General features: G+C 65.4%; 58 protein-coding genes, 1 tRNA gene, 1 other RNA gene and 2 pseudogenes (1 of these 62 only partly in view). 25 read left to right on the top strand and 37 right to left on the bottom strand.

What is annotated here, in order from left to right:
• The first annotated feature begins 266 nt into the window (after nt 1-266).
• The gene (locus ACVMB1_RS31305) at nt 267-1766 is read left to right on the top strand and encodes a phosphomannomutase/phosphoglucomutase (RefSeq protein ID WP_076834911.1); all 1500 of its coding nucleotides are present in this window, start codon (nt 267-269) and stop codon (nt 1764-1766) included.
• A 120-nt stretch (nt 1767-1886) separates the two neighbouring features.
• Here the strand turns inward: ACVMB1_RS31305 and ACVMB1_RS31300 are convergent, their stop codons facing one another.
• The 6 genes from ACVMB1_RS31300 to ACVMB1_RS31275 all read right to left on the bottom strand — a co-directional run bounded on the left by ACVMB1_RS31300 (nt 1887) and on the right by ACVMB1_RS31275 (nt 6786).
• A complete protein-coding gene (locus ACVMB1_RS31300) occupies nt 1887-3353 on the bottom strand; it encodes a methyl-accepting chemotaxis protein (RefSeq protein ID WP_076834912.1) in 1467 nt (488 codons plus the stop codon).
• Nucleotides 3334-3642 (bottom strand): hypothetical protein, encoded by a 309-nt coding sequence (locus tag ACVMB1_RS31295; RefSeq protein ID WP_456849655.1) that lies wholly within the window; start codon nt 3640-3642, stop codon nt 3334-3336. Before ACVMB1_RS31295 ends, ACVMB1_RS31300 begins: the two co-directional genes overlap by 20 nt.
• Before the next feature lie 163 nt (nt 3643-3805).
• The gene (locus tag ACVMB1_RS31290) at nt 3806-4306 is read right to left on the bottom strand and encodes an Lrp/AsnC family transcriptional regulator (protein WP_016848075.1); all 501 of its coding nucleotides are present in this window, start codon (nt 4304-4306) and stop codon (nt 3806-3808) included.
• A 76-nt stretch (nt 4307-4382) separates the two neighbouring features.
• Entirely contained in the window at nt 4383-5330 is a 948-nt protein-coding gene (locus ACVMB1_RS31285) for a sugar kinase (RefSeq protein ID WP_057018982.1), read from the bottom strand.
• A gap of 78 nt (nt 5331-5408) precedes the next feature.
• Nucleotides 5409-6359, bottom strand: a complete 951-nt coding sequence (nudC, locus tag ACVMB1_RS31280; protein ID WP_076834914.1) for an NAD(+) diphosphatase — start codon at nt 6357-6359, stop codon at nt 5409-5411.
• Nucleotides 6360-6366: 7 nt separating this feature from the next.
• A complete protein-coding gene (locus ACVMB1_RS31275; RefSeq protein WP_028344138.1) occupies nt 6367-6786 on the bottom strand; it encodes an HIT domain-containing protein in 420 nt (139 codons plus the stop codon).
• Between the two features lie 111 nt (nt 6787-6897).
• Between ACVMB1_RS31275 and ffs the strand changes: the two genes are divergently transcribed.
• The 5 genes from ffs to ACVMB1_RS31250 all read left to right on the top strand — a co-directional run bounded on the left by ffs (nt 6898) and on the right by ACVMB1_RS31250 (nt 10501).
• An RNA gene (ffs, locus tag ACVMB1_RS31270) (signal recognition particle sRNA small type) lies at nt 6898-6994 on the top strand.
• Nucleotides 6995-7106: 112 nt separating this feature from the next.
• The gene (locus tag ACVMB1_RS31265; RefSeq protein ID WP_076834915.1) at nt 7107-8960 is read left to right on the top strand and encodes a DNA polymerase III subunit gamma/tau; all 1854 of its coding nucleotides are present in this window, start codon (nt 7107-7109) and stop codon (nt 8958-8960) included.
• A 23-nt stretch (nt 8961-8983) separates the two neighbouring features.
• Entirely contained in the window at nt 8984-9304 is a 321-nt protein-coding gene (locus tag ACVMB1_RS31260; RefSeq protein ID WP_028335943.1) for a YbaB/EbfC family nucleoid-associated protein, read from the top strand.
• Nucleotides 9305-9910 carry a recombination mediator RecR gene (recR, locus tag ACVMB1_RS31255; RefSeq protein WP_028335942.1) on the top strand — a complete coding sequence of 202 codons (606 nt, stop codon included), beginning with the start codon at nt 9305-9307 and terminating at the stop codon, nt 9908-9910. It abuts the gene before it with no gap.
• A 147-nt stretch (nt 9911-10057) separates the two neighbouring features.
• The gene (locus tag ACVMB1_RS31250; RefSeq protein WP_371852196.1) at nt 10058-10501 is read left to right on the top strand and encodes a hypothetical protein; all 444 of its coding nucleotides are present in this window, start codon (nt 10058-10060) and stop codon (nt 10499-10501) included.
• 299 nt (nt 10502-10800) lie between these two features.
• Here the strand turns inward: ACVMB1_RS31250 and ACVMB1_RS31245 are convergent, their stop codons facing one another.
• Nucleotides 10801-12171 (bottom strand): AmpG family muropeptide MFS transporter, encoded by a 1371-nt coding sequence (locus tag ACVMB1_RS31245; RefSeq protein ID WP_076834916.1) that lies wholly within the window; start codon nt 12169-12171, stop codon nt 10801-10803.
• A gap of 187 nt (nt 12172-12358) precedes the next feature.
• Entirely contained in the window at nt 12359-13576 is a 1218-nt protein-coding gene (locus ACVMB1_RS31240) for a DNA recombination protein RmuC (RefSeq protein ID WP_076834917.1), read from the bottom strand.
• A gap of 170 nt (nt 13577-13746) precedes the next feature.
• Between ACVMB1_RS31240 and def the strand changes: the two genes are divergently transcribed.
• The 3 genes from def to truA all read left to right on the top strand — a co-directional run bounded on the left by def (nt 13747) and on the right by truA (nt 16097).
• The gene (gene def / locus ACVMB1_RS31235) at nt 13747-14274 is read left to right on the top strand and encodes a peptide deformylase (RefSeq protein ID WP_038385628.1); all 528 of its coding nucleotides are present in this window, start codon (nt 13747-13749) and stop codon (nt 14272-14274) included.
• A 150-nt stretch (nt 14275-14424) separates the two neighbouring features.
• Nucleotides 14425-15360: a methionyl-tRNA formyltransferase gene (gene fmt, locus ACVMB1_RS31230; RefSeq protein WP_076834918.1), complete on the top strand. Its 936-nt coding sequence runs from the start codon at nt 14425-14427 to the stop codon at nt 15358-15360.
• Nucleotides 15360-16097 carry a tRNA pseudouridine(38-40) synthase TruA gene (truA, locus tag ACVMB1_RS31225; protein ID WP_076834919.1) on the top strand — a complete coding sequence of 246 codons (738 nt, stop codon included), beginning with the start codon at nt 15360-15362 and terminating at the stop codon, nt 16095-16097. Before fmt ends, truA begins: the two co-directional genes overlap by 1 nt.
• A 249-nt stretch (nt 16098-16346) precedes the next feature.
• On the opposite strand, the gene dapE is transcribed toward truA, so the two are convergent.
• From dapE to rpmH, 11 genes are all read right to left on the bottom strand, one after another.
• A complete protein-coding gene (gene dapE / locus ACVMB1_RS31220; RefSeq protein WP_076834920.1) occupies nt 16347-17513 on the bottom strand; it encodes a succinyl-diaminopimelate desuccinylase in 1167 nt (388 codons plus the stop codon).
• A 17-nt stretch (nt 17514-17530) separates the two neighbouring features.
• The gene (locus ACVMB1_RS31215; protein WP_076834921.1) at nt 17531-18142 is read right to left on the bottom strand and encodes a DUF805 domain-containing protein; all 612 of its coding nucleotides are present in this window, start codon (nt 18140-18142) and stop codon (nt 17531-17533) included.
• A 241-nt stretch (nt 18143-18383) separates the two neighbouring features.
• Nucleotides 18384-19229, bottom strand: a complete 846-nt coding sequence (dapD, locus tag ACVMB1_RS31210; protein ID WP_076834922.1) for a 2,3,4,5-tetrahydropyridine-2,6-dicarboxylate N-succinyltransferase — start codon at nt 19227-19229, stop codon at nt 18384-18386.
• Between the two features lie 255 nt (nt 19230-19484).
• The gene (locus tag ACVMB1_RS31205) at nt 19485-20174 is read right to left on the bottom strand and encodes a pyrimidine 5'-nucleotidase (RefSeq protein WP_076834923.1); all 690 of its coding nucleotides are present in this window, start codon (nt 20172-20174) and stop codon (nt 19485-19487) included.
• A 190-nt stretch (nt 20175-20364) separates the two neighbouring features.
• Nucleotides 20365-21351: a DUF1036 domain-containing protein gene (locus ACVMB1_RS31200; protein WP_076834924.1), complete on the bottom strand. Its 987-nt coding sequence runs from the start codon at nt 21349-21351 to the stop codon at nt 20365-20367.
• A 59-nt stretch (nt 21352-21410) separates the two neighbouring features.
• Entirely contained in the window at nt 21411-22304 is an 894-nt protein-coding gene (gene argB / locus ACVMB1_RS31195; RefSeq protein ID WP_016848093.1) for an acetylglutamate kinase, read from the bottom strand.
• Between the two features lie 224 nt (nt 22305-22528).
• Nucleotides 22529-22897 (bottom strand): DUF423 domain-containing protein, encoded by a 369-nt coding sequence (locus ACVMB1_RS31190; RefSeq protein WP_141340928.1) that lies wholly within the window; start codon nt 22895-22897, stop codon nt 22529-22531.
• Nucleotides 22894-23547 (bottom strand): ribosome biogenesis GTP-binding protein YihA/YsxC, encoded by a 654-nt coding sequence (gene yihA / locus ACVMB1_RS31185; protein ID WP_028335928.1) that lies wholly within the window; start codon nt 23545-23547, stop codon nt 22894-22896. The genes ACVMB1_RS31190 and yihA overlap by 4 nt, the downstream gene beginning before the upstream one ends.
• Before the next feature lie 173 nt (nt 23548-23720).
• On the bottom strand, nt 23721-25616 hold the full coding sequence (yidC, locus tag ACVMB1_RS31180) for a membrane protein insertase YidC (protein WP_076834926.1): 1896 nt from the start codon (nt 25614-25616) through the stop codon (nt 23721-23723).
• A 3-nt stretch (nt 25617-25619) separates the two neighbouring features.
• Nucleotides 25620-26030 (bottom strand): ribonuclease P protein component, encoded by a 411-nt coding sequence (rnpA, locus tag ACVMB1_RS31175; RefSeq protein WP_057018968.1) that lies wholly within the window; start codon nt 26028-26030, stop codon nt 25620-25622.
• 32 nt (nt 26031-26062) lie between these two features.
• A complete protein-coding gene (rpmH, locus tag ACVMB1_RS31170) occupies nt 26063-26197 on the bottom strand; it encodes a 50S ribosomal protein L34 (protein WP_008542748.1) in 135 nt (44 codons plus the stop codon).
• A gap of 365 nt (nt 26198-26562) precedes the next feature.
• On the opposite strand from rpmH, the gene ACVMB1_RS31165 reads away from it, so the two are divergent.
• Both ACVMB1_RS31165 and ACVMB1_RS31160 read left to right on the top strand, forming a co-directional pair.
• Nucleotides 26563-28041, top strand: coding sequence for a sensor histidine kinase (locus ACVMB1_RS31165; protein WP_076834927.1), 1479 nt, complete (start codon nt 26563-26565; stop codon nt 28039-28041).
• A 152-nt stretch (nt 28042-28193) separates the two neighbouring features.
• Nucleotides 28194-28270 (top strand) — tRNA-Arg (locus ACVMB1_RS31160).
• A gap of 48 nt (nt 28271-28318) precedes the next feature.
• Here the strand turns inward: ACVMB1_RS31160 and ACVMB1_RS31155 are convergent.
• Nucleotides 28319-28840 carry a methyltransferase family protein gene (locus tag ACVMB1_RS31155; RefSeq protein WP_076834958.1) on the bottom strand — a complete coding sequence of 174 codons (522 nt, stop codon included), beginning with the start codon at nt 28838-28840 and terminating at the stop codon, nt 28319-28321.
• 259 nt (nt 28841-29099) lie between these two features.
• Nucleotides 29100-29420, bottom strand: a pseudogene (locus tag ACVMB1_RS31150) (recombinase family protein); the annotation flags it as partial.
• A gap of 230 nt (nt 29421-29650) precedes the next feature.
• Here ACVMB1_RS31150 and ACVMB1_RS31145 point away from each other — a divergent pair.
• From ACVMB1_RS31145 to ACVMB1_RS31135, 3 genes are read left to right on the top strand one after another with little or no spacing between them, the layout of a single operon-like run.
• The gene (locus tag ACVMB1_RS31145; protein ID WP_057018950.1) at nt 29651-30460 is read left to right on the top strand and encodes a sterol desaturase family protein; all 810 of its coding nucleotides are present in this window, start codon (nt 29651-29653) and stop codon (nt 30458-30460) included.
• Entirely contained in the window at nt 30447-30734 is a 288-nt protein-coding gene (locus ACVMB1_RS31140) for a DUF5658 family protein (protein WP_225161514.1), read from the top strand. The genes ACVMB1_RS31145 and ACVMB1_RS31140 overlap by 14 nt, the downstream gene beginning before the upstream one ends.
• Nucleotides 30735-30784: 50 nt before the next feature.
• A complete protein-coding gene (locus ACVMB1_RS31135; RefSeq protein ID WP_057018949.1) occupies nt 30785-31159 on the top strand; it encodes a hypothetical protein in 375 nt (124 codons plus the stop codon).
• 116 nt (nt 31160-31275) lie between these two features.
• On the opposite strand, the gene ACVMB1_RS31130 is transcribed toward ACVMB1_RS31135, so the two are convergent.
• From ACVMB1_RS31130 to ACVMB1_RS31105, 6 genes and pseudogenes are all read right to left on the bottom strand, one after another.
• Nucleotides 31276-32772 (bottom strand): sugar ABC transporter ATP-binding protein, encoded by a 1497-nt coding sequence (locus ACVMB1_RS31130; RefSeq protein ID WP_076834928.1) that lies wholly within the window; start codon nt 32770-32772, stop codon nt 31276-31278.
• Nucleotides 32769-33866, bottom strand: coding sequence for an SMP-30/gluconolactonase/LRE family protein (locus tag ACVMB1_RS31125; protein WP_076834929.1), 1098 nt, complete (start codon nt 33864-33866; stop codon nt 32769-32771). Before ACVMB1_RS31125 ends, ACVMB1_RS31130 begins: the two co-directional genes overlap by 4 nt.
• Nucleotides 33863-35986, bottom strand: a complete 2124-nt coding sequence (locus ACVMB1_RS31120; protein ID WP_076834930.1) for an ABC transporter permease — start codon at nt 35984-35986, stop codon at nt 33863-33865. The genes ACVMB1_RS31125 and ACVMB1_RS31120 overlap by 4 nt, the downstream gene beginning before the upstream one ends.
• Nucleotides 35987-36062: 76 nt before the next feature.
• On the bottom strand, nt 36063-37079 hold the full coding sequence (locus ACVMB1_RS31115; protein WP_028340412.1) for a sugar ABC transporter substrate-binding protein: 1017 nt from the start codon (nt 37077-37079) through the stop codon (nt 36063-36065).
• A gap of 42 nt (nt 37080-37121) precedes the next feature.
• Nucleotides 37122-38093 (bottom strand): ABC transporter permease, encoded by a 972-nt coding sequence (locus tag ACVMB1_RS31110; protein ID WP_076834931.1) that lies wholly within the window; start codon nt 38091-38093, stop codon nt 37122-37124.
• 210 nt (nt 38094-38303) lie between these two features.
• A pseudogene (locus ACVMB1_RS31105) lies at nt 38304-38822 on the bottom strand (TetR/AcrR family transcriptional regulator); the annotation flags it as partial.
• A 391-nt stretch (nt 38823-39213) separates the two neighbouring features.
• Here ACVMB1_RS31105 and ACVMB1_RS31100 point away from each other — a divergent pair.
• A complete protein-coding gene (locus tag ACVMB1_RS31100; protein WP_307720421.1) occupies nt 39214-39390 on the top strand; it encodes an MJ0042-type zinc finger domain-containing protein in 177 nt (58 codons plus the stop codon).
• A gap of 68 nt (nt 39391-39458) precedes the next feature.
• Here ACVMB1_RS31100 and ACVMB1_RS31095 read toward each other — a convergent pair whose 3' ends face one another.
• From ACVMB1_RS31095 to ACVMB1_RS31075, 5 genes are all read right to left on the bottom strand, one after another.
• Entirely contained in the window at nt 39459-40721 is a 1263-nt protein-coding gene (locus ACVMB1_RS31095) for an MFS transporter (RefSeq protein WP_076834933.1), read from the bottom strand.
• Nucleotides 40718-41047, bottom strand: coding sequence for a hypothetical protein (locus tag ACVMB1_RS31090; RefSeq protein ID WP_016848133.1), 330 nt, complete (start codon nt 41045-41047; stop codon nt 40718-40720). The genes ACVMB1_RS31095 and ACVMB1_RS31090 overlap by 4 nt, the downstream gene beginning before the upstream one ends.
• Complete coding sequence (locus tag ACVMB1_RS31085; RefSeq protein WP_076834934.1) at nt 41034-41648, bottom strand: isochorismatase family protein; 615 nt, start codon at nt 41646-41648, stop codon at nt 41034-41036. Before ACVMB1_RS31085 ends, ACVMB1_RS31090 begins: the two co-directional genes overlap by 14 nt.
• Before the next feature lie 41 nt (nt 41649-41689).
• Entirely contained in the window at nt 41690-42142 is a 453-nt protein-coding gene (locus ACVMB1_RS31080; protein WP_076834935.1) for a MarR family winged helix-turn-helix transcriptional regulator, read from the bottom strand.
• Nucleotides 42143-42362: 220 nt separating this feature from the next.
• Complete coding sequence (locus ACVMB1_RS31075) at nt 42363-42677, bottom strand: hypothetical protein (RefSeq protein ID WP_244559031.1); 315 nt, start codon at nt 42675-42677, stop codon at nt 42363-42365.
• Nucleotides 42678-42925: 248 nt separating this feature from the next.
• Between ACVMB1_RS31075 and ACVMB1_RS31070 the strand changes: the two genes are divergently transcribed.
• The 9 genes from ACVMB1_RS31070 (at nt 42926) to ACVMB1_RS31030 (ending at nt 49243) form a co-directional block, all read left to right on the top strand.
• Nucleotides 42926-43996 (top strand): histidine kinase, encoded by a 1071-nt coding sequence (locus tag ACVMB1_RS31070; protein WP_076834937.1) that lies wholly within the window; start codon nt 42926-42928, stop codon nt 43994-43996.
• Nucleotides 43997-44045: 49 nt separating this feature from the next.
• Complete coding sequence (locus ACVMB1_RS31065; protein WP_028335911.1) at nt 44046-44702, top strand: response regulator transcription factor; 657 nt, start codon at nt 44046-44048, stop codon at nt 44700-44702.
• A 139-nt stretch (nt 44703-44841) separates the two neighbouring features.
• Entirely contained in the window at nt 44842-45228 is a 387-nt protein-coding gene (locus tag ACVMB1_RS31060; protein WP_229161741.1) for a hypothetical protein, read from the top strand.
• Between the two features lies 1 nt (nt 45229).
• Complete coding sequence (locus tag ACVMB1_RS31055) at nt 45230-46981, top strand: OmpA family protein (RefSeq protein ID WP_057018934.1); 1752 nt, start codon at nt 45230-45232, stop codon at nt 46979-46981.
• Complete coding sequence (locus ACVMB1_RS31050) at nt 46981-47481, top strand: GTP-binding protein (RefSeq protein ID WP_076834938.1); 501 nt, start codon at nt 46981-46983, stop codon at nt 47479-47481. Before ACVMB1_RS31055 ends, ACVMB1_RS31050 begins: the two co-directional genes overlap by 1 nt.
• Before the next feature lie 281 nt (nt 47482-47762).
• The gene (locus ACVMB1_RS31045) at nt 47763-48167 is read left to right on the top strand and encodes a DUF3597 domain-containing protein (RefSeq protein WP_076834939.1); all 405 of its coding nucleotides are present in this window, start codon (nt 47763-47765) and stop codon (nt 48165-48167) included.
• 77 nt (nt 48168-48244) lie between these two features.
• Entirely contained in the window at nt 48245-48529 is a 285-nt protein-coding gene (locus tag ACVMB1_RS31040) for a hypothetical protein (RefSeq protein WP_141340903.1), read from the top strand.
• A 78-nt stretch (nt 48530-48607) separates the two neighbouring features.
• Nucleotides 48608-49027, top strand: coding sequence for a large conductance mechanosensitive channel protein MscL (gene mscL / locus ACVMB1_RS31035; RefSeq protein WP_076834941.1), 420 nt, complete (start codon nt 48608-48610; stop codon nt 49025-49027).
• A gap of 48 nt (nt 49028-49075) precedes the next feature.
• Complete coding sequence (locus ACVMB1_RS31030) at nt 49076-49243, top strand: hypothetical protein (RefSeq protein WP_168857300.1); 168 nt, start codon at nt 49076-49078, stop codon at nt 49241-49243.
• 40 nt (nt 49244-49283) lie between these two features.
• Here ACVMB1_RS31030 and ACVMB1_RS31025 read toward each other — a convergent pair whose 3' ends face one another.
• Nucleotides 49284-50102: a class I SAM-dependent methyltransferase gene (locus ACVMB1_RS31025; RefSeq protein ID WP_057018929.1), complete on the bottom strand. Its 819-nt coding sequence runs from the start codon at nt 50100-50102 to the stop codon at nt 49284-49286.
• On the bottom strand, nt 50089-50553 hold the full coding sequence (locus ACVMB1_RS31020; protein ID WP_076834942.1) for an Rrf2 family transcriptional regulator: 465 nt from the start codon (nt 50551-50553) through the stop codon (nt 50089-50091). The genes ACVMB1_RS31025 and ACVMB1_RS31020 overlap by 14 nt, the downstream gene beginning before the upstream one ends.
• Nucleotides 50554-50877: 324 nt before the next feature.
• Here ACVMB1_RS31020 and ACVMB1_RS31015 point away from each other — a divergent pair, with 324 nt between their 5' ends.
• The gene (locus ACVMB1_RS31015; RefSeq protein ID WP_076834960.1) at nt 50878-52968 is read left to right on the top strand and encodes a tetratricopeptide repeat protein; all 2091 of its coding nucleotides are present in this window, start codon (nt 50878-50880) and stop codon (nt 52966-52968) included.
• Between the two features lie 7 nt (nt 52969-52975).
• On the opposite strand, the gene ACVMB1_RS31010 is transcribed toward ACVMB1_RS31015, so the two are convergent.
• The 3 genes in view from ACVMB1_RS31010 to ACVMB1_RS31000 are tightly spaced (each overlapping or abutting the next) and all read right to left on the bottom strand, a layout consistent with a single transcriptional unit that may run on beyond the window.
• On the bottom strand, nt 52976-53128 hold the full coding sequence (locus ACVMB1_RS31010; protein ID WP_456849653.1) for a hypothetical protein: 153 nt from the start codon (nt 53126-53128) through the stop codon (nt 52976-52978).
• Nucleotides 53128-53949, bottom strand: a complete 822-nt coding sequence (locus tag ACVMB1_RS31005) for an AAA family ATPase (protein ID WP_456849651.1) — start codon at nt 53947-53949, stop codon at nt 53128-53130. Before ACVMB1_RS31005 ends, ACVMB1_RS31010 begins: the two co-directional genes overlap by 1 nt.
• A protein-coding gene (locus ACVMB1_RS31000; RefSeq protein ID WP_244559033.1) for an ATP-dependent Clp protease adaptor ClpS crosses the window boundary here: on the bottom strand, nt 53946-54181 show its end. Its footprint extends 445 nt past the window's final position; the window shows 236 of its 681 coding nt (coding positions 446-681); its start codon lies beyond the right edge, outside the window; its stop codon occupies nt 53946-53948. The genes ACVMB1_RS31005 and ACVMB1_RS31000 overlap by 4 nt, the downstream gene beginning before the upstream one ends.

Below are 54181 nucleotides of genomic sequence, written 5' to 3'. Positions count from 1 at the left end.
GCCTGTCGGCGGGGGCGGCCTTGGCCGTCAGCCAGTTCGGCTCGCTGCGGTGGCCGATTTCGGCGCGCTGCTGGGTCGGAGCGATTAGCGGTCAAGCAGCGCGTAGGGCGCAACAGCGCGGCGTATTGCGCCGGCGTGCAAGTATTGGCCGACGCCAAATCTGGCGCAATTATTAGCCACCAGCCCCAGTCTCTGCTTTCGCCCGGCCCGCGCATTCGCTAAAGGCTGCGACGATGTTTTTCTGCATACGACCATAAGGCCGAACCATGTTTCCCAAGCCGAAATCCGCGCTGGTTCCGAACACCTATGCCTTCGAATCCGAGCCGATGGTGAAGCCGACCGGGTTTCGCGAGTACGATGCGCGCTGGCTGTTCAACAAGGAAATCAACCTGATGGGCGTGCAGGCGCTGGGCATGGGGCTCGGCGCGCTGATCGCGGAGCTCGGCGTCCGCCAGGAGATCGTCACCGGTCACGATTTCCGCGGCTATTCCGCCTCGATCAAATACGCGCTGATCTCGGGGCTGATGGCGGCGGGCTGCAAGGTGCATGACATCGGGCTCGCGGTGACGCCGATGGCCTATTTCGCGCAGTTCGATCTCGACGTGCCCTGCGTCGCCATGGTCACCGCCTCGCACAACGACAATGGCTGGACCGGCGTCAAGATGGGCGCCAACCGTCCGCTCACCTTCGGTCCTGACGAGATGTCGCGGCTGAAGGCAATCGTGCTCAACGCCGAATTCAACAACACGGCTGGCGGCTCCTATCAATTCCACGAGAATTATCCGGCGCGCTACATCGCCGACCTCACCAGCCGGCCGAAGCTGAAGCGCAGGCTGAAGGTCGTCGCGGCCTGCGGCAACGGCACCGCGGGCGCGTTCGCGCCGCAGGTGCTGGAGGCGATCGGTTGCGATGTGATCCCGCTCGACACCGAGCTCGATCACACCTTCCCGAAATACAATCCGAACCCCGAAGACATGGAGATGCTGCACGCGATCCGCGATGCGGTGCTGGCGCACAAGGCCGATGTCGGCCTCGGCTTCGACGGCGACGGTGACCGCTGCGGCGTGGTCGACAACACCGGCGAGGAGATCTTCGCCGACAAGGTCGGCGTCATGCTGGCGCGCGACATGTCGGCGATCAACGCCAACGCGCAGTTCGTCGTCGACGTGAAGTCGACCGGGCTGTTCGTGACCGATCCCGTCTTGCAGAAGCAGGGCGCGAAGACGGTCTACTGGAAGACCGGCCATTCCTACATGAAGCGGCGCACCAATGAGCTGGGCGCGCTCGCCGGCTTCGAGAAGTCGGGCCACTTCTTCTTCAACAAGCCGTTCGGCCGCGGTTATGACGACGGCCTGGTGTCGGCGATCGCGATCTGCGAAATGCTCGACCGCGCCCCCGGCAAGTCGATGGCCGACCTGAAGAACGCGCTGCCGAAGACCTGGTCGTCGCCGACCATGTCGCCGCATTGCGCCGACGAGGCGAAGTACGGCGTCGTCGACGCTGTCGTGAAGCACTTCGAGGCGTTGCAGCAGCACGGCGGGAAGGTCGCGGGCCAGAACATCCGCGACCTCGTCACCGTCAATGGCGTGCGCGTCACGGTCGAGGACGGCAGTTGGGGCCTGGTGCGCGCGTCCTCGAACAAGCCGGAGCTCGTGGTCGTGGTGGAAAGCCCGGTCAGCGAGCGGCGCATGCACGACATGTTCGAGGCGATGGATGCCGTGCTGCGCACGCATCCCGAGGTCGGCGAGTATAATCAGAAGATTTGAGCTGGGTGCTCCTGGGTCGTCATTGCCGGGCTTGACCCGGCAATCCATCTCGGAAAAGCTTTCTTGAAAATCGATGGGCACGCGGGTCAAGCCAGCGTGCGACGGTCGGTGTCCGCAGCTTCACGCCGCCCGCAGCGAGGCCAGGAAGCGGTCCAGCTCGGTCTTCAGCCACTCCGATTGCGACGACAGGCCGTTGGCCGCATCGAGCAGTTGTGCGGTCGCGCTGCCGGCCTGTTCGGAGGCGCGGTTGACGTTGAGGATGCCCTTGTTGACGTCCCGCGTGCGATCGGCGGCCTGCTGCAAATTGCTGGAAATCTCACGGGTCGCCGCGCCCTGCTGATCGACGGCGGCCGCGATCTCGCCGGAGACCTGGTCGATCTCCGCGATCGTGGACCCGATGGTCCCGATCGCGCTGACGGCCGCGCCGGTCGCGCTCTGGATATCCTGGATCTGGGCCGAAATCTCCTCGGTCGCCTTGGCGGTCTGGTTGGCCAGTGCCTTGACCTCGCTTGCGACCACGGCGAAACCGCGGCCATGCTCGCCGGCGCGCGCCGCTTCGATGGTGGCGTTCAGGGCGAGCAGATTGGTCTGGCTGGCGATGCTCTGGATCAACGTCACCACCTCGCCGATCTTCTGCGTGCCGGCGGCAAGGCCTTCGACGACGCTGTTGGTGCGGCGTGCCTCGTCGGCGGCCTTGGCGGCGATCCGCGCCGAGCGCGTCACCTGCTCGGCGATGTTGTTGATCGAGGCCGTCAGCTCTTCGGTCGCGGACGCGACGGTTTCCACATTGCTCGAGGCCAGCGTCGATGCGGAGGCGGCGGCGGTGGCCTGGCGGATGGTTTCCGCGTTGCTGCCGTTCATCGTTGCCGACAGGTCCTGCATCGCGCCGGCCGCCACCGCGACGGCCTCGACGACCTCGCCGATCTTGCGCTCGAAGCCGGCGGCGAGCTCGCGCCGCGCGGCATCGCGATCCTGCTTGGCGCGTTCGGCCTCGATGCGCTCGGCGTTGGCGCGCGCCTCGGCGGCACCGGCGGCCTCGGCCTCCGCCGCCTTCAGCGCCGACGTCCTGAACAGTTCGGCAAGCGTGTGCGCGAGCCAGATCAGCACGCCGGCCTCGATCAGCAGGATCACGGCGTGGAGAACGACGCGACCGAAATCGGCGCCGCCGGGATAGATCGCAGCCGGCAGGATGAAATTCAGCGTCAGGTGGTGCAGGGCAACCGCCAAAGTGCCGGCGACGATCGGCCGATAGTCGCAATAGGCGACGAGGCACGCCAGCGCGGCGAAGAAATACATGTGCATGTCGACCTGCCAGCGGTGGCCGGCAAACTGGTAGACCAGTATCGACACGCCGGCCATCAGGGCCACGGCAACGATCAGGCGGGTTGAAACGCCGTTCCCCGAGACGCGCCACGACAACGTCGCGGCCAGCGCCATCGCGACCGTGAAGCCGGCCGGCATCAGCCAGTCGGTGTGCAGTGTGATGCCGACGATGATCGCGATCGGAACGTGCAGCCACAGCACCACGAGCAGGATCTTGCTCGCCGTCTCGCGCAGCGCGGCCATTTCATCGCCTTCGAAGGTCATCCCCAACCCCCAGATCGTCATCCGCCGTGAAGCAGCCGGCGATCGCCTGCGGATCCATGGTCAGCAAGGCGCCGGCCTCGTACAGCCGGCCCAGCCCGCCATTGCGGTCAGGCCGCACCACCAGCAGGGCCGGGATCGCGGTCATCCGAACGATCGACGCATCGGCGGATGCGGCGGCCAGCAGCGCGCGCTCGGCGCGCCACCATGGCGGAAAGGCCACGGCCACCACATCGCTGCCCGCACGCACCTTTAGCGACAGCGTTGCGACCGCGATCCAGCTCGCGATCAACAATGCGGCCGCGCCCAGCCAGGCAGGCCGTCGTCTCGCTGGGATGATCTCCCCCGGCTCCATCGCAGCATGATACCGCTGCCGGCGCTAACTTCAGGTAAATACCGAACCGGCGAACTACCTGGGAGCGTATCGACCTATCGTGTGGGGTGTGCGGCGGCGCTTACGCCGCGGGCACCGGCAGCGCCGTCACCGACTTGATCTTCTCCATCGCGAAGCGCGAGGTGACGTTCTTCAGCGGCACGGCACTGATCAGCTTCTTGTAGAAGACGTCGTAGGCCTGCATGTCCGCGACCACGACGCGCAGCATGTAGTCGACGTCGCCGGCCATCCGGTAGAACTCCATCACCTCGGGCATGGCGCTGACGGCGTCGGCGAATTTGCGCAGCCAGGCTTCCGAATGGTCGGCGCTCTCGACCGAGACGAACACCGAAATCCCGAGGCCGATCTTGTTCTGGTCGACCAGCGCCACGCGGCGCAGGATCACGCCGTCGGCCTCCAGCCGCTGGATGCGCTTCCAGCACGGCGTCGACGACAGGCCGACCCGGTCGCCGATCTCGGCGACGGAGAGCGACGCATCCTCCTGCAGCACGGTTAGAATCTTGCGATCGATCGCATCGAGGCGGCGGCTGTTGTCATGAAGCTGAATGGCGACATCGGTCATAGAAGAAAGTTCCATATGAGGGTTCAATATCCCTCATATAGAGAAGAATCTTCCAAATCAAGCGATTCGTGGCGGCTCAGGCCGGCCTGGCGTCGGCGTGTTGACCCAAAAACTCTTCAACTTCAGTACGTTGCGGTGCGGCATAAGCACCCCCGAAGCGGGTGCATTTCAGCGCTGCAGCGGCCGAGGCGAAGCGGAGCGCGTCCCGTAGCGGCTGTTTCTCGGTGATGGCGAGGGCGAAGGCCCCGTGGAAGACGTCGCCGGCCCCGAGCGTGTCGACGGTATGGACCGGGAAGGCCGGGGTTTCCTCGAGCTCGCCGTTCTCGTTGAGCCAGATCGTGCCCATCGGCCCGCGCGTGCCGGCCAGGAAGGAGGGGGTGAGCTTGGCGAGCTTGTGCAGCGCCTGGCCGTCGTCGGTGACGTCGGCGGTCTCCTGCAGCGGCTCGCTGGAGAACACCAGGTGGGAGGAGGCGGTGAGCAGCCCCTCCCGCATCGACATCGCGCGGTCGACGTCGACCACCACGGGGATACCGCGCTTGACCGCCTCGGCGCAAAGCTCGGTGCAGAACGGCGCGCAGCGGCTCTCGGTCAGGATCGCCGCGCAATCCTCCAGCAAGAGTTCGGTCGGCGGCAGCTTGACCTTCCAGAGCTCCGGATCGCGGAAGGTGACGATGGTGCGTTCGCCGCTGTCGTCGATCATGATCGCCGAGATCGGGGTGACCAGGTTCGGCATGTGGATCAGATGATTGGTCTCGATGCCTTCCTGGGCGAGCTTGTCGAAGATGTAGCGGCTCGAGGTCTCCTGCGAATCGCCCATCGGTCCGCAGATCGAAGCGCGCCCGCCCAGCCGGACGATGCCGATGGCGGCGTTCAGCGCATTGCCGCCGCAGATCTCGTCGAAATGCGTCGCATTCTCCTTGGAGCCGCGCGCCGGGACGCTGACCCGAAAGGTCAGGTCGCGCACCGGCAGGCCGATGCAGAGGATGCGGGGCGGGACTTTCGGGGCGCCGTTCTGAAAATTCATGCGGGGATCCGTCGCGGTGGTTCCGTTACTGCCAGAACTGTGTCCAGCTTTAATCGGCAGAACGATGTCCGGTTCCCGCTATTTGTCCAACGGGTTCTGGTGATGCACCCAGCGGCCGAGCAGATGATGGGCAATCGCGAACGGATGCGGGCCGGCGAGCCCTTCGGGATGCTGGCGCTTCAGCATCAGCGACGCCTCGGCATGGTCGAACCAGCGCGCATCTTCCAGCTCGGTGCGGTCGACCACGATGTCCTCGTTGGTCGCGCGCGCGGTGCAGCCGATCATCAGCGATGACGGATAGGGCCAGGGCTGCGTCATGTAGTAATTGACGTCGGTGCAGCGGATGCCGGACTCCTCGAAAATCTCGCGCCGCACGGCGTCCTCGATGGTCTCCGCGGCTTCCACGAACCCGGCGAGGCAGGAATACATGCCGGGCATGAACTGCTTCTGCCGTCCCAACAGCACCTTATCGCCATACGTGACCAGCATGATCACCACCGGATCGGTGCGCGGAAAGTGCTCGGCCTTGCAGCTCGGGCATTCGCGCTTCCAGCCGCCGTCCTTCATCGCCGTGCGGGTGCCGCAGTTCGCGCAGAAGCCGTGGCGCTGATGCCAGGTCACCATCGATTTCGCCATCGCGATGGCCGAGAGCTGCTCGGGCGGCACCACGCCCTGCATCGCCATGCCGCGCAATTCGGTGATCGCGACGTCGGCGCGTCCGACCAGCTTCTCGGCCGCCTGCGGCGCGATCCCCATGCCGAAGATCGGCGCGGCGTCGCGCAGCCCCAGGAAGATCGTGCCGGGATTGGCGCCGTAGCTGCGGGCTTCCTCCAGCGACAGCAGCGCGCGGGCGCCGCCGTCCTCCTGCTTCACGACCAGCGAGTCGCGATAGATCACATAGGCTCTAGCCTCGCGGTGGCCTTCCAGCGCGAACAGCTTCTCGTCGTTGGTGCGCAGATGCGCGGCGCGGTCCAGCACGTGGGTGACGAAGGCCGGCTGGCCGAGCGGAAATGAATCGAATGCAGACATTGAATGTTCAACCCAACCAGATCTTGCGGCGAAGCGCGCTGATGAAATTCTGCACTTCCTCGGCGTCATGCGCCAGCGGCGGCATCACGCCCCAAACGGGACGCGGCCATGCAGCGTCGCTGGTGCGGCGCGCGATGACGTGGACGTGCAGCTGCGGGACGAGGTTGCCGAGCGCGGCGACATTCAGCTTGTCGCACTTGGTGACCTCTTTCAGGGCCCGCGAGACGCGGGTGATTTCCGTCATCAGCTGCGCCTGCGCGACCTCGTCGAGGTCGATGATCTCGACCGCGCCGTCGCGCCGCGGCACCAGCAGCAGCCACGGATAATGCGCATCCTTGATGACGAGCACCTTGCACAGCGGCAGGTCGCCGATGTCGATGGTGTCTTTCTTGAGCTGCGAATGCAGCGACCAATTGGAGGCGGGCATGGGGGGCAAATAATGCCTTTCCGTGTTCCCAGACAAGCCCCGCAAAGCCAGCCTTACAAAGCCGGGTCAGGCCGCTTGCTTTCCGGCGGTTTTGGCCCCAAATAGGGACCGGGAGATTGGCGGTGGACGAGCCACTCGCCAACCGGGTCAGGTCCGGAAGGAAGCAGCCCTAACGAGGTCCGGATCGGGTCGCTCGTCAGTCTCCTACCTGTTTTTCCGAGCGAATCGCGCTGGAATGGCGGTCTCCGCGCCCGGCGCTCGATTTTGGCTCCTATCCGCACGCCGGCTGAAGAGACAATTCCCAAGTTGCGGATCGATGCATGAATGACGCTGGCGACCCCTCCCATCCGTCCGACGGCGCAGGCAAAGGGAGCCTTGACGGCGGTTTCGATCTCGGCGGCGCGCCGGACGCCGCAAAACCCTACCGCGTTCTTGCCCGCAAATACCGCCCCTCCAGCTTCGAGGACCTGATCGGCCAGGAGGCCATGGTGCGCACCGTCTCGAACGCGTTCGAGACCGGGCGAATTCCGCAGGCCTGGATTCTCACCGGCGTCCGCGGGGTTGGCAAGACCACCACCGCGCGCATCCTCGCCCGCGCCTTGAACTACGCCAAGCCGGACGGCTCGGTGCAGGGGCCGACCATCCACATGCCGGACCTCGGCATCCACTGCCAGGCGATCATGGAAAGCCGGCACATGGACGTGCTGGAGATGGACGCCGCGTCCCACACCGGGGTCGACGATGTCCGCCAGATCAATGACAGCGTGCGCTACGCGCCGGCCAGCGCGCGCTACAAGGTCTATATCATCGACGAAGTCCACATGCTGTCGACGGCGGCCTTCAACGCCTTCCTGAAGACGCTGGAGGAGCCGCCGGAGCACGCCAAATTCGTGTTCGCCACCACCGAAATCCGCAAGGTTCCGATCACGGTGCTGTCGCGCTGCCAGCGCTTCGACCTGCGCCGCGTCGAAGCCGACGTGCTGATGAAGCATCTCGGCAATATCGCGACCAAGGAAGGCGTCGAGGTCGAGCCCGAGGCGCTCGGCATCATCGCGCGGGCGGCCGAGGGATCGGTGCGCGACTCGCTGTCGCTGTTCGACCAGGCGATTGCGCATGCCGCCGGCAATGTGAAGGCCGACGCGGTCAGGCAGATGCTCGGCCTCGCCGACCGCACCCGCGTGATCGATCTGTTCGAACAGCTGGCGCGCGGCGATATCGCCGCCGCCTTCGCCGAATTCCGCGCGCAATATGACGTCGGCGCCGATCCGGTCGTGGTGCTGTCCGACCTTGCCGAGTTCGTCAATTTCGTCACCCGCGTGAAGTTCGTGCCGGGGACGGCCGACAATGTCGCGTTCGGCGAGACCGAGCGGGTGCGGGCGCGTGAATTCGCCGCCAAGCTGTCGATGCGGGTGCTGTCGCGGATGTGGCAGATGCTGCTCAAGGGCATCGCCGAGGTGCAGACCGCGACACGCCCGGCCGCTGCCGCCGAAATGGTGCTGGTGCGGATTGCCTATGTCGCCGATCTGCCGACGCCGGATGAGGCGATCCGGATGATCGAGCAGAATGGCGGTGGCGCTGCGCCCGCGACGTCGGGTTCCGCCGCGTCGTCACCGTCACGCGGCGCACCGAGCTCGGCGATGTCGGCCATGCCGTCGGCGCCGGTGCGCACGCCGCAGGCCGCGCCGCGCGGCGATCTCGCCGCGCGTCCGCAGATGGCAGCGCCGGTCGCCGATGCCGCGCCGGCGCTGCGGATATCAAGCTTTCCGCAACTGATCGCGCTCGCCGGCGAGAAGCGCGACATCATGATGAAGAGTGCGCTGGAAGCCGATGTGCGGCTGGTGCGCATCGAGGACGGCCAGCTCGAGATCGCCCTCGAGCCGAAGGCGCAGCGCGCGCTGGTCACCGATCTGTCGCGCAAGCTCGAACTATGGACCGGGCGGCGCTGGACCGTGATCATCTCCAACGAGGCCGGCCAGCCCACGGTGCGCTCGCAGAACGAACTGGCGCGCAGCGAGCACCAGCGCGCCGCCGAGGCCGATCCGCGCGTGCAGGAGGTGCTGGCGCGCTTCCCCGGCACCAAGGTGGTCGAGGTTCGCCGCCTTGCCGCCGAGGTTCCGGTTTCGGATGCGTCAGGCGAAGACCCGATTGAAACTTCCGACAGCGACGACGATTGATATTTGGCTATAGGGACGCACGCATGGCTGATTTTCTCGGCATGATGAAGCAGGCAGCGCAGCTGCAATCCAAGATGCAGGAGATGCAGGAACAGCTCGGCAATGTCGAGGTCGAAGGCATCTCCGGCGGCGGCCTGGTCACGGTGCGCATGACCGCCAAGATGGAAGTGAAGGGCATCAAGATCGATCCGTCGCTGATGAAGCCGGAGGAACGCGAGGTGCTCGAGGATCTCCTGGTCACCGCGCATGGCGATGCACGCCGCAAGGCCGAGACCGCGATGCAGGAGAAGATGATGGCGCTCACCGGCGGGCTCGGCCTGCCGCCGGGATTTGGTCCGACTTAAATGGCTGCAAGCGTTGCCGGCCCCGAGATTGAACGCCTGATCCAGTTGCTGGCGCGGCTGCCGGGCCTCGGGCCCCGTTCGGCGCGGCGCGCGGCGCTGCATCTGATCAAGAAGCGCGAAGCCCTGATGACGCCGCTGACCGCGGCGCTGCAGGTCGCGATCGACAAGATCCAGGTCTGCAAGACCTGCGGAAACATCGATACACAAAACCCCTGCACCGTGTGCACCGATCCGCGCCGCGATCCCTCGATCATCGTCGTGGTCGCTGACGTCGCCGACCTCTGGGCGCTGGAACGCGCCAATGCGACCAATGGCCGCTATCACGTGCTCGGCGCAACGCTGTCGCCGCTCGACGGCGTCGGTCCGCAGGATCTCACCATCGATCAGCTGGTGGCACGCGCGCATGCGCCTGAGGTCAGCGAGATCATTTTGGCGCTCAATGCGACCGTCGACGGCCAGACCACCGCGCATTACATCACCGACCTGTTGTCGGAGGCCAATGTGCGGGTGACGCGGCTGGCGCATGGCGTGCCGGTCGGCGGAGAGCTTGATTACCTCGATGAAGGTACGCTATCTGCAGCCATGCGGCAGCGGACGCTGTTCTAGCGCGCGATGCTGGCGCCGAGCACGCGTCAGGCGCCAAGCGATCGGTCACAATCCGAAAAGATCGCACCAAAACAAAATGGTAGGGTGGATGCCGATTCGGGGACGGTCATTCACGCTCTGACGAATCAAGATACGGAACCACTGACAATGACGGCACACCGATTCGGCGTACGCTTGTTCGGCGTACGTTTGGGCTTTGCGCTTCTGACGGCAACGTTCGCCGCGCCTTGCGCGCTCGCGCAGCAGGCCGACGCCCCGCAGAAGCCCGGCAAGATGATCCACGCCGGCGACGTGCTGTCGGGAGAGCTCGGCGTCATGAAGGTGCGTGACGCCAAGAACCGCGGCAAGCGCGTCGCGACCTACCAGATCACCAGCGAGCCGCGCCGCCTGCCGCCGCCGAACGGTCTGTGCAATCTCGAGACCGGGCCGGAAACCTTCCAGCTGATTCCGACCAACGACGCCCAGGCCGCGCAACTCAAAAGCCTCTCCGGCAAGGAAATCTCGGTGAAGGTCGACGAAGTCGCCTGCGCCAAGGACGCCGGCGAGATGAGCGAAGCCATCGTCACAAAGTGGAGCGTGGTGGCGAAGTAGGATCGTGCCTCGGTTACGGTGTCATCGCCTGGATGCGCGGGTAATGACACCGCGCTGTTTCTTGAGTTGCGACCCATCCTCATCGTCGTCCTGGCGAAGGCCAGGACCCATAATCACTGGCCTTGCTTGTCGGATGGATCGTGGCCTCGACATCGCGCAACAATTCGCATTTGGGGTAATGGGTCCTGGCTTTCGCCAGGACGACGCGCGGAGAGAGTGGTTCCGCCGCTTCCCCGCTGAATTACGAACGCCTCTGGAATACAGGGCGGATTCACCCGGTCAAGCCGGGCTACAGGCGACTAAACCCTGACCGGCCCCAGCTCGTCGAAATGCCCGCGCCGCTGCAGCCAGGCGAGCAGGATCAGGCTCGGGATCGCGACCAGCACGCAGATCACGAAGAACATCTGCCAGCCGACGGCCTTGGCGACATAACCGGCGCCTGACGACAGATAGGTGCGGCCGACCGCGGCGAGCGCCGTGAGCAGCGCGTACTGGGTCGCGGTGTGCAGCGGATTGCGGCACAGCGCCGACAAATAGGCGACGAAGATCACGGTGCCGATCGCGCTGGTGAAATTCTCCGCGGTGATCGCAAGCGCGAGCGCCCATTGATCGACGCCGACATGGGCGAGCCAGGAGAATGAGAGATTGGCGACCGCCTGCAGCACGCCGCCGATCCAGAGGCTAGTCGCGAGCGAATAGCGCCGCGCCACGAAGCCGCCGGCAAAGCCGCCGATCAGGGTCGCGGCAAGGCCGACGCCTTTCACGATCGCCGCGTAATCGACCTTGGAAAAGCCGATGTCGATCACGAACGGCGCGGTCATGGTGCCTGAAAACGCGTCGGTGAACTTGAACAGCACCACAAAGGCGAGCGCCGCGAAGGCGTCCTTGCGGCTGAGGAACTCGGAGAACGCGCCGAGCGCGGCATGTAGCACGCGTTCGGCCGGGTTCTGCGCATGCGTCGCCGCCTCCGCGCCCTTCGATTGCGTCGGCTCGGTCGCCGCAAGCGCGGTGACGATGCCGATCACGACCAGCGCGGCCATCACCACGTAGCCCCACATCCAGGCCGACAGGCGCACGAGGCCAGCGGACTCGAAGCCGCTGACGATGAACAGCGCGCCTGCGGTCGAGACCAGCATGCCGACGCGGTACGCCGCGACATAGGACGCCATGCCGGCGGCCTGCTCGCTTTCAGGCAGGCTTTCGACGCGGAAGGCATCGACCACGATGTCCTGCGTCGACGATGCGGTTGCGACCAGCAGCGCGGCGAAGGCCGCGAACCACGGCGATCGCGCCGGATCGGCCATCGCCAGCACCAGGATCGCCGCGATCAGCAGCAGCTGCGAGAACAGCAGCCAGCCGCGGCGGCGGCCGAACATCTGCGTGAACAGCGGAACATGCAGCGCGTCGACCAGCGGCGCCCAGAGGAATTTCAGCGTGTAGGGCGTGCCGATCAGCGCCAGCAGCCCGATGGTGCCGAGATCGACCCCGGCCTCCTTCATCCAGACCTGCAGCGTCGAGCCCGACAGTGCCAGCGGCAGCCCCGAGGAGAAGCCCAGCAGCAGCACGATCAGCACCCGCGGCTGCAGATACACCGCAAAACTGTCGCGCCAGGAGGTGGCGGCGGGGGGATTCTTTTCCGATTGGGTCGCGGTCACTTCGGGCGCGGTCATGTCCCTCTGTTAGCAGATTCGACCGCAGCTGCCTTGGCTCCCTCTCCCCGCTCTTTCGCGGGGAGAGGGTTGGGGTGAGGGGCTTTCTCAGCGAATTATGACGGGTGCAATGTGCGGAAGCTCCCCCTCACCCGAAATTCGCGCGATGCGCGAATTTCGACCTCTCCCCGCAAGCGGGGCGAGGTGGCTACTCCCCTGCCTGCAGCTTGCGCGGGGCGGGGAACAGGTCGGGGGCGGGCTTGACGAAGCGGGGGACCTCGATCGGGGTCTCGGACTTGCTGAAGTCGAGTTCCTCGATCCGGCCGGCGCGTTTCTCGATCTTGTCGGCGGAGATCAGGATCTGCCTGACGTCCTCGTTCACCTGGCCGAAATGGGTCTGCAGCTTGAGCACGCGATCGCGCAGGCGGCCGAGGTCGTCGCCGAGATGCATCACCTCGTTGCGGATCTGGTCGGCGGCGTCGCGGATGCGGGCGTCCTTCAGGATCTGCTGCATCACCTGGATCGCCAGCATCAAGAGCGAGGGCGATACCAGCACGACGCGCGCGCGATAGGCCTTCTGGATCACGTCGTCGAAGCCGTCATGGATCTCGGCATAGACCGATTCCGACGGCACGAACATCAGCGCGGTGTCCTGGGTCTCGCCAGGGATCAGGTACTTCTCCGCGATGTCGCTGACATGCTTCAGCACGTCGGCGCGCAGCCGCTGGCTGGCGAATTTGCGCTCCTCGTCGCTGCGCGCATCGTGCAGCGCGGTCATGGCCTCGAGCGGGAATTTCGCGTCGATGCAGAGCGGGCGCTGGTCGGGCAGAAACACCACGCAGTCCGGCCGCTTGCCCGACGTCAGCGTGTACTGGAACTCGAACGAGCCCTTCGGCATGCCGTCCTGGACGATCGCCTCCATCCGCGCCTGGCCGAAGGCGCCGCGCGATTGCTTGTTGGCGAGCACGTCGCGCAGCGTCGTCACCTGGGTGGTGAGCTCGTTGAGGTTCTTGTGGGCGTGGTCGATGATGCCGAGCCGCTCGTGCAGCACGCGCAGCGAATCCATCGTGTTGCGGGTCGATTGCTCCATCGACTGGCCGACCCGGTGGGTCACCGAATCGAGCCGCTCGTTGACGGCGCGGGCCATCTCGGCCTGGCGGCCGGCCAGCGCCTGCGCCATAGTATCAACCTTGGCATCGACCCGCCCGGAGGATTCGCTCTGGGCCCGCAGCATGTCGGCGAGGCGCTCCTCCAGTTCGTCGGCGCGGATGGCCTGGGCCATTGCGAGTTCCGCGCCGCGCCGGCTGGCGCGTGCGATCACCACCGCAATGGCGAACAGCAGGATCAGCGCCAGCGCCCCAAGGCCGATCAAGGCGTCGGAGACACGGACGGGAAGGTCGCCAATCGTGAGGAGAATCTCGTTCATGCCGGCAGTTGTAGCCGATTCGCGGCCAGGTGCGAACGAAGAGGGAACGTTTAAGGCAAATGCATTCCTGATTTTCCGGGTTAATGCGGGGTGAAGAAACGTGGTTAAGGTTGTCCTAACGGGTTCCTGAGCGCATTGACCCCATGAAGTCAGCAGCTTAAATCGCCGCCATGGCATTAAGAGAAATTATCATCCTGCCGGACAAGCAGTTGCGGCTGGTGTCGAAACCGATCGAGAAGGTGACGCCGGAGATCCGCAAGCTGGCCGACGACATGCTCGAGACCATGTATGACGCGCCCGGCATTGGGCTCGCGGCGATTCAGGTCGCGCAGCCGCTGCGGCTGATCACCATGGATCTCGCCAAGCGCGACGAGAACGGCGAGACCACGGCGAAGCCGCGCGTCTTCATCAATCCGGAGATCATTGCGCGTTCGGAAGAACTGTCGGTGTACGAAGAGGGCTGCCTGTCGATCCCCGAATATTACGAGGAGGTCGAGCGGCCGGCGCGGGTGCGCGTGCGATTCACCGATCTCGACGGCACGGTGCATGAGGAGGATGCGGAAGGGCTCTACGCCACCTGCATCCAGCACGAAATCGATCATCTCAACGGCGTGCTGTTCGTGGATTATCTGTCGAAACTGAAGCGCGACCGCGTGTTCAAGAAATTCGAGAAGGCCGCCAAGCGCGCGGCGGAGTAGGCGCGGTCGCTTTCCCGGACGCGTCATGGCCGGGCTTGACCCGGCCATCCACGTCTTGCTTCGCTGTCGCCGAAAACGTGGATGCCCGGGGCTTCTTGTGCGAAGACGCGCTTCGCGCTTAAGCACTCCAACTGCTACCGAGCCTGTCTAATGCCTCTCCGCCTGATCTTCATGGGCACGCCCGATTTCGCGGTGCCGACGCTGCTGGAGCTCGTAGCCCATGGCCATGAGGTCGTGGCGGTCTACACCCGCGGGCCGAAGCCGGGCGGGCGGCGCGGCCTGCAATTGCAGCCGACGCCGGTCGAGCAGGAGGCGCGCCGCCTCGGCATTCCCGTGCTGACGCCGAAGACCCTCAAGACCTCGGAAGCGCTCGAGGAGTTTCGCGCGCATGACGCGGATGCCGCCGTCGTCGTCGCCTATGGCATGATCCTGCCGCAAGCCATTCTCGACGCGCCGAAGCTCGGCTGCTTCAACCTGCATGCCTCGCTGCTGCCGCGCTGGCGCGGCGCCGCGCCGATCAACCGCGCCATCATGGCTGGCGATGCCGCGAGCGGCGTGATGGTGATGAAGATGGATGTCGGCCTCGACACCGGGGACGTCGCGATGGCCGAGCGGTTGCCGATATCGGACAGCATGACGGCATCCGATCTGCACGACGCGCTGGCGCCGCTCGGTGCCGACCTGATGGTGCGCGCGATGGCGGCGCTCGGGCGCGGCGGCTTGCAACTGACGAAGCAGAGCGAGGACGGCGTCACCTATGCGGCCAAGATCGAGAAGGCCGAGGCGCGGATCGACTGGACACAGCCGGCGCATATGGTGCTGCGGCACATTCACGGGCTCTCGCCGTTTCCCGGCGCCTGGTGCGAGCTTGCCGGCGAAGGCGAGCCGGTGCGGCTGAAGATCCTGCGCTGCGAGCTGGCGAAAGGCTCGGGCGCACCGGGCGATGTGCTCGACGACAATTTCGCGATCGCCTGCGGCGACGGCGCGATCCGGATCCTCGAACTGCAGCGCGCCGGCAAGGCGCCGATGAAGGCAGCGGATTTCTTGCGCGGCACGCCGTTGAAGCCGCCTGCGCGGCTCGGCTGATGCCCCGCTACAAGCTCACCATCGAATATGACGGCACGCCGTTCTCCGGCTGGCAGATCCAGGACACCGCGCCGACCGTGCAGGGCGCGCTGGAGGCGGCGGTCAAGGCGATCTGCGGCGAGGACGTGCGCGTCCACGGCGCAGGGCGTACCGATGCCGGAGTGCATGCGCGCGGCCAGGTCGCGCATTGCGACATCGCCAAGCATTTTCCGCCCGGCCGCTTTCGCGACGGGCTGAATGCGCATCTGCGGCCCAATCCGATCGGCGTGCTCGCGGCTGACATCGTGCCCGACGATTTCGAGGCGCGGTTCTCCGCGACCAGGCGGCACTATCTCTATCGCATCACCAACACGCGCGCGAACCTCGCGCTCGACATCGGCCGCGTCTGGCGCGTGCCGCGCGCGCTCGATGCTGACGCGATGCACGCCGCCGCGCAGCGCCTGCTCGGCAAGCACGACTTCACCACCTTCCGCGACACCGAGTGCCAGGCCAAATCGCCGGAGAAGACGCTCGATCAGCTCGATGTCACCCGTGACGGCGCCGCCGTCAACATCGTGACGTCGGCGCGCTCGTTCCTGCACAGCCAGGTGCGTTCGATGGTGGGCTCGCTGGTCTGGGTCGGCGAGGGTCGCTGGAGCGCCGACGATCTTGCCGGTGCGCTCGCCGCCCGCAACCGCGCCGCCTGCGGCCCCGTGGCGCCGCCGGACGGGCTCTACCTGATGCGGGTGGATTACTAGGCGGGAATGATCTCGTAGGATGGGTGAAGCCAACGGGTCCGCGCAACGCGCGGCCCGATGATAAACTCCGCGAAACCCATCACTTCGAATCCGCGGCGCCCATGATGGGTTTCGCTGCGCTCTACCCATTCTACGGATGTGAGTACCCGAAATACCACGCTGTATCTGGTGCGGGTGGATAACTCGGAGCCCCAACCCCTACTGTGCATGGGGTTGTTTTCGATGTTTTTGTCCAGCCGGGCGGCTGGCCTACCCGAAATACCGCTCCAGCACGCCCCGATAGATCCGCGTCAGCTTCTCCAGATCGGCCACCGGCGTGCGCTCGTCGACCTGGTGCATGGTCTGACCGACCAGGCCGAACTCGATCACCGGGCAATAGCTCGAGATGAAGCGCGCGTCCGAGGTGCCGCCGGAGGTCGATAGCTCCGGCCTGCGGCCGGTGATCTCCTCGATCGCGGCGACCGCGAGGTCGGTGAACGGGCCGGGCTGGGTGACGAACACGTTCGAGTTCGACGGTTGCCAATCGATATGGGCGCGGATCCGGTTGCCGCAGGCTTTCGCCAGCCGCTCATCGACCATCTGCCGCAGGCTCTCCTGGGTGTGGTTGTCGTTGTAGCGGATGTTGAACTTCGCCCGTGCCTGGCCGGGGATCACGTTGGTCGCGGTGTTGCCGACATCGACGGTGGTGAATTCGAGGTTGCTGGCCTGGAACTGCGCGCTGCCGTGATCGAGCGGCTCGTCACTCAGCGCCACGATCAGCCGCGAGATATCAGGCACCGGGTTGGAGGCGCGGTGCGGATAGGCGACATGGCCCTGCACGCCGTCGACCACCAGCGTGCCGGACTGCGAGCCGCGCCGGCCGATCTTGATCATGTCGCCCAGCACTTCGACATTCGAGGGCTCGCCGAGCACGCAATGATCGAATGTCTCGCCACGCTCGGCGCACCATTTCAACAGCTTGACGGTGCCGTTGATCGAGACGTCTTCCTCGTCGCCGGTGATCAGGAAGGAGATCGAGCCGTTGCCATTCTCTTGTGGCTTGCCGCCACGGTCCTGCAGATATTGCAGCACCGCGGCGACGCTGCAGGCGATGCCGCCCTTCATGTCGACGGCGCCGCGGCCATAGAGATAACCGTCCTTCACCTCGCCGGAGAACGCGCCGAGCGTCCACGCCGCTTCATCGCCGGGCGGCACCACGTCGGTGTGGCCAGCGAAGGTGATATGCGGCGCCGAGGTGCCGATGCGCGCATAGAGGTTGTCGATATCGGCGGTGCCGGGCTCGGAGAAGGTCACGCGGTGGACTTCGAAGCCTGCGGCTTTCAGCAGGTTTTCGAGAACGCCAAGCGCGCCGGCGTCGGCCGGGGTGACGGAGGGGCAGCGAACGAGATCGCGGGTAATCGAGACGGCATCACTCATGCGCCTCGCTTAACACGTCACACGGCGGGTGGACCAGCTTTGTGCGGCACGATATCGATCTCGCTCTGCTGATCCCAGCCGCGCGCGGAGCGCGACCCGCTGTCGCGGCCTTGCCGCACATGGGTTTTCCCAAGCGGATTGGGGCCGTAGCGATTGGGGTAGCTGGTGCCGCGCAGAAAGGCGAGCTCGACGAAGCCCCAGACATAAAGCACGAAGACGATCAGGCCCGCGGCCGTCACCCAATAGGATTCATCGGAGAGCCGGTCCGAGAACTGGCTCATGAGACCCGGGATCGCGAAGAACGGGACCATCCACCAGCCGCTCTTGTCGCGGTCGTGCAGTCGCTTGATCGAGACAGCGACATAGACCCAAACGAACAAGAACGTTCCGCAGGCCTTGACCAGCAATGCCGGCAATCCGGCCCAGCTCAGCGATTTGTAGCTGTCGGGGTCGAAGGCCCGGAAGATGTCGTCGACATTGAAGCTGAACCCGTTCTTGCCGCCGAGGCCGGCCGAGACCGCGAGTAAAGCTAGGAACATCATCCAGCAGACGATGATCAGCCCTGCGAGCCAGAATTTGGCCCGGTTGACGCGGCCCTTGAAGCCGAACAGGTAGTTGGCCCAGTCCATGAAAATAAGCTCCGGGCTGCGGCAATTCTTCGCAGCCCGGAGATATGTCGGCGTCGGATCGAAATTGGTTCGATCAGTCCAGACCCGTCGTCCTGAGGTGCGAGCCTTGCGGCGCAATTGCGCCGCTGGGCGAGCCTCGAAGGATGCACGGCCCCGCTGGTGGCCGTCGACCCTTCGAGACGCCTGCTTCGCAGGCTCCTCAGGGTGACGGTGATGGACTGATCTCGCGGCGGAAAAGCGATCAATCCCGCAGCAGCTCGTTGATGCTGGTCTTGGCGCGGGTGCGCTCGTCGACCCGCTTGACGATCACGGCGCAGGCGGTGGCAGGTCCCGGCTGGCCGTTCTTCAGCGGCTTGGCCGGCAGGGTGCCGGGCACCACGACGGCATATTCCGGGACCTCGCCGACGAAGATTTCGCCGGTCTCGCGGTCGACGATCTTGGTCGAGGCGCCGAGGAACACGCCCATCGACAGCACCGCGCCCTTGCGCACGATCACGCCCTCGGCGACCTCCGAGCGCGCGCCGATGAAGCAGTCGTCCTCGACGATCACGGGCTCGGCCTGCAGCGGCTCGAGCACGCCGCCGATGCCGACGCCGCCGGAGATGTGCACGCGCTTGCCGATCTGGGCGCAGGAGCCGACCGTCGACCAGGTGTCGATCATGGTGGCTTCATCGACATGGGCGCCGAGATTGACGAAGGAGGGCATCAGCACGACGTTGCGGGCGATGAAGGCCGAGCGGCGCACGATCGCGCCCGGCACGGCGCGGAAGCCGGCGTCGCGGAAACGGTTCTCGCCCCAGCCCTCGAACTTCGACGGCACCTTGTCCCACCACGATGCCTTGCCCGGGCCACCCGCGATCTGACCCATGTCGTTGAGGCGGAACGACAGCAGCACGGCCTTCTTCAGCCACTGATTGACCTTCCACTTGCCGCTCGTCTCGCGCTCGGCGACACGGGCCTCGCCCTTGTCGAGCAGCTCCAGCGCGTGGTCGACCGCCTCGCGGACCTCGCCCTTGGTCGAGGTCGAAATGCCTTCGCGGGCGTCGAACGCGGTGTTGACGGTGGTTTCGAGGGCGGACAGCGACATCGGGACAATCCTTGGCGTATCGGGGATTATGACGGGATTTTGCGGGGCTTTTTCGGAATTTGGGGCCGCGGAGTCAAGGCAAACTCCTCCGTCGCCGAGTGGTCTCTCTTCCGTCGTCCCGGCCAAGCGAAGCGCGAGCCGGGACCCATAACCACAAATGCCCGTGTTGCGGCACGCTGGTGCCACGGCGCGTAGCCAAGCGCAGATTGGTGGTTATGGGTTCCGGCTTTCGCCGGGACGACACCTGTTGAGAGGCTACGGCTTCAGCTGCTGCAGGAAGCCGGTGAGATCATCCGTGACATGGTCGACATGGGCGGCGTCGCGGCCTTCGAGCTCCCAGGTCTCGCGCACCACCTCCTGGCTGCCGTCGGGCACGACGAGCACGGTGGTCATGCCGAGCTCATGCGGCACCACCAAATTGCGCGCGAGGTCCTCGAACATCGCAGCCCTCGCCGGATCGACGTCGTGGAGCCTGAGGAACTTCTGGTAGGTCTGCGGTGCCGGCTTCGGCTCGAGATCGGCGGCGATGATGTCGAACACGCCGTCGAAATGGTTGCCGATGCCGAGCCGGCCCAGCACCGCATCGACATGGTCGACCGAGCCGTTGGTCAGGATCAGCTTGCGCCCCGGCAGTTTTGCGATCGCGGCTCCCATCGCCGGATTCGGCTGCAGCGGCGAGTGGTCGATCTTGTGCACATAAGCGAGATAGTCGTCGGCCTGCACGCCGTGCTCGGTCATCATACCGCGCATCGTGGTGCCGTAGCGCAGGTAGTAGTCCTTCTGCAGCCGCCGTGCTTCCTCGGGAGAGATCTTCAGCCAGTTGCTGACGAACTCGCCGATCCGCGCATCGACCTGCTGCCACAGGTTGACGTGATGCGGGTACAGCGTGTTGTCGAGGTCGAACACCCAGGTCTCGACATGGCTGAAGCTGCGGGGAGTATTCATTGTGGCTCTCCACTTGTCAGCGTGAACGTCGTTCCGCCCTCCGCCGTCGTCCTGGCGAAAGCCAGGACCCATACCGCGGAATCTATCAATGTGGCACGGTGCTCGTCGTTCTTCGCCAAACGCAGTCTTGTGGTAATGGGTCCTGGCCTTCGCCAGGACGACATCGATGTTTGCGGCCTCATTATCTTCATCACGGCATCGCAAAGCGCAGCGTCTTGCCGCCGCTGGTCATGTCGACGGTGGTGAAGCCGAGTGCGGCGAGGCCGCGGGTGCTGCAGTCGCCCTGTTCGTTGATCTCGAACTTGCTTTCGCGGGTGCAGAGCTGGACCCCGCCGCCCCAGTTCAGCGGCTTGTCCTTGATGCGGATGGCCCGGTTGTCGTTGTCGACCGCTTCAGCAAACGAATAGATCTGCTTCGGCGTGCCTGACACGTCCGGATGCAGGCACTTGCCGGGGTCGATGCGATACCAGCCGCGGCTGGTCACCACCTTGCCGTCGTCGGTTGCAACCGCGGCCATCACCTTGTGCGGCGTGTCGTTGCACCAGGTCAGCCCCGATGGCGACGGCTTCTGCACGGCATCGATCATGGTGGCGAAGAAATTCGGCGACTGCACGATGTCGCTGGCGAGCCCGCGACTCCTGAGGAATGCCGCCAGCGCACTCTGGGTCTTCGGCCCGTCGACGCCGTCGATCGGCGCGGCATCGTAGCCCGCGATCACCAAGAGGCGCTGGATGCCGGCGAGGCGCGCCTGCTCGTCGTCATATTCGCTGTCTTCGGCGAGATAGGCGACCAGATGGCCGTCGTCGGTCTTGGTCGGCGTGATCTGGGTGAATTGCGCGGGCATCTGGCCGGAACGGCATTGTCGCGCGGCGGCGATCACGAAATTGTCCTGCGCCACGCAGAGCGTGTCGGTGCCGTTCTGCGGGATCGGCGAGGCGCCGTAGACGCCGAGCGCCCGCGCATTGAGCAGCACGCGGTCGGCGGTGAGCGCGCCCTGCACCACGACCCGGCAGGTCGCGGGATCGATGCGGAACCAGCCGCGTGTCGCGGTCGCGGCCTTGTCGTCGATGCCGATCGCGGCCTCGATCACATAGCTCATGCGGTTGCAGAGCTTGAGATCGGCATGCGCCGGCGCCGACGAGAACAGGAACGACACCAGCGCGGCCGGCAGCGACATCGCGAGCCGCGCCGGCAGCGACCGGCGAGGAATCCTCGCCGTGTGTCCCGCGTCTGCCATTACTTGTGGATCAGCGTGCCGGTGCCCTGGTTGGTGAAGAGCTCGAGCAGCACCGCGTGCTGCGTCTTGCCGTCGATGATCACGACGCCCTGCACGCCCTGTTCGAGCGCGTAAATGCAGGTCTCGACCTTCGGGATCATGCCGCCGGAAATCGTGCCGTCGGCGATCAGCTTGCGGGCTTCCTTGATCGACAGGTCCGGAATCAGCTTCTTGGACTTGTCGAGCACGCCCGGCACGTCCGTCAGCAGCAACAGGCGCTTGGCCTTGAGCGCGCCCGCGATTGCGCCGGCGAAGGTGTCGGCGTTGATGTTCAGTGTCTGGCCGTCCTGCGAGGTCGCCAGCGGCGCCAGCACCGGGATCAGCTCATAGCCGATCAGCTGATTGAGCAGCGTGAGGTCGACCTTTTCGGGGTCGCCGACGAAGCCGAGATCGATGGCCTTCTCGATGTTGGAATCCGGATCGACCATGGTGCGCGTCGTCTTCGACGCCTTCACCATGTTGCCGTCCTTGCCGGAGAGGCCCACGGCCTTGCCGCCCGCCTCGTTGATGTAGCCGACGATCTGCTTGTTGACCGAGCCCGCCAGTACCATCTCGACGATCTCGATGGTCGCGGCGTCGGTGATGCGCAGGCCCGCGGCGAATTCCGACTGGATGCCGAGGCGCTTCAGCATGGTCGCGATCTGCGGCCCACCGCCATGCACGACCACCGGATTGATCGCGGTCTGCTCGAGCAGCACGATGTCGCGCGCGAACGCCTTCGCGGTGTCCTCGGCGCCCATGGCATGGCCGCCATATTTAATGACGATGGTTTCCTCGTCATATTCCTGCATGTGCGGCAGCGCCTCGGACAGAATGCGGGCCTGATCGAGCGGGCTGATGTGCTGGTCGGTCATGGGGCTGGTCTCGTCGTCAGCGGAGGGGTGGCGCGGTTCTATCTGATTGGCGGGCAGGGCGCAAAGCGGTCTTGACCCTCTCCCCTTGTGGGAGAGGGTGGCTTCGATGCGACGGCATCGAAGCCGGGTGAGGGGTCTGTCTCCGCGGATAGAGACCCCTCATCCGGCGCGGATTGCATCCGCGCCACCTTCTCCCACAAGGGGAGAAGGAAGTATGGCGGTCATCACCGCTTCGGCCACACCGCCGCGACCGCCAGTACCAGCCAGCTCAGGATCAAGAGCGTTCCGCCGGTCGGCGCAGCCATCGGAAACAATCCATGGCCGGCATATTGGCGCAGCACGAGGTCGCCCGCGAACAATGACGCCGCGATGACGAAGCCGGCCGCCGCCACGACTGCGAGCTTCGCATGGATGATCGCGCGATCCGTGACCGCGATGGTCGCGACTACGGCGGGTGCATGGAACAGCAGCATCGAGGATGCCGCCGCCAGCCGCGTGGCGTCAGGCAGATGGGCTGCGGCCGCCGCCAGCATCACGCCGCAAGCGCCCATGATGGCGGCAAGGCCGATCAGGAAGCGGGATGCGCCGCTCATCGGCGCCGTTCCTCGATCAGGCGCACCATGGCGGCACGCAGCTCCGGCATGCCGTCGCCGGTGCGCGACGAGGTCACCAGCACTTCGGGGAAGGCGGCGGGATGTTTTGCGAGCGTTGCTGACGTGTCGGCGATGACGGTCTTGAGTTCGCCGGCCTTCACCTGGTCGGCCTTGGTCAGCACGACCTGATAGCTCACCGCGGACTTGTCCAGCGTCTTCAGCACGTCGAGATCGACGTCCTTGATGCCGTGGCGCGCGTCGATCAGCACGTAGACCCGCGCCAGTGTCGCGCGCCCGAGCAGGAATTTGTGGATCAGCGCCGTCCACGACGCCACCTTGGTCTTGGGCGCCGAGGCGTAGCCGTAGCCGGGCATGTCGACCAGGCGGAAGCCCGCCTTCTCCGGCCCCTCGAAGAAGATCAGCTCCTGGGTGCGCCCGGGCGTGTGCGAGGTGCGAGCCAGGTTGCTGCGGCCGGTCAGCGCGTTGATCAGGCTCGACTTGCCGACATTGGAGCGGCCGGCAAAGGCGACCTCGAGGCCGGCCATCGGCGGCAGCGTCTCGATCGAGGGCGAGGCCCAGATGAAGCGCCAGTCGCCGGCGAACAGTTTCCGGCCTTGCTCAATTAGCGCCGCATCGGGTTCGGTGCTCATGCGAAGGATTCCATCTCGTCGCGGCCAGACAAAGGCCCAAGGCGGGTCCTTGGCGTAGGACGACCCGGCCATCCAGGTCAACGTCCAGAGCCTCGGTTCTGGCCGTCCTCCAATATGTCGATGCCCGGCACAAGGCCGGGCATGACGTGGTGACGAAGCGCCGTTGCTGGAAGCTACGTCGCCTTCTTTGTCTCAGTCGTCACGCTTTTTTTTTGAAACGTCGACTTCAGATTGTCGAACAGCTCCACCTTCACGCCGTTGCGCCGCATGATGTAGCTCTGCTGCAGCACCGACAGCAGGTTGTTCCAGGCCCAGTAGATCACGAGACCCGCCGGGAAGCCGGCCAGCATGAAGGTGAAGATCAGCGGCATCCAGTCGAAGATCATCTTCTGGGTCGGATCTGGCGGCGCCGGATTGAGCTTCATCTGGACCCACATCGTGATGCCCATGATGATCGGCCAGATACCCATCACCAGATAGGCGCCGAAATGCGGTCCGAGCAGCGCGATCGGATCGAACGGAATGAGGCCGAACAGCGTGAACAGGTTGGTCGGATCGGGCGCCGAGAGGTCCTTGATCCAGCCGAAGAACGGCGCGTGCCGCATTTCGATGGTGATGAACAGCACCTTGTAGAGCGAGAAGAACACCGGGATCTGCAAGGCGACGGGAAGACAGCCCGCGATCGGGTTGATCTTCTCCTTCTTGTAGATCTCCATCATCTCCTGCTGCTGCTTCACGCGGTCATCAGGATAACGTTCCTTCAGCGCCTGCAGCTGCGGCTGCACCGACTTCATCTTCGCCATCGAGGCGTAGGACTTGTTGGCGAGCGGGAAGAACAACAGCTTCACGATCACGGTCACCAAGAGGATCGCGATGCCGAAATTGCCGACCAGGCGATAGAACCAGTCGAGCGCCAGGAACATCGGCTTGGTGATGAAGTAGAAATGGCCCCAGTCGATCAGGAGATCGAAATGGTTGAGGCCGAGCTGCTTGTTGTAGCCGCCGAAGCCGACCAGCGGGAAGTTGAGGCCGACCGTGGCGGCCTCCTTCGCGCCGGCGAACAGCCGCCCGTTGGCAACGCCGGTGCCGCCGATCGGAATGGTCTGCGCGCCGAGCATGTAGTCGGTCTGGTAGCGCTTGTCGCCGGTGGTGAAGCGGGCGCTTTCGAGCGTTGCGGTGGTCTCCGGCAGCAGTGCCGTGGCCCAGTATTTGTCGGTGATGCCGAGCCAGCCGTCGGTGACCTTCGTGAACACGATGCCGCGCGAATTGCCGCCGGTTGAGGTCTTGGCCTCGTCGATGTTCTTGTAGCTGAATTCCTGCAGGCCGTGTTCGCCGAGATAGCCGATCGGGCCTTCATGCAGAATCGCGTAGCCGGAGACCGGCGGCTTGCCACCGCGCGAGATCAGACCGAACGGATACAGCGTCACCGGCGCGCTGCCTTGATTGATGACCTCGTCCCTGATGCTGAAGAGGTAGCGATCGTCGATCGAGATGGTGCGGCGGAAGGTCAGGCCCTGGCCGTTCTCGTATTTCAGAATCACCGGGGTGCTCGGCGACAGGGTGTTCGATCCCTCCTGCTGCCAGACGGTTTCGGCGTTCGGCGTCTTCACCGATGAGCCGTTGGCGGTCAGCCACAGGAACTCGGCGTAATAAGGCTCGGCCGTGCCCGACGGGGAAAGCAGCACGACAGCCGGCGATTTGGGATCGACCGTCTCGCGGAACTGAACCAGCGCCAGGTCGTCGATCCGGGCGCCCTTCAGCGCGATGCTGCCGGTGACGCGCGGGGTCTCGATCTTGATGCGCGGGCCGGAGGCAAGCACCGTCTCGCGGCTCGCGACCGGAGCGTCAGCAGCAGGCGCGCCGGGAGCCGGAGAGGGAGTCGCCGAGGTACCCGGAGCGGTGCCGGGAGCAGCACCCGGAGTCGCCTGCGGCGCCGGCTTCTGCAACTCCGCCTGGCGCTGCGCCTCGCGCTGCTTCTCCATCTGCGGCACATTGTAGAAATATTGCCAGGCGATCAGGACGAGGCCGGACAGAATGACGGCAAGGATCGTGTTGCGGTTGTCGGACATCTCTTAGGGTCTCGTCATTCCATTCGGATTGGGCGCGCTCTTGTTACCCGCCTTGTTGGTACCCGTCTTGTTATTACCCGTGTTGGGCGCAGGCCGGTCGAGGCGGCGCAGCGCCGACCGCAGGTCGTCAAGCATGGTCGCAAAGTCGCGGGTCAGCGCGTCACGACGGCCCACTAGCACATAATCATGGTGCGGCCGCATGAATACGGCGTCGACCTGTCTCATCACTTCGCGAAGCCGGCGGCGGATGCGGTTGCGCTCGGTCGCGGTGCCGTTCTTCTTGGTGACGGTATAGCCGACGCGGATCGGGCCCTGATCGTCGCGGCGGCGGCCCTGCAGCACAAAAGCTGTGGTATTCGCCCGTGCGCCATTGGCAACGGCGAGGAAATCCGCCCGCTGCCTCAGCCGATCCATAATGGGTATCTCCGGAGAGGAGACGTCCGGGCTCAGGCGCTCAGGCGCTTGCGGCCACGCGCGCGGCGCGCAGCGAGGACCTTGCGGCCGCCGGCCGTGGCGAGACGGGCGCGGAAGCCGTGACGGCGCTTGCGCACCAGTTTGCTGGGTTGATAAGTCCGCTTCACGGGTAATTCTCCGCTGACCGGGCAATTTGCCGTTGTATTGAGATGGAGTCCGGTGATGCTGGCGGGCCCAAACGAGCCGTTGACGGCCCCAAAGAGCCGCCCCCGGGTCAAGAACCGGGCCATCGCGGACAGTTGGCGCGGCTTATAAGGGAGCGCCCTGTTTTCGTCAATGTCACAGGCCGTCGCAAAAAGGGTTCTTCGAAACGTCGTAATTGGGGCGAATATATCTGATTTCGCGGGGTATTTGACGGTATGGAGACGCTTTGGGGCGTTCGGGGAACCGTCCACATTAGCGATCCGTAATTTGACCGGCTTGGGGGCCGGGCCGCATCTTCTGACCCCTAAGCCAAACAAGGCCTTATCTTGTGGCTCTAACTGACGATCAGGCGACCGCGCAGAAGCAGCGGCCCAAGCCGTCCCCCCGGCTCGGGCTGTCGGGCAAGCTTTTGCTGCTGACGATTCCCCTGGTGATGATCGCCGGGCTCCTGATCTACGTCCCGGCCATCGCCAACTTCCGGATGAACCGGCTCAATGACCGCCTGGCCGCCGCCAATACCGCGGCGCTGGTGCTCGATGCCGCCCCGTCCGGCCTGGTGCCGGATTCGCTGGCGCGGCAGATCCTGACCAGCATCGGCGCCCGTGCCGTCGCCATCAAATTGGGACAGCAGCGCCGGCTGCTCGCCAGCGCCGATTTGCCGGCGGCGATCGACCATGACGTCGACATGCGGACCATGACGGTATGGTCGGCGATCGTCGATGCCTTCGAGATCATGCTGGAGCACGGTGACCAGACCATCCGCGTGGTCGGACCCGCGCCGGGCCAGGCGCAATTCATCGAGGTCGTGATCGACGAGAAGCCGCTGCGGCAGGCGATGTACCGCTTCTCGCGCAACGTTTTGGTCGTTGCATTGTTGATCGCCGGCCTGACCGCCGGTCTGGTCTATCTGGCGCTGCATTATCTGTTCGTGCGCCCGATGCGGCGGCTGACCGCGAGCCTGGTCGGCTTCCATGAGAATCCGGAGAGTTCGGCGCGAATCATCGTGCCGAGCCAGCGCGGCGACGAGATCGGCGTTGCCGAGCGCGAGCTGTCCGACATGCAGCGCGACCTCGTCTCGATGCTGCATCAGAAGAGCCGGCTTGCCGCGCTCGGGCTCGCCGTCTCCAAGATCAACCATGATCTGCGCAATCTGCTGGCGTCCTCGCAATTGCTGTCGGACCAGCTCGCCAGCGTGCCCGACCCGCGGGTGCAACGCTTTGCGCCGAAATTGTTGCGCTCGCTGGAGCGCGCCATCGCCTTCTGCCAGTCGACACTGTCTTATGGCCGCGCGCAGGAGGCGGCGCCTGATCGCCGCGTCATCATGGTTGAGCCCGCGGTCGCCGAGGTGCGGGAGTCGGCCGGGCTTGCCACCGATGTCGCGATCACCTGGATCAGCGCGATCGAGCGCGGCCTGACCATCGACGCCGACCCGGACCAGCTGTTCCGCGTGCTGCTCAATCTGGTGCGCAACGCGGCGCAGGCGTTGGAAACCCGGCCCGCAGGTGACGGCGGCGCGCAGCAGATCCGCATCACCGGCCGCCGCGAGGGGACGGTTGCGATCATCGAGGTCTCCGACACCGGTCCGGGCGTCCCGACCAAGGCGCGCGAGCATCTGTTCGAGGCATTCCAGACCTCCGGCCGCCCCGGCGGAAGCGGACTCGGCCTTGCCATTGCCGCCGAGCTGATCCGGGCCCACGGCGGCCACATCCATCTGGTCGAGGGCACGATCGGCGCCACCTTCCGGATTTCGATCCCGGATCGTCCGGTGGAACTGCTGTCGGTCCGCAGCGAGCGGGCGAGGGCCTGAGGCCGTTCCGGTATTCCGGGGCGGCCAAAACTGCGGCCGAAATTGGCGTTTCCAGACCTTGCCAACCGGACCCGGAGCCTGTAGCTAGAGCGCTCTTTCGCGACGTTCCGGGCCTCCCGGGACCATGCGGGCTCAAGCCCACCCGCGAAAATGCGCCCGTAGCTCAGCTGGATAGAGCATCAGACTACGAATCTGAGGGTCGGACGTTCGAATCGTTCCGGGCGCGCCATTTTACGACAGGGCGCGGTACCACGCCCTTCCCGCGGTGGCGCCCGCGTCACGAATGATTCCGGCGTCGTGCGGCTCGCCAGGCCGTGAGCCGCGGAATCCAGCGCGGGACATTGGCCCGGAAATCCTCGTACTCCGTTCCGAACATACGAACGAGCGCCGGCTCCTCGTACCCCACGACAAACGCGTGGAAGGCGAGCCACACCAACACACCGTACCCAAGAAGGCGCTGGTCGCCGAACAAGACCGCTTGGCCCAGAATGACGGCGACAAGGGCAACGTAAATAGGATTGCGCACATAGCGATAGAGACCCGTCACCACGAGGTTCTGCGTCGGTGCGACCGGCGCCGGCGTGCCCAATCCTTGCAGCGCAAAGCGTGCAAACGAGTCGACAAGCGCGGGTAGACCGGCGACGATCAACAGGATCCCGACGGCGCGCGTCGCGTCGAGATCGAAGAAGGGCGGCCGAAACTCCCAACGCGTAATCCACCAGGGAACGAGCCCCGCCACCGAGCTGGGCGCAACCGCAAAGAAGAGGGCAGAGCCCAATACCGCGATCGTTTTCGGCATGGGCACCTCCTTTCCGTCCTGTCGCAAGGCGGTCGGCAAAATTGAACCGTTGCATCATGGCGCCACGGCGAACACGTAGTGCCCATCTTCATCGGCCACGGCGCGCCATTCACGCAAGCTCCCATTGGTTCGGGCAGCTGATGCGTGCTCGTCTTCAGTAGAGCATCCCCAGACACTTCTGGATCGATTGCGTTCCACTGCACTCACACAGCCCGTGGTCACAGTTGGAGGGCGCTGTGGGTGTCATTGGCTTCCCTCCTCAATCCTCAAGAGCCCGGTAAACCGACGCGCGGCCAATCTTGAGCGCCTTCGCGATAGCGGACGCTCCCATGCCTTCAGCCTTAAGCGCCTTCACTTTGGCGGTGTCGATGGACGCTTTGTGGTCTTGGTAGACCCCGCGTGCCTTGGCCTCCGCGATACTCTCAAGCTGCCGCTCTTTGCGGAGGTTGGTCTCGAACTCGGTGAACACACCGAGCATGTCCAGGAAGCGCTTGCCCGCTGCTGTGCTGGTGTCGATGGGTTGCTCTGTATAGCCCCTCAGGGATGCACCACGCGCCTTCACGGTGCGCACAATGTCCCGCGGGCGGGCGCGGGGTTCGCTTCAGCGGGCTATCGCCGCACCGGATCGGAGACCGGCCCGGAAAAAATGCGCCCGCGCGGGCCAGAATCGGGCCGAAGACGAGGGCCGCCCCGTAAAAACCCTGCTTGCCCCCGCCGGAGCGTTGAGAAAAAATAAGCTTTTTTAGCTTATAGGCACAGCAATGTTTTTATTCTTATTGTCTGTCCTTTTGAACCGGCGAGTCATCCCTCATGCAGAGTGACATCGCAAACGCCGTATTTTATGCGGCCGTGTTTCTGGGCATCGTCTACACCAGCCGCATCCTGGAAAAAAGATGGCCGATTGCGGACGTTCCCTACGCCGAGTTTCGTGATGATTGGCTCGCGGTGATCGTGAGCCTCGGGTTGTCGTCCATGCTCGCTCCGATCGCGGCGATCACCGCGGGCAAGATTGCGAGCTATACCGGTCTCGGTTGGATCAAGCTGCCGACCGACGGTTACTGGTGGTACGTCTCACTCGCAATCATCGTGGTTGCATTCGATCTCTACAAGTACACGTATCATCGTCTCCAACATGCGATCCCCTTTCTATGGGCGATGCACTCGTTCCATCACAGCGCGAACGGCGTCACGTTCATTACCGGCGGCCGGCATTTCTGGCTGGAGCGGGTGTTGTCCGACGCCTTTCTTCCGATCATGGCGATCCTGTTCCGCATCCCGCCGGACATGGTGATCGCGGTGGGATTTATCTTCTTCATGCCCGATGCGTGTGCCCATCTCAACGTCCGCATTCCGCTCGGTCGGTATGTGACATGGATCAACAATCCGCAATGGCACCGGATCCATCATTCGGTCCTTCCCGAGCACAGGGACAAAAATTTCGCTGCCTGCTTTCCGTTTCTCGACATTCTGTTCGGCACGGCCTGGATACCGAAGCCGGACGAATATCCTGCAACGGGCCTCGTGCCTGCCGAGCGCGTGGACATCATCAATAGTGTGATCTGGCCAATCCGGCATCTTCGGCATTACTGGCATCGGGAGTCTCGGAATGAATTGGGTTAAGGGTCTTTTGGTGCTCCTCGCGCTGCTGCTGGGTTACGCCGACCTTGAGTCGACGAATGTGATCCTGAGTCTCGGATTGGGTGAGTTGAACCCGTTCATGCATCTGGCGCAGACATGGTTCGGCGTCTGGTGGCTGGTGCCCAAGCTTGGCTTGACGTTCGTGGTCACGTGGCTGCTTTGGCGGAGCAACAACGTTTACAACATCGCTCTCGTCGTCGCGTTCTGCTCCACGCCTGTCCTGAACAATCTCGTCATCATCGCGGGCACGAACTGAATCAATCCCTTCGCCGGTTGCCGCAATCGGCGACGTCAGGAGGATCAGCGATGTCGGACAGGTTCGTTGTCGCCTGCATGGTCTGCTGTGCCCTGATCCTGGGGGCTCCGGGGGCGACCGTGCACGCGCAGACGCCGTCGAACTGCAAGGAGCCGCAGACCGGCACCAGCCGCGTCCCGATGCTGTCGCCGCCGCTGGCCAATGTGGTGACGGGCACGGGACGGCTGCAATTCTACTCCGCACCGAATCTGCACTGTCCGATCCGCGGCGTGTTCGTCATTCCGAATGACGCACTGATCGCGTATGCGCAAACCAGGGATGGCTGGTCGTCGGTGATGTATCTCAATCCGGGGACGGGCAACGACGTCTCGGGTTGGGTGAGATCGGCGAGACTGAAGGTGACCGGAACCGTCGGACCGAAGTAGCGTTCGACCAGGATCGCGGCAGGCGGGCGGCTACCCGCACCGAACCTGCTTGAGCGAGGCCTGCACGAGTGCGCTGCGTGCGGCGAGCCGGCCGTGAAGCACGTCCGTTGCGGCGATCAATGAATCGCCGCGTACATGATCTTCTCCTCGGTGGCTTCGAGCGCGGAGAATTCCTCGACCACCTTGCCCTGACGCGAGACCAGGATGCGGTCGGACAGCGCCATGATCTCGGGCAGATAGGACGAGATCACCACCACCGCCTTGCCTTCGTCGGCGAGCTGGTTGATCAGCTCGTGGATCTCGACGATGGCGCCGACGTCGACGCCGCGGGTCGGTTCGTCGAAGATGATCAGCTCGGGCTCCTGCACCAGCGATTTGGCGATCACCACCTTCTGCTGGTTGCCGCCTGACAGCTCGACCACCTTGGCCTCGTCGCCGATGGCGCGAACCTTGAGGCGCTGAGTCCAGGTCTTGCCGACCGAATTGGCCTCGCGTAGCGACAACATCATGCGGCCCCCGGGAAACTTCGAAAGCAGGCCGAGATAGATGTTGCGGGCGATCGAGGCGGTTTCGAAGAAGCCCTCGACCTTGCGATCCTCGGTCACATAGGCGATGCCGGCCTTGACCGCCGGCGCCGGAACCCGGTAGCGCACCGGCTTGTCGTGCAGCATGATTTCGCCGCCGTGGAAGAAGTCGCGCTTCAACACGCCGGAGACGATCTTGAAGGTCTCGGTGCGGCCCGCGCCGACCAGGCCGAACACGCCGGTGATCTGCCCGGCGAACACCGACAGCGAATTGTTCTTCACCATCGGCGCCATCTTGAGGTTCTGCACCGCGAGCACGCGCGCACCGGCCGGCCGGACGCTGGTCTTCCGCGCGCCATACAGCGTGTTGGAGAGGTCGCGGCCGACCATCGCCTGCACGATCGCCGCCCGGTCGAACTTCGCGGCGTCGTCGGTGATGACGTGCTTGCCGTCGCGCAGCACGGTGATGCGGTCGGCGAGCAGCAGCGCCTCTTCCAGCGCGTGCGAGATGAAGATGATCGAGACGCCGCGCTTCTTGAGGTCACGGACCAGGTCGAAGAAATATTTCTTCTCTTCCGGCGTCAGCGACGCGGTCGGCTCGTCGAAGATGATGACCTTGGCCTTGTGCAGAACCGCGCGCGCGATCTCCACCATCTGCTTCTTGGCGGCGCCGAGCCCGCTCACGGTGGCGGTCGGCGTCACGTCGAAATTCAGCGATTGCAGGAACTGCTGGGCGGCGATGTAGATGCCGCGCAGCCGGTTGTAGAATTTCTCCTGCCCGAGGAACAGGTTTTGCGCGACCGTCATGGTCGGCACCAGGCTGTTCTCCTGGAACACCATGGCGATGCCGAGATTGCGCGCCTCCAGCGGCGTCCGCGGCGCGACCTCCGCGCCATCGACACTCATGCCGCCGGACGTCAAGGTCACGACGCCGGCCATCACCTTGGTCAGCGTCGACTTGCCGGCGCCATTCTCGCCGACCAGCGCGTGAATCTCACCGCGGCGCAGATCGAAGTCGACGCCCTCGATGGCGGGCACGCCCGCGTAAAGCTTGGTGGCCTTGCGCAGGGACAACACGGTGTCGCTCATGAGCCTGTCTCCTCGGCGAGCCCGGCGAGGGGCAGTTTCAGCACGCGGCCCGGTCCCTTGGCGATCAGCACAAGATCGCCGCCCAGCTCCAGCGCCGCGACGACGCCGTGATTGACGCCGTCGACCCGGCTGTGCAGCGAATACTTTGGCTTGCCGTCCTCGCTCAGCCGGATGACGAGGCCATAGGAGCGCGGCGGCGCCCACGGCTTGATGACGCCCATCGTCTTGATGTGCGCGCCCTGCATCGGCTCCTTGAACGAGAACCCCGAGCGCAGCCGCGGCGCCACCCAATAGGCTGGGTCGATCTCGGCCATCATGCGGCGCCGGTAGGCCGGCTCGCGCAGCACGAACTCGATCAGCTGGGTGCGTGCGGTGAATGCGGTGAGCCAATAGCCGCCGCCCGCGGCCTTCGACAGCCGCGACGGATAGACGGGCAGGTGACCGAGCACGACCTGCGGCGGCCTTCCGTTCGAGACGAGGACGAGGCGATGCCGCCAGCTCTCGCTGACGAGCACGCCGTTGCCCCGCGCGCAGGCGCCGAAGGCGTAGCCGAGCTTCGACGCCAGCAGCTGCACCGATCTGGTCCTGGGGTCGAGCCGGAACACGCGGCCGCTTCGGTTCAGCTCCATCAGGTCGCGCGCCCAATCATCGATGCCGCAGGTCGCCGAGCCGTCGGTTGCGATCAGGGTGCCATCGCCGGCCTGCGTCAGCGCGTTGATCGCGTTGAAGGCGGCGTCGTTGAACGTCACGCTCGGCTCGCCCGACGAGGGGTCGGCGTAGAGCCGCACCTCGCGGCCGCCGAGCGCGACCGCGATGCCGCCGCCGGTGAGCGCGCAGAGCGCCGAAATCGGCTGCTCGAAGCTGCGCAGCTCGGCCGCTCCGCCGCCGTCGAGGCGCAGCAGACGCCGGCCGTCGGCGACATAGAGGTTGCGGCCATCGGTTGCGAGATCCTCGGGCGCCTCGCATTCCAGCAAGGTGGTCGCAGATTCCAGTTTCTGGTTCGGTTTGAGTGCGCCGTCGAACGACGGCACGGTGATGGTGGCCTCGCCACGGCCGAGAAAGCGGTTGGAGAATTCCCTGACGGCCGCGATCACGACAGCTTCCCCCAGCGCTTGTCATACTGCACGAAGTTCGGGTCGGCGTTCTCCAGCTTGTAGCGGCCGATCCGGTTGTTCATGATGCCGCCGAGATAGAGATAACCGCGATGCTCACGCATCGAGGTGATCATCGGATGGTTCTCGCCGTGCAGGTCCCAGAACGATTCGAGGATCTTGCCCTGCTCGTTGAACTTGACCACGCAGCCGGTGTTGATGTTCGGGAACAGCCATTCGTCGACCGGGACGCGCTTGGCCATGCGGCGGCGGAAGCCCGGCATCTTCCAGGCGAGGTCGAGCGAGGGGCTGCGCATGCCGACCAGCGCCAGCCAGTAATTGCCGTCGGAGGCGAGATTGATGTTGTCGGGATAGCCCGGCAGATTGTCCATCACCACCTCGACCTGACCCTTCTTCGGCCCCGCGAACCACAGCCGCTTGATCGAGCAGCCGAAGGTCTCGGCGAACAGGATCGACTGGCCGTCGCTGGCGACGCAGATGCCGTTGGGGAATTTGAGGCCGCGCAGTGCCGTATGCGTGGCGCCGGTCTTGGTGTCGTAGCAGATGATGCGGCCGTTGCCGCGCGCCTCGAGGCCGTCGATCGGCCATTCGTCCATCTCGTAGCGCACGGTGGCTTCCGAGAAGAAGATCAGGCCGTCATCGGTGATGTCGAGGTCGTCGGCCAGCCGCAGGCGGCTGTCGTCGTTCACCGAATGCATGCTGCGGTTGGTTTCGTCGGTCGCCTTTTCCACGGTGCCGTCGGGCGTGATGCGGTAAAGGCCCATGCCGCCGATACAGACATAGAGATTGTCCTGCCGGTCGAACGCCATGCCGAGCGGCTGACCGCCGATATGGGCGAACACCTCCATCCGCTGATAATCGGGCGCATGGAAGCGGATGATGTCGCCATGGCGCGAGCCGGCGTAGAGATTGTTGTTGCGATCGAGGATCACGTCCTCCGGCGCCTCGATGCGGCCGAGGCCGATCAATTCGACGTCGCGCAGCTTGTCGTTCTGCTCGAACGGGCCACCCTGGCCGATCTCGGTGGCCGGAGGCGGCGGCAGCGCATGATAGGTCGGCGCGACATAGACCTTGCTGATGATGCGGGTGCGGTTCTTCTGCCAGCGGATGTCGACCATCGCGGCGACCAGCAGGATGCCCGCCAGCGCCATGCGGTTGATACCGCCCCGTGCATTGAGCGTGGTCAGGCCGTTGGTGATCAGGAGCACGATCAGCACGCCGACCAGCGATTTGGCGACCGAGCCCTTGCCGCCGCCGAGCGTGATGCCGCCGAGCACGGTCGCGGTCAGCACGATCACCTCGAGGCCGACGCCGATGTCGCCGCCGACGGTGCCGAGCCGGGCCGCGAAGAACAGCGCTGCGATGCTGGTCAGCACGCCGCTTGCGACATAGCAGAGCGCGATGGTGCGGCGGACCGGAATGCCGGAATTGTAGGCGGAACGGCGCGAGCCGCCGATCGCGGTGATGTGCCAGCCGGGACGCAGCCGGGTCATGAAGATATGGCCGAAGATGGCGATCGCGATGTAGACGATTGCGACGCTCGGAATGCCGAACACGTCGCCGCCGCCGATGAAATTCCAGGACGGGATGTCGGGGAAGGCCGCGGCGATCGAATTGGAGTAGCGTTGGATCAGCAGATCGAACGCCGAGCGGTAGATGATCAGGGTGATCAGCGTGGTGATGAAGGCGCGCAGCCTTAAGTAGCCGATCAGGACGCCATTGACGGCGCCGAGCAGTGCACCGCAGACGAGGGTGGCGACGACCACCGCGGGCACCGGCCAGTTCAGCACGTCGAGCAGATAGAGCGCGCAGAAATCCGTCAGCGCGAAGATCGAGCCGACCGACAGATCGATGCCGCCGACGATGACGACCAGCGCCATGCCGAGGCCGATAAAGCCGATTTCGCCGGCCTGCCGCGCGGTGTCGGCAAGGCTCGACGGCGACAGGAAGTGATCGATGGAACGGCTGAGCGCGAAGCCGACGATCAAAAGCAGGATCACCGGTATTGCGGTCTCGGTCCAACGCTTGGACAGGATCTCGCCGAGGAGATGATCCGGCCAGTAGCGGTAACGCAGGCTCGTCAGGGTGTCGCGCATCGGCATTCCAGCAAGGCGTTCGATTTGGGAAAATCGACGTCCCGGGTGAGATCGCCCGGGACGTCGAGCGGGAATGGTTCGACTATTTTTTCAGGTCACTGAGATTCCAGCACGCGGTCTGGCTGTCCGCGTTCTCTTTGGTGATCGGAATCAGCGTCGTGTATTCCGACCCCTTGATCGAGCCGGCCTTGGCGCCCGACGACAGCAGCCATTTGATCGTGCCGGCCATCTGCGCGGCCTGGGTGGGCACGTCGTAGCTCATGTTGAGATCGAACGCGCCGGACTTCACCAGCTCGCAGGCGCCCTTGCGCTCGCCGCCGCCAGAGGTCGCGACGAACACCTTGCCGGTCAGGCCGGCTTCCTTCACCGCAGCGGCGGTGCCGATGTCCATGCCGTCCCAGAAGCCGACGATGCCGCAAAGATCAGGATTCTGCTTCAGCACCGTCTGGGTGATCGCCTTGGCCTTCGCGGCATCCCAGTCGGCCGCCTGGCTCGAGACCACCTTGATCTCCGGATGCTTGGCGAGCACGTTCTCGACGCCCTTGAGCGTGTAGGCGCTGGCGGCCGCCGAGAGCGCGCCCTGCACGATTGCGATCTTGTTCGACTTGCCCTGGCAGGCCTTCACCACGGCTTCGGTGTCGCGCTCGCCGATCTCGATCCAGTTGGCGCCGACAAAGGCCGACGAGCGATAGGCCGATCCCATGTTGATCTGGATGACGTAGATGCCTTCGTTCTCGGCGCGCTGCAGCAACTTGGCGTAGGTCTGCACGTCCGGATTGTGGATCACCATCACGGCGGGCTTCTCCGAGATCAGCGAGGTCACTGCCTGCGCGCCGGCATTGGTGTTCCAGTTGGGATCGCGGATCTCGAACTTCACGCCGAAGGGCTCGAGCTCCTTCTTCATGCCGGCGTACCAGCCTTCGGTGAGGTCGAAGTTCATGGCGACCGGAACGTAGGCCACCGTCTTGCCGGCGAGGGCTTCCCTGAACGGCTTCTGGAACGGCTCGTCCAGGCCCTGCTGGGCCAGAGCCGGGGCGGCGATGGCGGCAAGCCCAAGCGCCGCGGCGATCACCTTTGCAGTCCTGACAGCGTATTTCATTGCTTCCTCCTTGGTCGTGATTGAATGTTCTTGTGGCTTGGTTCAGATGTCGCCCTGCTGTGCCGTTTCTTCGTTGCGCGGATTCAGGAATGAATCCGTGATGACGGCGAGCAGCAGGACGACACCCTTGACGAGATTTTGTCCGGCGTAGGAAATGTCCATGATGGTCATGCCGTTCAGCATGGTGCCGATCAGCAGCGTGCCGATGACGACGTTGAGCACGCCGCCGCGGCCGCCCGACAGGCCGATGCCGCCGAGCACGACGACGAGGATGACGTCGTAGATCAGGGTCGAATTGAAGATGCGGGTCGGCATCGAGTTGACCGATGCCGCCATCACGAGGCCCGCGAAGCAGCCGATCAGCGCCGCGACGACGTATTGCAGCACGATGATCGGGCGCGAGGGGATGCCGGTGACGCGGGCGGCGTAGGGATTATCGCCGATCGCGTAGATATAGGCGCCCCAGCGCGTCTGGCGCAGCAGGAACGCGACCACGACGCAGGCGATCGCGAACATCACGATCGAGGTCGGAATGCCGAGGATGGTGCCTTGTCCGAGCCGCTCGAAGCCCTTCATGCCGTCGCTCCACTGCACGACGTCGAGCTGAAACAGCGCGGCCTGCCCAAGGCCGGCGAGCAGCAGGCCGGTCGCCAGCGTCGCAAACAGCGAAGGGACCTCGGCATAGGCGATCAGCCAGCCATTGACCAGGCCGAACGCGATCGTGAGCAGCACGGCCGTCACCAGCGCGGTCGGCAGCGAGTGGCCGTTCTGCACCATCTGCAGCACAAGCCCCGGCGGCACCGCGAGCGCTGCGATCAGGGAGATGTCGATGCCGCGCCCGATCACGACGATCGCCATCGCAAGCCCGAGGATGCCGAGCACCGCGACGTTCTGCAGCAGCGTCAGCATGTTCTCCGGCGTCAGGAAGCCGCGCAGGAAGATCGAGAACGCCAGGAACAGCACGGCAAAGACGGCGAAGACGATCTCCTGTTGATTGAACCGCAAGCGCTTCATTGCCTCGCCCTTCCTTGCGTCTATAGGTGCGCCGCTCTGCCTGGATCTGGTGCGGGAGCCGGTCGCGACGCGGCCGGGCCGCGTCCTGGCTGCGACCGCAGCGTCGACGAATGCGCCGACGGTGTTGATGTAGGCCTCGATCGAGGTGCCACGTCTGCGGTACTTGGCGCGCTTGACGTACCAGTCCTGCAGCAGCGGCTTGATCAGCGATGCCGTCAGCGTGACCTGGTCGATCGTGAAGACGCCGCTGGCGACGCCCTGCTTGAGGACGCCGGCGATGATCTTCTCGGTCATCACCTCCATCTCGATGGCGCGCTGGCGCTCCGCCGGCGGAAACGACTTCGCTTCCATGAAGCAGAACACGAACCAGGGCTGCATCGCCTCGCTCATCCGGACATGGGTCGCGATGATCCAGTGCAGATGCTTGCGCGCATCCTGCTTCACGTCCGCGGGCGGCGAGTTGAGGACCTCCGCCACCGTCTCGGCGACCTCGCCGAGGATCATCGACAGCAGCGTCGGCTTGCTGTCGAAATACGTATAAAGGCCGCCCATGCTGAGGCCCGAGGCCTCCGCGAGCTGGCGCAGCGTGGTGGCGTGAAAGCCGTGCTTGTTGGAAAGCGTGAGCGTGGCGCCGATGATGCGCGTGAGATTCGGAACGGCGAGATGGGTTTTCTGGACCCGGATGGAATCCCGATGACGTTCGAGGATGCGCGCGCAAAGCACGTCCATCGCGAACGCATTCGCCGTCCCCGGTCGCTGACGCGCGAGACCCACGTTGCCTCCCTGGCTATGCTCCGGGACCATTTCATTTTGTTGCTGGTCCGAGCCGGGCTTTACGCCCTTGTCTAATTCCTAGCCCACGAAACGGCGCCCGGAAAAGGGGGATGATGAAATTTTCTGAGAGAGCGCTCGCTCGTTTTTTGGGTCCGCGGCCGTGTTGCCGGCCTGGGCGCGTCGTCGTTCTGGCCATCGTCGGGAACTTTTCGCGCTGAAAGCACAGCACAAATTCCAGGTAGTCTGGTCGACCAGCACGCCGGTTAGACGGGCGTCACATTCCGATGATGGGCGTGTGGGAAGCTCAAGAGCGCAACGGCTTGCTGATTCGATGCGAAAATCTGACGTGACGTGCCCCCATTGCCAGGCCGGCTATCGCCGGATCGAATTGACGTCGAAGGGCGGCGTCGCGGGTGAGTTTCGCTGTCTGGTGTGCGACCACATCATCGAGCTGATGGATGGTTCGACCGATGTCGCCTTTCGGCTGACCGTGCGGCCGGGCAAGACGTCCTACGCCTACTAGCGTTTTCAGTTCGGGTGAAAGGACACGCGTCCGAAACAGGGTAGCAGCGCCGGTCGGTGGCGCCACGCTCAACGCTGCTGCGGCAGGTTGACCTCGCTCCTTCGCGCCTCCTGGCTGCGGCGCTCGGCTTCGCCGCCCGATCGGGACAGCATGCCGATCGCCACGATCGCTGCGGCAAAGCCGGCGGCGGCGCCGACGCCGAGGGCCCAGCGCGGGCCGAGGTGATCGGCGACCCAGCCGACGATCGGCGCGCCGATCGGCGTGCCGCCGAGCGCAACGCCGAGCCGCAGCGCCATCACCCGTCCGCGCATCGCCGGCTCGGTCGAGAGCTGCATCAGCGCGTTCGAGGTGCTGGTGACGGTCAGCGCGGCGACGCCGATCACGACCAGCGCCGCGGCAAACAGCCAATAGCTCGGCGCCAATGCGGCGAGCGTGCAGCCCAGCCCGAAGATCGCGGCACCCAGCATCAGCGAGCCGAAGCGCGGCTCCTCGCGGCTCGCTGCCAGCAGCGCGCCCGACATCGTTCCGAGCGCCATTATCGACGACAGCAGGCCGAAGCCGCGCGCATCGGTGTGGAAAACGCCAACCGCCATGGTGGAAATGAAGATCGGAAAGTTCAGTCCGAAGGTCCCGATCAGAAACAGCATGATCAGCGTCGCCCTGAGATCGGGCCGCGACCAGACATAGTGGAAGCCCTGCATCACGCTGCCCTTGGTGCGATGGGCGCGCGCGTTCGGGCGCAGCTCGGAGGTGCGCAGCAGGGTCAGCGAGGTCAGCACCGCCAGGAACGATGCGCCGTTGAACAGGAATGCCCAGCCGGTGCCGACGGAGGCGATAATCAGGCCGGCGACGGCGGGGCCGATCATGCGCGCGGCGTTGAACGAGGTCGAGTTCAGCGCGATCGCATTCGACAGATTGGTATCGCTGACCAGTTCGGCGACGAAGGTCTGTCGCACCGGGGCATCGAGCGCCGCCGCGCAGCCGAACAGGAACGCGAAGGTGTAGACGTGCCAGAGCTGCACCAGCCCGGTGACGGTGAGAATGCCGAGGATGAGTGCGAGCGCGCCCATCGTCGCCTGGGTCGCCATCAGCAGTTTGCGCTGGTTGAAGTGATCGGCGGCAAAGCCGGTCCACGGCATCAATAATAGTTGTGGCCCGAATTGCAGCGCCATCACGATGCCGACGGCGGACGCGCTGTGATTTGTCAGCTGGGTGAGAACCAGCCAGTCCTGCGCCGCGCGCTGCATCCAGGTGCCGACGTTGGATACCAGCGCGCCGGCCGCCCAGACCCGGTAGTTGAAGCTCGCGAGCGATCGAAAGACGCGTCTCATGTTCTCTGAGGTTCATTCCCGCCGTGAAACCGCCCGAACCGCCGCGCCAGGAACAGGCCGATCAGAAGACCGCCGAGACCGAGCGCTGCGACGTCGCTGGTGGTTCGCAAGCCGAAGTCGCCGACGCGGCAGACCAGGAGATATCCGACCGCGAGGTTGAAGAAGCCCCACACGATGTTGACGGTCGATGAGGACAGGCCTTCGCCGGGCGGTTTGGCGAACGGGCTCTGGAACGCTTCGCCCATCATGCCGGCGACGACGTGGGGGATCGCATTGGTGAGAAAGGCGCCGCCGAAGAAATAGGCGACGAGATCAAGCCAGTTCATGCGCGTTGGTCCTTTCAACGAGATCGATGATCGCCTGCGTCGAGCCGGTTTCGCCAAGCCGCGGGAACACGTGCTCGATGCTGTATTCATGTGCGTGCGACCGCGCATCGGTCATGGCGTCGATTGCGAGCGTGACGTTGAAGCCCGCCTCATAGGCCTGTCTCGCCGTCGATTCGACGCCGCCCGCGGTGGCGACGCCGGCGATCACGACTTGCGTGACGCCACGCGCTCTCAGCAGGCTTTCGAGGTCGGTGCTGGCAAATGCGCCTCGCGTTCGCTTGGTCACAACGATGTCGCCGGGCTGTCGGTCGAGCTCCGGAATGAGATCGGTCCATCCGTCGGGAAGCGGGCCGCCAAATGGATTTCCAATGGGATTTCCAATTGGATTTCCATGGCGCGGCGCCTGCTCGGTTCGTCCCGGCGAGCTGCCGTCGACATTGACCAGCGCGACCGGCAGACCGTGCCGCCGGAACGCAGCGCCAAGCGCGGCGGCGCGAGCCACGATGTCGCCGATCGGATGGGCGAAGGGCCAGCCCATGAGGCCGCTTTGCAGATCGATGACGATCAATGCGGTGATCGGATCGAGCGTGGTCAGGGCCATAGTCGTTACCTTTCTCGCAAGCTGTCGCAGCGCAGCCGGCCTCAATCCTCGACCAGCCGCTTCAGCAAGCCGACGGCGGCGGCGAGTTCGTCCTGCTCCCGCGCCGACAGCCGCGCGGCGATGGTGCGCGACAGCCAGTCCTGCCGTGCGGCGCGGCCGGTGCGAAGCCGCTCGCGGCAGCTATCGGTGAGCGACATGATGGTCTGCCGGCCGTCGTCCGGATCCGGCGCGCCGCGGACCAGGCCCGCAGCCTCGAGCGCCGATATCGCCGAGCTCATCGATTGCGGACGCATACCCTCCGATCGCGCGAGGCTGGACACGGTCGCGGGGCCATCCTTTTCGAGGCGAAGCAGCACCGCGACCTGGGAAGGCGGGAGGTCCTCGCGTTGACCCTGCTCGCGAAGCCGCCGCTTCAGCCTTCCAATCAACAGGCGAAGATCTTCGGCCAGCGCGGATGTGCGCGCCGAGCCGGGGCGGGCCGGTCCATTGCTCATGCCGGATCGGATAGCATATATGAAGGTAAACTGTAAAGATTATCTTCGCAGTTTATCTGCATACGTGTCCTGCTGTAGCCAGCCGGCTGGTCTGACGCTGCTCGCGGCCGGAATCGGCGCGGCACGCGAGAGCGTCCGCGCACATGTGACGTCGGCCAAGCTTCAACGGAGAAATGCTGGACGGTGAGGGCTTCGAGCGCCTCAGCGTAATGGCGCGCGCTTACTCGGGCGCAGGGTCGCTGCTTGCCGCGGCCTCGTACATCTCGCGCGCGCGCCTGGTCACGGCCGCATAGCGCGCCGTCGCGCTGAGGCTCATCAGGCCGGCGCGCACCAGTCCGAGAATGGCGCGTCGGGAGTGGAACGGCCCCGTCTTGCTCGCGGCATATCCGCGCGGATAGAGCTGCAGGCGGCCGGCGAGCGCTTCCTGCAATGCCATCTTCTGGGTTGCGCTCAGGCGCCGGCGCCGCGCGGGCTTGCTTGCTTCCGCCAGCATGCGCAGCTCGATGCCCGACGGTTTCCGTGGTGCGCCCTTCATTGTCAGCTCACATTCCGGCCGACTGGCGCGACCTTTCGCGAGGCCCGGCGCCCGGTCGGCATCGCCATGGACGCCGGCATGTGGCACATCATGGCTTGCGCTGTTGCTCATTCGTGAGACAGAACCGCATTTCGAGCAGCCGCGGCATCTGACGAAGGTCAGGACCGGTTGTGACGAAAGTCATATTCGTTTGCGACCGCTGCCGGCTTACGCCAGAGTGGGCTGCTCGCTGAGCTGATGGGCAACGCATGATCGATCTGAGCGCGGATTTGCTTGCGGCCGCAGAAGCCGACGTCATCGGTCTCGCCGTCATCGGCGCCGATCGAAGCATGCAGCGGAAGATCGGCCGGCTGGTCGAGTGGCTTCCGGCAACCGGCGTCGATTGCTGCGAGTGTGTGTTGCTGGTCGGCATGGAAGCCGAGTTGGCGGCGCTTGCCGGAGGCCAGCGGGACATGATCGCGCTGGCCGGTGTGCGTGGCGCGTCGCCTGACATCACGCAACCGATGACGGCGGTCGTGCTGTGGAACGGCGCGCAGTCGCATTACTTCGTCATCGCCATGCCGGATTTTGCCGGCCGTCAGGTCGAAACGCTGCTCGGCAGCGAGCGTCGCGCCCGGCGCTTGATGGAGCAGCAGCTCGAGGCGGCGAGCGCGGAGGTGCGCTTTGCCTCGCTGGCGCGGACGCGGTTGCGGCTGGCCCGCGATCTGCACGATACGCTGGTGCACTCGATCGTGGCGCTGCTGACCCAGATCCGGCTGATCCGGCATTATTTGTCGGCCGATCCCGCCCGTGTGGCGGACAGCCTCGCGACCGCTGAAGATGCGGCCGCGAGCGGCCTGAACCGCGCCCGCGAAGCCATCGATCGCCTGCGCACGCCCGACGATCTGAAGCTTGATCCCGACGTCGAGGGGCTGCTCAGCGACTTCGCCGCGCGCAGCGGTGTCAGGGTGTCGATCCAGATCGACGAAGCGGCGCGCCCCGGCTTGCGCGATTGCGGCTTGACGGTTCAGCGCATCCTCAGCGAGGCACTGCGCAATGTTCAGACGCATGCGCAGGCGCGCCGCGTCTCCTTTCACGCCTTCGACGAACCGGCCGCGGTCGGCCGCAAGCTGATTGTCGAGATCCGCGATGACGGCCGCGGCTTCGATCTCGCGGTCCCGACGCCAGGACATTTCGGATTGATTGGCATGGCCGAATTTGCTGAACTTGTCGGCGGCAGCTGCGCGGTGGAGAGCGCGCCCGGGCAGGGAACGCTGGTCCGGATCTCGCTCCCCGTGGCGGTGCCGCCGGCGGCGTCTGCCGGCGTGCTGGCCGATTGAATTCGTTGCCGCGCATGCAACGCGTTTTCGAGAGGATGACGGAAAGCCCGTGAGCAGAATTGAGAAGATACGGGTGCTGATCGCCGAGGATCAGACGCTGATCAGGGAAGGTATCGCCACGCTGCTCGCCCAGCAGAACGACGATTTCGAGATCCTTCCCGGCGCGGCCGACGGCGAGCAGGCCATCGAATTCGCGCGGCGCTATCGGCCGGATGTCATCCTGATGGATCTGCAGATGCCGCGGGTCGACGGCATCGCCGCGACCCAGCGGATTCTCCGCGAATTGCCGCAGACCCATATCGTGGTGCTGACGACGTTCGAGACCAACGACCTGATCTTCGAGGCGGTGAGCGCAGGCGCCAAGGCTTATCTCTTGAAGGACGCCAGGATGGAGGAGATCGCCTCGACCATCCGCGCGGTCATCAACGGCCAGTCCGGGCTTTCGCCCGGCGTCGCCGCGCGCATCCTCGATGAGTTCAAGCGGCTGCGCGGCCCGCGCGTCTCGGCGAAGCTGCCGGTTCGCGATGGGCTGACGGCGCGGGAGAATGAAATTCTTACGCTGATCGTCGAGGGCAAGAGCAACACCGAGATCGGCGAGCAGCTGCATTTGGCCGAAGGAACCGTGAAGAACTATGTCAGCACGATTCTGGAGAAATGCCAGGTCAAGAACCGTACAGAACTCGCAATAAAGGCAATAACTTACTAGAAATAATTGGCCGTGATCGCACAACCACGCGGTTGATCCGGCTGAGATTGCTCGCCTTTCTCTGGGCCGCGCCCGCAAAATTGGCTATAGGTTTGTTTCGGATTTGCTTTTTGACACCGCAGGTCCGGATTGCACGGCTATGAGTAAGCGGGAAATGACCATGAAGGGTATCGAGCGCCAGACCAAAGGTACGGACGGACCGGCGGACGCTGCGGCGGCCGGCAACGGCGTGGATCCGGCGGCGCATGGCATGGCGGCGATCGATCAGGTTCGCGACCTGCTGTTCGGCGGCGCGCAACGTTCGCTCGAGACCAACCTCTCGGGTCTGCGCGAGGAGATGCAGGCATCGCTCAAGCAGATGCAGGCGGACTTCACTAACGAGCTCACCGCGCTTTCGGCGCGGCTCTCCGACCTCGAGCGGGATACCGAGCAGAAGCGGCTCGACTCGCTGAAGGATGTCGGCGCGGCGATCACCCAGCTCGGCTCGGTCATCAGCGGATTGGGATCCGGCCGCACGGGCAAATAGCATGGCAGCTGCTGCCGGCCAGAACCGCGAGATCGAGCAGCTCAAGACATTGCTGTTTCAGCCCGAGGCGACGCGCCTGACGTCGCTGGAGGCCGACCTCGACTCGCTGCAGCGCTATGTCGGCAACGCCGACCGCCTGGAGACGGCAACCGCGGGCATCCTGGTCGAGGCGCTGGAGCGCGCCGAGGTCAACCGGCCGCGCGAGCTCGCCAGCGCGATTGCGCCGGTCGTGGTCTCGGCGATCCGCAGCGAGATCAAGAACTCGCGCGAGCAGATGATCGAGGCGCTCTATCCGATCGTCGGCCGGCTGGTCAGCGCCGCGGTGGCGAATTCGTTCAGGGAGCTGGTTGCCTCGCTCGAGCAGCGCATCAATGCGTTGACCTCGGCGCAATTGTGGGTCGGCCGCGTCAAATCGCTGGTGACGGGACGCCCGATCAGCGAATTCGTGCTCGCCGATCAGCCGCCGCAGATCAACCGGCTCCTGATCATCGAACGCGGCAATGGCCGCCTGATCGCGGACTGGAAGCGCGATGCGACCGCCGACGAACGCGCCGACCTGCTCAGCGCGATGGTCGCGGCGATCCTGGAATTCTCGGTGCAGGCGCTCGCCGGCGAAGGCAATCTGCAGACGCTCGATTTCGGCGGACGACAGCTCGCGCTGCGCGCCTCGCCCCGCTTCATTCTGGCGGCGGAGTGCCTGGGACCGTTGCGGCCAGCCGACAATGCCAGGATCAACTCGCTGTTCTTCGATGCGATCGAGCGCATCGACCGCGGCGCGGATTGCGACGGGCCGATGCTGGCGTCGCTGGCAGCCGCGATCGAGACCGACGATACGCCACGGCGGATCGCGAGCCGGCGCGGCAAGGTGATCCTGTTCGCCTTGCTCGCGGCCGTGGCCGCGCTGCTGCTCTGGCTTGCCGCGACATCGGTGACGCGCGGCCTGTTGGAGCGGCGGACCCAGGCGGCGCTGGAACAGCTCGCCGCAAAGCAGCCGTTGCTGGCCTCGTTCCCGCTGCGGCTCGACTTCGATCACGGCAGCCGAAGCGTGGCCGTTTCAGGCATCGAGCCGAGCCAGCTGGAAACCGCGCCGTTGATCGATGCGCTCGCTGCGGCCGCGGCACCGTACAAGATCGTCAACCACATCGGTCTGGTGTCCGCACCCGAGCAAATCGCGGCATCGCAGGCCGGCATCGCGGGCCTGCAGCAGAGCCTGACGCGCCTGCAGGCGAGCCTCGACCAGATGCGCGAGGCGATCGGTGCGCAGGCGAAGTCGGGCGACCAGAAATATGTCGCCCTGACCGAGCAATATGACAGGCTCGGCGAGCAGTATGCCAAATTGGCCGAGCAATATTCGAAGCTGCAAGCCGTCGCCGACGGTCCGGCGGCGCGGCTCGACCGCTTCATCGCCACCACCGCGATCTTCTTCGCGAACAATTCAGACGAAGTCCTCGACAACGACCAGGCCGAGCAGCAGCTGCGCGAACTCGCCGGACTAATGGCGAACAACGATCTCAGGCTGCGCATCGTCGGCTATGCCGATCAGAGCGGCACGGAAGGCACCAACCGGACGCTGGCGCGCAAGCGGGCCGAGCAGGTCCAGCGCAGGCTGACCGCGCTCGGGGTCGATTCGTCGCGGCTGATTTTGGTTTCGCGCGCGGCGACGATGCCGATCACCGACCGGGTCGACTCCACCGTCGGCGGTAATCGCCGCGTGGCGTTCGAGACGGTCTATCGAGGCGAAGTGGCCCGCTGATGCTCACCGCGAAAGTCATGCTGCTCGGCGATATGGGGGTCGGCAAGACGTCGATCCTCTATCGGCTGATCTACAACCGGTTCGAGGGCCAGTACAAATCGACGCTGGGCGTCGAGATCCTGAGCCACGACGTGGCGCCGGCGGGTGGCAGCGATCCGACGCGCCTCGTGCTGTGGGACACCGACGGCGATTTCGGCACGCAGATCTTCGACACCGTCTACGTCACCGGCGCGTCCGCCGCCATCATCGTGTCCGACGTCACGCGGCCGCAGACGGTGACCCGCATGGTGGAACTGGTCCGCGGCTTCGAGGAGCGCTTCCCCGGCCGGCCCTACCGGGCGCTGCTGAACAAGATCGATCTGCCGGAAGCCGCGGGCAGCGCGGGCGCGATTGCCGGGCTTGCGAAGTCGAGCGTCAAATCGGTCAGCGCCAAGACCGGCGTCGGCATCGCCGAGAGCTTTGTCGAACTCGCCCAGACCATCCGCCGCCGCCAGCTCTAGTAGCGACAACGCGCACACGTCTGTGTCAGCCGCCCCGACTTCTCGGGGCTGGCGAATCGGGCCGGGACGGCTGACTTCATCGCACGTGGGGCGTACGATGAAAGGCTCTCGCGCGGCCGCAGAAAGCCGCACGCTTTCTCCGCCGACAGCACCACGCCGTCCCACACTCCGATAGTGACGATGGTCATCTTCCGCTCGGCCAATGGCCTGCCTATCGTCCGCCCCGTCACCGGAAACAGCCACGGGACGAACGGTGTCTCGGGCGCACGGAGCGAGAGATCATGAGCATTTTTGGAAGCATCATGGGTGCAATCTTCGGCCACGGCGCCCAGGCCAAAACCGCTGAGAGCACAACGGCGGCCGCGCCCGGCGCAGCGCCTTCGACGTCGACGGCTGCATCCGCTGCGCCCGGCACGGCGGCGGCACAATCCGTCGTCGTCGCCGCGATCGTCGACAAGGCGGCCGCGGCCACCGGCGAGAAGCTCGACTGGCGCAGCTCGATCGTCGACCTGATGAAGGCGCTCGGCCTCGACAGCAGCCTTGCGGCGCGCAAGGAGCTCGCGAAGGAGCTGCACTACACCGGCGACACCAGCAACACCGCCACCATGAATGTCTGGCTGCATCAGCAGGTGATGGCGAAGCTCGCCGCCAATGGCGGCAAGCTGCCGGACGACATCAAGACCTGACGTCCCGCCTCGAGCCGTGCGCGGCGCTCGCGCCCGAGCGGTTCCGAACGATGTCTATTGCGTGAGGAGCAGTTGCGATGACCTCATCTCATCCTGCCATCCTGAACAGGCCGCGCGCTGGTGTGGTGCGGTCCGTCGCATTGGTCGGCGCGGCACTCGGATCCGTCGCGCTGACGCTCGGCATCCTTGTCGCCACCGCCCGCGCGGATAACGCCCGCGACGAGCCGCGGTCGGAAAATGCGAATGTGCAGCGCGCCGCGCAGAACCCGCCGCCGGCGCGGGTCATCCTGCCGGCGCCATGGGAGCAGGCCGCGCCTGCGCAGCCAGTCGCGGCGCCCGCGAAGCCGGCCGATCGCAAATAGTCTTTCGCCCCCTTGGAGCGGCCGGCGATCCAGTCGCCGGGGCGTGCCACCGCATTCATTTGGAAAACAGGAGATCAGATGCTGAAGGAATTCAGGGAATTCGCCATGAAGGGCAACGTCGTCGATCTCGCCGTCGGCGTGATCATCGGCGCGGCATTCGGCGCGATCGTCTCGTCGATGGTGGCCGATGTCATCATGCCGATCATCGGCGCGATCAGCGGCGGGCTCGACTTCTCCAACTATTTCACCGCGCTGTCGAAGTCGGTGACGGCGACCAACCTGGCCGATGCCAAGAAGCAGGGCGCGGTGCTGGCCTGGGGCAACTTCCTGACCCTCACGCTCAACTTCCTGATCGTCGCCTTCGTGCTGTTCATCGTGGTCCGCCTCATGAACCAGCTCAAGCGCGAAGCGCCCGCGGCGCCGGCCGAACCGCCGAAGCCGACCAAGGATCAGGAGCTGCTCACCGAGATTCGCGATCTCCTCAAGTCGCGCGCGTAGCGATCGCGCCTCGTATCGCGCGTACAGCCCCAGCTCTGGAGCCTAGCCATGCCAGATCAGGTCAAGCTGCCCCGAAAATTATCGCAAGAGCCCGGTGGTGCAGAGCCGCTGCGGCCGAGCCATCGGCGGGTGATCGAGGAACTCGACCGCTGGGCCAACAGTCCCGGCCTGCAGCCGCCGAGCGATGAAGAAAAACCGGACGACGACAAGCGCTAGGCGGCCGTGACCTCGCATGGCCGGATCGCGGCCGTTTCGGTCAAGCCCGCCGGGCCGTCGCGATCAGCGCGGTCGACGGAATCGCGAAGCTGTCGCCGACCCGCCTGCGCTCAATCTCGGCGCGGAAGGCGCGCGCGACTGCGGCGCTCTGGTCTGCATCGAGCCCGCTCCAATGCGGCATGAACTCGAACAATTTGTCGACGTCGGCGGGATTGGCGACATTGAGCTTGAAGTCGTGGGTGATCTCGGCAATCGCCGGATCGGAGAAGCCGGCGGCGATGAGCGCAGCGGCGAGGCGGCCGGGGTCGGCGAGCTCGGCGAGGCCCGTGCACGGCATCGGCGTGACATTGTCGGGATAGAGCCGCCGGATGATCTGCGAGAGCAGGAGATGCACGGCGGCGCCATCGGCGCTCTTCCAGACCGCAATCGCCGCCGATCCGCCCGGTCGCGTCACCCGTGCCATCTCGCAGAGGCCGGCGCGCCAGTCCGGAAACAGCATCACGCCGAACACCGACACTGCCGCGTCGAAGGCGGCATCCGGCAGATCGAGCGCCTGGCCGTCCATCTGCCGCGCCTCGATATTCGCCACACCATGCGCGCGGACACGTGCCACCATGCCGGCGGAGAAATCGATCGCGGTGACCTCGGCTCCGGTGCGGGCGGCGGCCAGCGCCGCGGCGCCCGTGCCGGTGGCGACGTCGATCACCCTGGATGACGGGTCGATCGGAAGCGTTGCGACCGCGGCGTCGGCGAACAATGTCGTGAACGGCTGCGACTGCGCCTCATAGGCGGCGACCATTTTGTCCCAATGCGCGGGATCGTTGTACGGCAGAGGTTTCGCCTGCTCACTTGACTGCATGAATCTGGTCCTCGAGATTTTGCTTGTGTTTGGCGAGCCGGCGCTTGAAATCCTTCGCGAGCGCTTCGAGCGTCACCGCGCCGAGCCGCTTCAGGAACAGCGCTTCGACCTCGCGAAACGTGTCTCCGAGCGCGTCGTTGACGGCCTGTTCGACCAGGCAGCCGGGATTTTCCGAGCGATGGCCCATCGCAACGATCGTGGGCGCGCCGACCGCGCGATAGATGTCCGCGAGCGTGATGTCGGCCGGATCGCGCGCCAGCGTCCAGCCGCCGCCATGGCCCTTCTCCGAATGCACCAGACCCTGCTCGCGCAGCCCCGCCATCACGCGGCGTACCACCACCGGGTTGGTGGCCATCGCCTGCGCAAGTTGCTCCGACGTGACCGGCTCGCCGGCCCCGATCATGTGGAGCAGGCCATGCAGGACGCTCGACAGGCGGCTATCACGTATCATGTAACTTCATATGTTACATGAAGCGGCGGCCGTCAAGGGGGCGGTGGTCTGTGGCCCTCCTACCTCCCCTTGAAAAGGGGAGGTCGCTTTGCTCGTCAGAGCAAAGCGGGTGGGGATCAGCTCGCTCCACTTGCAGCGTCGTCTGCGGCTGACCCCCATCCCGACCTTCCCCCTTTCAGGGGAAGGAGAAGAGATCAAGGACCTGCACCTGGGCTTTGATTGTTCAACCGAGATTCGCGTGCCGGATTTCGCGGCGTCGCCCGTTTAATCCGCATCGGGGTCGTTGGCAGGGGCGGTATCGTGGGCAGCGTGGCGGTCGATCGGATGTTGCGGGATGCGGTGGCGCATTATGGCGCGGGCCGCGCGGCGGAGGCCGGCACGCTGTGCGGCGACATCCTCACCGCCGATCCCGACCATGTTCCGGCGCTGCATCTGTCCGCCGTCATCGCCTTCGTGACCGATCGTGTCGCGGAAGGTGCTATGCTGCTGAACCGGGTCTTCAACCTCGATCCGGACCATGCACCGGCCTTCGCCACGCTCGGCGATGCGCTCGCCGTGAAGGGCGAGCACGAAGGCGCGGTGGCGGCGTTCGAGCGCGGCGTGACGCTGCGGCCGCAGGATGCCGGCCTGCACATCAAGCTCGGCGTCGCATTGTGCGATCTGTCGCGCTTCGATGAGGCCGAGACCGCGTTCCGCCGCGCGATCGCACTCGATGGCGGCCTGACGCGGGCGCGGTTCAACCTCGCCGTCGCGCTGGCCGGGCAGCAGCGGCCGGTCGAGGCGGAGCAGGCCTATCGCGAGGTGATCGCGCGCGATCCGGTCTACCGCGGCGTTTGGCTCAACCTCGGCAATGTGCTGAGCGATCAGAAAAGGCACGAAGCGGCCGCCACGGCCTATCGCCGTGGACTTGCCACGGATCCCGACAATGCCGGACTGCATTGCGGCCTTGGCGCGGCGCTCTATCGCCAGGGCTTGCTGGAGGACGCAATCCTGCACTACCGCCGCGCGATTGCACTCGATCCCGACAACATCGCGCCGCAGCGCCTGCTGGCGATGGTGCTGCACGAAGCGGGCGAGCGCGCGGAGGCCGTCCGCATCTATCGCCAGGTCTCGGCCCGCGACCCGTCCGATCACGTCATCCTCAACAATCTCGGCGCCTGCCTGTTCGAGCTCGGACAGCTCGACGACGCCATCGCCTGCGCCGAGCTCGCGCTGGCGCTGAAGCCGGACTACGCCGCCGCGCACACCAATCTCGGGATCATCTTCGAGGCGCAGAACCTGGTCGAGGCCGCGGTCGCCGCGCATCGGCGCGCCATCGAGCTCGAGCCGCTCTATGCCAAGGGTCACGCCAACCTCGCGGTCGCGCTGCGCAATGCCGGCGAGATCGATGCGGCGCTGATGGCCTCGCGCCGGGCGATTGCACTCGATCCCGAGCAGCCGCTCGCGCACTACAATCACGCGCATTTCCTCCTGATGAACGGCGAGTTCGAGGAGGGCTTTGAGGAGTATCAGTGGCGCCGCAAGACCAGGATGCTCAGCGACGGCGATCCCGTGTTCGAAGAGCCGGAATGGCAGGGCGAGCCGCTCGCTGGACGCACGCTGCTGCTGTTTGCCGAATATGGACTCGGCGACGCCATCAATTTCGTCCGCTATGTGCCGATGCTGGAGGGCAGGGGCGGTCGGATCATTCTGCAGGTGCAGCCGGGGCTGGTCGCGCTGCTGCGGCCGATGCTGCCCGATGTCGCGGTGTTCGCGCGCGGCGAGCCGCTGCCGCCGTTCGATCTGCAACTGCCGCTGCTGAGCCTGCCGCGGATCTTCCGCACCACCGTCGAGACCATTCCTGCAGCGATATCCTATCTGCGGGCGGATGTCGTCAAGCTCGCGCGCTGGCGCGAGGCGCTCGCCGGCGTGACCGCGCTGAAGGTCGGCGTGGTCTGGGCCGGCAATCCCAGGCACAAGGGTGACCGCCAGCGCTCGCTGCCGGCGGACGCCGTGCTGCCGCGGCTGGTCACATCGGGCGTGCAGCTGTACAGCCTGCAGAAGGAGCCGCGGCCGGACGATGCTCCGGTGCTGCGGGGCCTTGGCGCCGACATCATCGACCTCGCGCCGACGCTCGGCGATTTCGCCGACACCGCGGCGGCCGTCTGCGCGCTCGATCTCGTCATCGCCGTCGACACCTCGGTGGCGCATCTCGCCGGCGCGCTCGGCCGCCCGGTCTGGATGCTGTGTCCCTATGCGCTCGACTGGCGCTGGCTGCGCGATCGCGCCGACACGCCCTGGTATCCGACCATGCGGCTGTTCCGCCAGGACAGACCGCAGGCCTGGGATCGCGCGCTGGCGCGCGTGTCGGACGAACTCGCGCGGCTCGCCGGCGGCGAGCGCGAGTTGCTGTTGCCGGCACGTTTAGTGCGTTGACCGGCCATCACCCCGCACTCATCCCCTGCGCGCCGCCGAGCAGCTTCACGTTGAGCCGGCCGCCGTCGAACAGCATCTCGTTCAGCGCTGCGCCGATGTCGTCAGCAGTGACATCCTGGCCTCCCCCGCGGGCGATGCTGGCCTGAGCGATGCGGCGCATCAGCTCCTTGATGAATGCGGCGCTGACCCCGGCGGTGCGCTGCACCGCTGCGTCAACCACGGGCGGTGGTCGATGCGGCCGGGCCGGCCGGCCAGCGCGCCTTCCAGCTCCTCGGGCCGGTTGGTGGTCAGCACGAACAGGATGTCGCAGTCCTCCTTCAGGCCGTCCATCTCGTTGAGCAGCTTGTTGAGCAGCGATTCCTCGCACGGTCCGCCCATGTCCTCGCGGTCGCGCGCGATCAGGTCGACATCCTCGATCACGACCATGGTCGGCTGCAGCAGCCGCGCGAGGCTCATATAGGCGCCGAGCAGGCCGACCTGCTCGGCGGTGATGATCAGCGTGGTGTGATCCGGCAGGTTGGTGGCGAGATAGCGAATGGTGTGGGTCTTGCCGGTGCCGGGCGGGCCGTAGAGCAGGATGCCCTTGCGGGTCGACTGCCCGAGCTTGCGCAACAGATCGCGGCTTTCGACGAAGTCGAGCACGTTGCGGTCGAGCAGCCGCAGCGTCCGGTCCGGCAGGATCACGTCATCGCGCGCGACCGTCGGCAGGCGATGCACGGTCACGCCGCGGGCGCGGCCGCGATAGTCGGCGGCATCCTCGAGCGACAGGATCTTGCCGCGATAGGATCGTGCCGCGTGCACGGCCGCTTCCAGCTCGGCAAAGGTCCGCTGCACCAAGGCGTTTCCGGCGACGCCTGCGGGCACCGCGAGCTCGATCCGCAAGCCCGGCTCGGTCTGATAATCACGATGGTAGCTGAGCAGCACCGCGTAGCGCAGCTCTCCGGTTTGGCATAGCCACAAGCCATTGGTCAGGCATTTCACCGACTCAGGCTCGCCAACGTCGACGTCGTGATACTGCGGCGGCGCGATCGGCGGCGCGTTGCGGCTGTCTCCATCAGCGAGGCAATCGCGAGGGTCTCATAGCGGTGCTGCTCATGAATGCCGAAGAAATGGATCGGCACATCGAACAACCTGTCGATCGCGATCTGAACGTCCGCTCGCATGTGACCGGGAAATTGTCGCGACCGGGTCATGATCTGATTGCGCGGCGTCC

This window comes from Bradyrhizobium sp. USDA 4504, assembly GCF_054063995.1.
This window is presented reverse-complemented; position numbering and strand designations above follow the sequence as displayed.

What these genes read in the sequence shown, in the direction of transcription:
- ACVMB1_RS31305 (WP_076834911.1), top strand. Translation starts at nt 267, where the DNA reads ATGTTTCCCAAGCCGAAATCCGCGCTGGTTCCGAACACCTATGCCTTC.
- ACVMB1_RS31300 (WP_076834912.1), bottom strand. Translation starts at nt 3,353, where the DNA reads ATGACCTTCGAAGGCGATGAAATGGCCGCGCTGCGCGAGACGGCGAGC.
- ACVMB1_RS31290 (WP_016848075.1), bottom strand. Translation starts at nt 4,306, where the DNA reads ATGACCGATGTCGCCATTCAGCTTCATGACAACAGCCGCCGCCTCGAT.
- ACVMB1_RS31285 (WP_057018982.1), bottom strand. Translation starts at nt 5,330, where the DNA reads ATGAATTTTCAGAACGGCGCCCCGAAAGTCCCGCCCCGCATCCTCTGC.
- nudC (WP_076834914.1), bottom strand. Translation starts at nt 6,359, where the DNA reads ATGTCTGCATTCGATTCATTTCCGCTCGGCCAGCCGGCCTTCGTCACC.
- ACVMB1_RS31275 (WP_028344138.1), bottom strand. Translation starts at nt 6,786, where the DNA reads ATGCCCGCCTCCAATTGGTCGCTGCATTCGCAGCTCAAGAAAGACACC.
- ACVMB1_RS31265 (WP_076834915.1), top strand. Translation starts at nt 7,107, where the DNA reads ATGAATGACGCTGGCGACCCCTCCCATCCGTCCGACGGCGCAGGCAAA.
- ACVMB1_RS31260 (WP_028335943.1), top strand. Translation starts at nt 8,984, where the DNA reads ATGGCTGATTTTCTCGGCATGATGAAGCAGGCAGCGCAGCTGCAATCC.
- recR (WP_028335942.1), top strand. Translation starts at nt 9,305, where the DNA reads ATGGCTGCAAGCGTTGCCGGCCCCGAGATTGAACGCCTGATCCAGTTG.
- ACVMB1_RS31250 (WP_371852196.1), top strand. Translation starts at nt 10,058, where the DNA reads ATGACGGCACACCGATTCGGCGTACGCTTGTTCGGCGTACGTTTGGGC.
- ACVMB1_RS31245 (WP_076834916.1), bottom strand. Translation starts at nt 12,171, where the DNA reads ATGACCGCGCCCGAAGTGACCGCGACCCAATCGGAAAAGAATCCCCCC.
- ACVMB1_RS31240 (WP_076834917.1), bottom strand. Translation starts at nt 13,576, where the DNA reads ATGAACGAGATTCTCCTCACGATTGGCGACCTTCCCGTCCGTGTCTCC.
- def (WP_038385628.1), top strand. Translation starts at nt 13,747, where the DNA reads ATGGCATTAAGAGAAATTATCATCCTGCCGGACAAGCAGTTGCGGCTG.
- fmt (WP_076834918.1), top strand. Translation starts at nt 14,425, where the DNA reads ATGCCTCTCCGCCTGATCTTCATGGGCACGCCCGATTTCGCGGTGCCG.
- truA (WP_076834919.1), top strand. Translation starts at nt 15,360, where the DNA reads ATGCCCCGCTACAAGCTCACCATCGAATATGACGGCACGCCGTTCTCC.
- dapE (WP_076834920.1), bottom strand. Translation starts at nt 17,513, where the DNA reads ATGAGTGATGCCGTCTCGATTACCCGCGATCTCGTTCGCTGCCCCTCC.
- ACVMB1_RS31215 (WP_076834921.1), bottom strand. Translation starts at nt 18,142, where the DNA reads ATGGACTGGGCCAACTACCTGTTCGGCTTCAAGGGCCGCGTCAACCGG.
- dapD (WP_076834922.1), bottom strand. Translation starts at nt 19,229, where the DNA reads ATGTCGCTGTCCGCCCTCGAAACCACCGTCAACACCGCGTTCGACGCC.
- ACVMB1_RS31205 (WP_076834923.1), bottom strand. Translation starts at nt 20,174, where the DNA reads ATGAATACTCCCCGCAGCTTCAGCCATGTCGAGACCTGGGTGTTCGAC.
- ACVMB1_RS31200 (WP_076834924.1), bottom strand. Translation starts at nt 21,351, where the DNA reads ATGTCGCTGCCGGCCGCGCTGGTGTCGTTCCTGTTCTCGTCGGCGCCG.
- argB (WP_016848093.1), bottom strand. Translation starts at nt 22,304, where the DNA reads ATGACCGACCAGCACATCAGCCCGCTCGATCAGGCCCGCATTCTGTCC.
- ACVMB1_RS31190 (WP_141340928.1), bottom strand. Translation starts at nt 22,897, where the DNA reads ATGAGCGGCGCATCCCGCTTCCTGATCGGCCTTGCCGCCATCATGGGC.
- yihA (WP_028335928.1), bottom strand. Translation starts at nt 23,547, where the DNA reads ATGAGCACCGAACCCGATGCGGCGCTAATTGAGCAAGGCCGGAAACTG.
- yidC (WP_076834926.1), bottom strand. Translation starts at nt 25,616, where the DNA reads ATGTCCGACAACCGCAACACGATCCTTGCCGTCATTCTGTCCGGCCTC.
- rnpA (WP_057018968.1), bottom strand. Translation starts at nt 26,030, where the DNA reads ATGGATCGGCTGAGGCAGCGGGCGGATTTCCTCGCCGTTGCCAATGGC.
- ACVMB1_RS31155 (WP_076834958.1), bottom strand. Translation starts at nt 28,840, where the DNA reads ATGCCGAAAACGATCGCGGTATTGGGCTCTGCCCTCTTCTTTGCGGTT.
- ACVMB1_RS31145 (WP_057018950.1), top strand. Translation starts at nt 29,651, where the DNA reads ATGCAGAGTGACATCGCAAACGCCGTATTTTATGCGGCCGTGTTTCTG.
- ACVMB1_RS31140 (WP_225161514.1), top strand. Translation starts at nt 30,447, where the DNA reads ATGAATTGGGTTAAGGGTCTTTTGGTGCTCCTCGCGCTGCTGCTGGGT.
- ACVMB1_RS31135 (WP_057018949.1), top strand. Translation starts at nt 30,785, where the DNA reads ATGTCGGACAGGTTCGTTGTCGCCTGCATGGTCTGCTGTGCCCTGATC.
- ACVMB1_RS31130 (WP_076834928.1), bottom strand. Translation starts at nt 32,772, where the DNA reads ATGAGCGACACCGTGTTGTCCCTGCGCAAGGCCACCAAGCTTTACGCG.
- ACVMB1_RS31120 (WP_076834930.1), bottom strand. Translation starts at nt 35,986, where the DNA reads ATGCCGATGCGCGACACCCTGACGAGCCTGCGTTACCGCTACTGGCCG.
- ACVMB1_RS31115 (WP_028340412.1), bottom strand. Translation starts at nt 37,079, where the DNA reads ATGAAATACGCTGTCAGGACTGCAAAGGTGATCGCCGCGGCGCTTGGG.
- ACVMB1_RS31110 (WP_076834931.1), bottom strand. Translation starts at nt 38,093, where the DNA reads ATGAAGCGCTTGCGGTTCAATCAACAGGAGATCGTCTTCGCCGTCTTT.
- ACVMB1_RS31095 (WP_076834933.1), bottom strand. Translation starts at nt 40,721, where the DNA reads ATGAGACGCGTCTTTCGATCGCTCGCGAGCTTCAACTACCGGGTCTGG.
- ACVMB1_RS31090 (WP_016848133.1), bottom strand. Translation starts at nt 41,047, where the DNA reads ATGAACTGGCTTGATCTCGTCGCCTATTTCTTCGGCGGCGCCTTTCTC.
- ACVMB1_RS31085 (WP_076834934.1), bottom strand. Translation starts at nt 41,648, where the DNA reads ATGGCCCTGACCACGCTCGATCCGATCACCGCATTGATCGTCATCGAT.
- ACVMB1_RS31080 (WP_076834935.1), bottom strand. Translation starts at nt 42,142, where the DNA reads ATGAGCAATGGACCGGCCCGCCCCGGCTCGGCGCGCACATCCGCGCTG.
- ACVMB1_RS31075 (WP_244559031.1), bottom strand. Translation starts at nt 42,677, where the DNA reads ATGAAGGGCGCACCACGGAAACCGTCGGGCATCGAGCTGCGCATGCTG.
- ACVMB1_RS31070 (WP_076834937.1), top strand. Translation starts at nt 42,926, where the DNA reads ATGATCGATCTGAGCGCGGATTTGCTTGCGGCCGCAGAAGCCGACGTC.
- ACVMB1_RS31060 (WP_229161741.1), top strand. Translation starts at nt 44,842, where the DNA reads ATGAGTAAGCGGGAAATGACCATGAAGGGTATCGAGCGCCAGACCAAA.
- ACVMB1_RS31055 (WP_057018934.1), top strand. Translation starts at nt 45,230, where the DNA reads ATGGCAGCTGCTGCCGGCCAGAACCGCGAGATCGAGCAGCTCAAGACA.
- ACVMB1_RS31050 (WP_076834938.1), top strand. Translation starts at nt 46,981, where the DNA reads ATGCTCACCGCGAAAGTCATGCTGCTCGGCGATATGGGGGTCGGCAAG.
- ACVMB1_RS31045 (WP_076834939.1), top strand. Translation starts at nt 47,763, where the DNA reads ATGAGCATTTTTGGAAGCATCATGGGTGCAATCTTCGGCCACGGCGCC.
- ACVMB1_RS31040 (WP_141340903.1), top strand. Translation starts at nt 48,245, where the DNA reads ATGACCTCATCTCATCCTGCCATCCTGAACAGGCCGCGCGCTGGTGTG.
- mscL (WP_076834941.1), top strand. Translation starts at nt 48,608, where the DNA reads ATGCTGAAGGAATTCAGGGAATTCGCCATGAAGGGCAACGTCGTCGAT.
- ACVMB1_RS31030 (WP_168857300.1), top strand. Translation starts at nt 49,076, where the DNA reads ATGCCAGATCAGGTCAAGCTGCCCCGAAAATTATCGCAAGAGCCCGGT.
- ACVMB1_RS31025 (WP_057018929.1), bottom strand. Translation starts at nt 50,102, where the DNA reads ATGCAGTCAAGTGAGCAGGCGAAACCTCTGCCGTACAACGATCCCGCG.
- ACVMB1_RS31020 (WP_076834942.1), bottom strand. Translation starts at nt 50,553, where the DNA reads ATGATACGTGATAGCCGCCTGTCGAGCGTCCTGCATGGCCTGCTCCAC.
- ACVMB1_RS31015 (WP_076834960.1), top strand. Translation starts at nt 50,878, where the DNA reads ATGTTGCGGGATGCGGTGGCGCATTATGGCGCGGGCCGCGCGGCGGAG.
- ACVMB1_RS31010 (WP_456849653.1), bottom strand. Translation starts at nt 53,128, where the DNA reads ATGCGCCGCATCGCTCAGGCCAGCATCGCCCGCGGGGGAGGCCAGGAT.